The 57,671-nt window shown below is 67.5% G+C and carries 43 protein-coding genes and 1 pseudogene (1 of these 44 running past the window's edge); 24 read left to right on the top strand and 20 right to left on the bottom strand.

Annotated elements, in window-relative coordinates; all coding sequences use genetic code 11:
* Both G3N96_RS14590 and G3N96_RS14585 read right to left on the bottom strand, forming a co-directional pair.
* Nucleotides 1–767, bottom strand: partial view of a hypothetical protein gene (locus tag G3N96_RS14590; RefSeq protein ID WP_206137631.1) — the 5' portion only. The gene continues 7 nt to the left of window position 1, outside the view; 767 of the gene's 774 nt are visible here — the first part of the coding sequence; its start codon is at nucleotides 765–767; its stop codon lies beyond the left edge, outside the window.
* Between the two features lie 671 nt (nucleotides 768–1,438).
* Complete coding sequence (locus G3N96_RS14585) at nucleotides 1,439–2,341, bottom strand: LysR substrate-binding domain-containing protein (RefSeq protein WP_206137630.1); 903 nt, start codon at nucleotides 2,339–2,341, stop codon at nucleotides 1,439–1,441.
* Nucleotides 2,342–2,454: 113 nt separating this feature from the next.
* On the opposite strand from G3N96_RS14585, the gene G3N96_RS14580 reads away from it, so the two are divergent.
* Together G3N96_RS14580 and G3N96_RS14575 are read left to right on the top strand one after the other, a co-directional pair.
* A complete protein-coding gene (locus G3N96_RS14580; RefSeq protein WP_206137629.1) occupies nucleotides 2,455–3,393 on the top strand; it encodes a 2-hydroxyacid dehydrogenase in 939 nt (312 codons plus the stop codon).
* Between the two features lie 73 nt (nucleotides 3,394–3,466).
* Complete coding sequence (locus G3N96_RS14575; RefSeq protein WP_206137628.1) at nucleotides 3,467–4,831, top strand: MFS transporter; 1,365 nt, start codon at nucleotides 3,467–3,469, stop codon at nucleotides 4,829–4,831.
* A 49-nt stretch (nucleotides 4,832–4,880) separates the two neighbouring features.
* Here the strand turns inward: G3N96_RS14575 and G3N96_RS14570 are convergent, their stop codons facing one another.
* Nucleotides 4,881–5,849 carry a LysR family transcriptional regulator gene (locus G3N96_RS14570; protein WP_039351095.1) on the bottom strand — a complete coding sequence of 323 codons (969 nt, stop codon included), beginning with the start codon at nucleotides 5,847–5,849 and terminating at the stop codon, nucleotides 4,881–4,883.
* 362 nt (nucleotides 5,850–6,211) lie between these two features.
* Here G3N96_RS14570 and G3N96_RS14565 point away from each other — a divergent pair, with 362 nt between their 5' ends.
* From G3N96_RS14565 to G3N96_RS14550, 4 genes are all read left to right on the top strand, one after another.
* The gene (locus tag G3N96_RS14565; RefSeq protein WP_206137627.1) at nucleotides 6,212–7,387 is read left to right on the top strand and encodes an HPP family protein; all 1,176 of its coding nucleotides are present in this window, start codon (nucleotides 6,212–6,214) and stop codon (nucleotides 7,385–7,387) included.
* A gap of 121 nt (nucleotides 7,388–7,508) precedes the next feature.
* Nucleotides 7,509–7,922 carry a helix-turn-helix domain-containing protein gene (locus G3N96_RS14560; protein ID WP_027791842.1) on the top strand — a complete coding sequence of 138 codons (414 nt, stop codon included), beginning with the start codon at nucleotides 7,509–7,511 and terminating at the stop codon, nucleotides 7,920–7,922.
* Nucleotides 7,923–7,941: 19 nt separating this feature from the next.
* Nucleotides 7,942–9,729, top strand: a complete 1,788-nt coding sequence (locus tag G3N96_RS14555; protein ID WP_206137626.1) for a chloride channel protein — start codon at nucleotides 7,942–7,944, stop codon at nucleotides 9,727–9,729.
* A gap of 484 nt (nucleotides 9,730–10,213) precedes the next feature.
* The gene (locus G3N96_RS14550) at nucleotides 10,214–10,549 is read left to right on the top strand and encodes a hypothetical protein (protein ID WP_124577408.1); all 336 of its coding nucleotides are present in this window, start codon (nucleotides 10,214–10,216) and stop codon (nucleotides 10,547–10,549) included.
* A gap of 90 nt (nucleotides 10,550–10,639) precedes the next feature.
* Here the strand turns inward: G3N96_RS14550 and G3N96_RS14545 are convergent, their stop codons facing one another.
* On the bottom strand, nucleotides 10,640–10,960 hold the full coding sequence (locus tag G3N96_RS14545; RefSeq protein WP_006478890.1) for a pyrimidine/purine nucleoside phosphorylase: 321 nt from the start codon (nucleotides 10,958–10,960) through the stop codon (nucleotides 10,640–10,642).
* 209 nt (nucleotides 10,961–11,169) lie between these two features.
* Complete coding sequence (locus G3N96_RS14540; RefSeq protein WP_046548027.1) at nucleotides 11,170–12,072, bottom strand: LysR substrate-binding domain-containing protein; 903 nt, start codon at nucleotides 12,070–12,072, stop codon at nucleotides 11,170–11,172.
* A 182-nt stretch (nucleotides 12,073–12,254) separates the two neighbouring features.
* Here G3N96_RS14540 and G3N96_RS14535 point away from each other — a divergent pair, with 182 nt between their 5' ends.
* Together G3N96_RS14535 and G3N96_RS14530 are read left to right on the top strand one after the other, a co-directional pair.
* Nucleotides 12,255–13,439 (top strand): M20 aminoacylase family protein, encoded by a 1,185-nt coding sequence (locus tag G3N96_RS14535; protein ID WP_206137625.1) that lies wholly within the window; start codon nucleotides 12,255–12,257, stop codon nucleotides 13,437–13,439.
* A 43-nt stretch (nucleotides 13,440–13,482) separates the two neighbouring features.
* Nucleotides 13,483–14,802, top strand: a complete 1,320-nt coding sequence (locus G3N96_RS14530) for an MFS transporter (protein WP_206137624.1) — start codon at nucleotides 13,483–13,485, stop codon at nucleotides 14,800–14,802.
* 87 nt (nucleotides 14,803–14,889) lie between these two features.
* Here the strand turns inward: G3N96_RS14530 and G3N96_RS14525 are convergent, their stop codons facing one another.
* The 5 genes from G3N96_RS14525 to G3N96_RS14505 all read right to left on the bottom strand — a co-directional run bounded on the left by G3N96_RS14525 (nucleotide 14,890) and on the right by G3N96_RS14505 (nucleotide 20,070).
* Complete coding sequence (locus tag G3N96_RS14525) at nucleotides 14,890–15,996, bottom strand: porin (protein WP_046548031.1); 1,107 nt, start codon at nucleotides 15,994–15,996, stop codon at nucleotides 14,890–14,892.
* A gap of 63 nt (nucleotides 15,997–16,059) precedes the next feature.
* Nucleotides 16,060–16,479 carry a DoxX family protein gene (locus G3N96_RS14520; RefSeq protein ID WP_206137623.1) on the bottom strand — a complete coding sequence of 140 codons (420 nt, stop codon included), beginning with the start codon at nucleotides 16,477–16,479 and terminating at the stop codon, nucleotides 16,060–16,062.
* A 185-nt stretch (nucleotides 16,480–16,664) separates the two neighbouring features.
* Entirely contained in the window at nucleotides 16,665–17,942 is a 1,278-nt protein-coding gene (locus G3N96_RS14515) for a cytochrome c (protein ID WP_206137622.1), read from the bottom strand.
* Nucleotides 17,943–17,944: 2 nt separating this feature from the next.
* Nucleotides 17,945–19,564: a GMC family oxidoreductase gene (locus tag G3N96_RS14510; RefSeq protein ID WP_124577265.1), complete on the bottom strand. Its 1,620-nt coding sequence runs from the start codon at nucleotides 19,562–19,564 to the stop codon at nucleotides 17,945–17,947.
* The gene (locus G3N96_RS14505) at nucleotides 19,564–20,070 is read right to left on the bottom strand and encodes a sugar dehydrogenase complex small subunit (RefSeq protein WP_089442267.1); all 507 of its coding nucleotides are present in this window, start codon (nucleotides 20,068–20,070) and stop codon (nucleotides 19,564–19,566) included. Before G3N96_RS14505 ends, G3N96_RS14510 begins: the two co-directional genes overlap by 1 nt.
* Nucleotides 20,071–20,373: 303 nt before the next feature.
* Between G3N96_RS14505 and G3N96_RS14500 the strand changes: the two genes are divergently transcribed.
* From G3N96_RS14500 to G3N96_RS14490, 3 genes are all read left to right on the top strand, one after another.
* Nucleotides 20,374–26,427, top strand: a complete 6,054-nt coding sequence (locus G3N96_RS14500) for an MG2 domain-containing protein (protein WP_206137621.1) — start codon at nucleotides 20,374–20,376, stop codon at nucleotides 26,425–26,427.
* A gap of 10 nt (nucleotides 26,428–26,437) precedes the next feature.
* Nucleotides 26,438–28,684 (top strand): penicillin-binding protein 1C, encoded by a 2,247-nt coding sequence (pbpC, locus tag G3N96_RS14495; RefSeq protein WP_206137620.1) that lies wholly within the window; start codon nucleotides 26,438–26,440, stop codon nucleotides 28,682–28,684.
* A gap of 227 nt (nucleotides 28,685–28,911) precedes the next feature.
* Nucleotides 28,912–29,601, top strand: coding sequence for a hypothetical protein (locus G3N96_RS14490; RefSeq protein ID WP_206137619.1), 690 nt, complete (start codon nucleotides 28,912–28,914; stop codon nucleotides 29,599–29,601).
* 46 nt (nucleotides 29,602–29,647) lie between these two features.
* Here the strand turns inward: G3N96_RS14490 and G3N96_RS14485 are convergent, their stop codons facing one another.
* From G3N96_RS14485 to G3N96_RS14475, 3 genes are all read right to left on the bottom strand, one after another.
* Nucleotides 29,648–30,169: a GNAT family protein gene (locus tag G3N96_RS14485; protein ID WP_124577412.1), complete on the bottom strand. Its 522-nt coding sequence runs from the start codon at nucleotides 30,167–30,169 to the stop codon at nucleotides 29,648–29,650.
* Nucleotides 30,170–30,190: 21 nt separating this feature from the next.
* Entirely contained in the window at nucleotides 30,191–31,444 is a 1,254-nt protein-coding gene (locus G3N96_RS14480; RefSeq protein ID WP_124577273.1) for a multidrug effflux MFS transporter, read from the bottom strand.
* A 354-nt stretch (nucleotides 31,445–31,798) separates the two neighbouring features.
* Entirely contained in the window at nucleotides 31,799–32,695 is an 897-nt protein-coding gene (locus G3N96_RS14475) for a glutamate/aspartate ABC transporter substrate-binding protein (protein WP_206137618.1), read from the bottom strand.
* A 421-nt stretch (nucleotides 32,696–33,116) separates the two neighbouring features.
* Between G3N96_RS14475 and G3N96_RS14470 the strand changes: the two genes are divergently transcribed.
* The 3 genes from G3N96_RS14470 to G3N96_RS14460 all read left to right on the top strand — a co-directional run bounded on the left by G3N96_RS14470 (nucleotide 33,117) and on the right by G3N96_RS14460 (nucleotide 39,076).
* A complete protein-coding gene (locus tag G3N96_RS14470; RefSeq protein WP_206137617.1) occupies nucleotides 33,117–34,763 on the top strand; it encodes a S8 family peptidase in 1,647 nt (548 codons plus the stop codon).
* A gap of 721 nt (nucleotides 34,764–35,484) precedes the next feature.
* Entirely contained in the window at nucleotides 35,485–38,250 is a 2,766-nt protein-coding gene (gene mgtA / locus G3N96_RS14465) for a magnesium-translocating P-type ATPase (RefSeq protein WP_206137616.1), read from the top strand.
* Nucleotides 38,251–38,332: 82 nt separating this feature from the next.
* Nucleotides 38,333–39,076, top strand: coding sequence for a transporter (locus tag G3N96_RS14460; protein ID WP_124577285.1), 744 nt, complete (start codon nucleotides 38,333–38,335; stop codon nucleotides 39,074–39,076).
* 58 nt (nucleotides 39,077–39,134) lie between these two features.
* On the opposite strand, the gene G3N96_RS14455 is transcribed toward G3N96_RS14460, so the two are convergent.
* Nucleotides 39,135–39,419, bottom strand: coding sequence for a transcriptional regulator (locus G3N96_RS14455; protein WP_069251804.1), 285 nt, complete (start codon nucleotides 39,417–39,419; stop codon nucleotides 39,135–39,137).
* Nucleotides 39,420–39,498: 79 nt separating this feature from the next.
* Entirely contained in the window at nucleotides 39,499–40,374 is an 876-nt protein-coding gene (locus tag G3N96_RS14450; RefSeq protein ID WP_089442252.1) for a LysR substrate-binding domain-containing protein, read from the bottom strand.
* Between the two features lie 51 nt (nucleotides 40,375–40,425).
* Here G3N96_RS14450 and G3N96_RS14445 point away from each other — a divergent pair, with 51 nt between their 5' ends.
* The 6 genes from G3N96_RS14445 to G3N96_RS14420 all read left to right on the top strand — a co-directional run bounded on the left by G3N96_RS14445 (nucleotide 40,426) and on the right by G3N96_RS14420 (nucleotide 44,950).
* Nucleotides 40,426–40,725, top strand: coding sequence for a hypothetical protein (locus tag G3N96_RS14445; RefSeq protein WP_206137615.1), 300 nt, complete (start codon nucleotides 40,426–40,428; stop codon nucleotides 40,723–40,725).
* 242 nt (nucleotides 40,726–40,967) lie between these two features.
* Complete coding sequence (locus tag G3N96_RS14440) at nucleotides 40,968–42,062, top strand: serine hydrolase (protein ID WP_206137614.1); 1,095 nt, start codon at nucleotides 40,968–40,970, stop codon at nucleotides 42,060–42,062.
* A gap of 44 nt (nucleotides 42,063–42,106) precedes the next feature.
* A complete protein-coding gene (locus G3N96_RS14435; RefSeq protein ID WP_174916511.1) occupies nucleotides 42,107–42,340 on the top strand; it encodes a hypothetical protein in 234 nt (77 codons plus the stop codon).
* 72 nt (nucleotides 42,341–42,412) lie between these two features.
* Complete coding sequence (locus G3N96_RS14430; protein WP_124577295.1) at nucleotides 42,413–42,868, top strand: MarR family transcriptional regulator; 456 nt, start codon at nucleotides 42,413–42,415, stop codon at nucleotides 42,866–42,868.
* Nucleotides 42,869–42,935: 67 nt separating this feature from the next.
* Nucleotides 42,936–43,499, top strand: coding sequence for an isochorismatase family protein (locus tag G3N96_RS14425; protein WP_206137613.1), 564 nt, complete (start codon nucleotides 42,936–42,938; stop codon nucleotides 43,497–43,499).
* Nucleotides 43,496–44,950, top strand: a complete 1,455-nt coding sequence (locus G3N96_RS14420; protein WP_206137612.1) for a DHA2 family efflux MFS transporter permease subunit — start codon at nucleotides 43,496–43,498, stop codon at nucleotides 44,948–44,950. Before G3N96_RS14425 ends, G3N96_RS14420 begins: the two co-directional genes overlap by 4 nt.
* A gap of 51 nt (nucleotides 44,951–45,001) precedes the next feature.
* Here G3N96_RS14420 and G3N96_RS14415 read toward each other — a convergent pair whose 3' ends face one another.
* Nucleotides 45,002–45,601 carry a LysE family transporter gene (locus G3N96_RS14415; RefSeq protein WP_206137611.1) on the bottom strand — a complete coding sequence of 200 codons (600 nt, stop codon included), beginning with the start codon at nucleotides 45,599–45,601 and terminating at the stop codon, nucleotides 45,002–45,004.
* Nucleotides 45,602–45,696: 95 nt separating this feature from the next.
* Here G3N96_RS14415 and G3N96_RS14410 point away from each other — a divergent pair, with 95 nt between their 5' ends.
* Entirely contained in the window at nucleotides 45,697–46,572 is an 876-nt protein-coding gene (locus G3N96_RS14410) for a LysR substrate-binding domain-containing protein (RefSeq protein WP_206137610.1), read from the top strand.
* Between the two features lie 12 nt (nucleotides 46,573–46,584).
* On the opposite strand, the gene G3N96_RS14405 is transcribed toward G3N96_RS14410, so the two are convergent.
* Nucleotides 46,585–48,303, bottom strand: coding sequence for a SulP family inorganic anion transporter (locus tag G3N96_RS14405; RefSeq protein WP_206137609.1), 1,719 nt, complete (start codon nucleotides 48,301–48,303; stop codon nucleotides 46,585–46,587).
* Between the two features lie 494 nt (nucleotides 48,304–48,797).
* On the opposite strand from G3N96_RS14405, the gene G3N96_RS14400 reads away from it, so the two are divergent.
* Nucleotides 48,798–50,048 carry a mechanosensitive ion channel family protein gene (locus G3N96_RS14400; RefSeq protein WP_206137608.1) on the top strand — a complete coding sequence of 417 codons (1,251 nt, stop codon included), beginning with the start codon at nucleotides 48,798–48,800 and terminating at the stop codon, nucleotides 50,046–50,048.
* A gap of 55 nt (nucleotides 50,049–50,103) precedes the next feature.
* Here the strand turns inward: G3N96_RS14400 and G3N96_RS14395 are convergent, their stop codons facing one another.
* A complete protein-coding gene (locus tag G3N96_RS14395) occupies nucleotides 50,104–51,525 on the bottom strand; it encodes a PLP-dependent aminotransferase family protein (RefSeq protein WP_206137607.1) in 1,422 nt (473 codons plus the stop codon).
* A 155-nt stretch (nucleotides 51,526–51,680) separates the two neighbouring features.
* On the opposite strand from G3N96_RS14395, the gene G3N96_RS14390 reads away from it, so the two are divergent.
* Nucleotides 51,681–54,005 (top strand): FdhF/YdeP family oxidoreductase, encoded by a 2,325-nt coding sequence (locus G3N96_RS14390; protein WP_206137606.1) that lies wholly within the window; start codon nucleotides 51,681–51,683, stop codon nucleotides 54,003–54,005.
* A gap of 12 nt (nucleotides 54,006–54,017) precedes the next feature.
* Nucleotides 54,018–54,938 carry a bestrophin family ion channel gene (locus G3N96_RS14385; RefSeq protein ID WP_206137605.1) on the top strand — a complete coding sequence of 307 codons (921 nt, stop codon included), beginning with the start codon at nucleotides 54,018–54,020 and terminating at the stop codon, nucleotides 54,936–54,938.
* Between the two features lie 553 nt (nucleotides 54,939–55,491).
* On the opposite strand, the gene G3N96_RS14380 is transcribed toward G3N96_RS14385, so the two are convergent.
* The gene (locus G3N96_RS14380) at nucleotides 55,492–55,854 is read right to left on the bottom strand and encodes an aegerolysin family protein (RefSeq protein ID WP_206137604.1); all 363 of its coding nucleotides are present in this window, start codon (nucleotides 55,852–55,854) and stop codon (nucleotides 55,492–55,494) included.
* A 450-nt stretch (nucleotides 55,855–56,304) separates the two neighbouring features.
* Nucleotides 56,305–57,516 (bottom strand): annotated as a pseudogene (locus G3N96_RS14375) (FUSC family protein); the annotation flags it as partial.
* Nucleotides 57,517–57,671: the final 155 nt, after the last annotated feature.

Here is a 57,671-nt window from a genome sequence, read left to right as displayed (position 1 = left end):
TGTTTCGACGGCAGTTGCGCGGGGGTCGTCGCGTCGAGCCCGGGCGCGTGCGGCGCGTTCATCACCGCCTGCTGCTGTGCCTGCTTGACCTCGGGGTTATCCATCAGCGACGTCTCCATTTCGGAGAACGCCTTGTTGACCGAGCGCATCACCGAATCGACGGCCACGTCGGTTTTGATCTGCTCGAACGTGTCGGACGCCTGCCGGCCCGCGAGCTTGTTCATCTGCTGCGCGGCCTGCGACATGTCCCACATCGCCTTCGCACGGTCGATCGCCGATGCGAAATTCTTCAGTTCGGCCTGCACCTGCTTGTAGCGCCCCTCGCGAAACGAGAGCAGTTGCTTCATCGTGTCGAGCTGCTGCCGGAAGCGTGGCGCGTCGTCCGGATACTGCTTCTCGAACAGTTCCGTCTTGTTCTCGAAGTTCTTCACCTCGGTGCGGAACGCGGTGATGCTGTCCGCGAATTTCTGGGCCGCCTGGCGCTTTTCCGCGAGCTGATTGATCAGCGTCTCGATCGGATTCGCCTGCGCCTCCTGGACGATCATCTTCACCTTCTGGTTCGCGAACTTCATCGCGACGACCGGCGCGAAATAGATCGCGCCGAGGCCGATCACGCCCGCCGTGACCAGTGCGATCACCCCCTTCAGGATGAACAACGCCGCCGGTGCCGCGATCGCGACGCCGGCGATGATGATCGCCCACTTGATCAGCTTGACCTTGCCACTCCCCGAACTGCCGTTTGCTTCTTCATTCGAAAGCTGCGACATGAGTTTTTCTCCTTGAACCTCGAACCGAACTGCTTGCGTTTGCTTTTTCAAGCTCAATCGAAATGCTTCGGACTCCGGTGCCGCCGGGCAGTCAGGCAGGCCGGCGGCGCATTGCAAGGATGGGCGCGACGGACGTCACGAGACGCCGGTGTAGGCGCCGTTCAGGATGCGATGGTGAGGAGCGGCAGACGACGCTGCGATGCGGCGCGCCCAACGGGCGCCGTTCATCGTCGCGGCTCGCGCGCGGACGGGGAAGTGTACCGAGGCACGGTACGAAAAGGGATGACGGATACGTGACGCGACGGGCGTCGGGTGAAGCGTGGTTCCGGCGGGCCGACAAACGCGGGGCCGGTATTCCGGTACGAGTGCGTAAAGGCTCATCGTTGTTCTTTTGCGTGTCGCGGGTGCAGGAACCGCGCGGCCGGCGCGTCCCGCTCCAAATGCACGGACGTATCGTGCGCCGACCGGCATGCAGCGTCAAGCGGTTGTCGCAGTGCAGCGAAGCGCTGCGTTCCTCCGTTGGAACACCGGCAGCGAGACAGCTTTCAGCACGGTAAGGATCGGCAGGACTGCGACCTGTCGTGCTCGGTCAGGATTGCTTGGCATCGCCTGTGCATGCTTCCGGATTGAAAGCTTGTCACATTGCGCGGACGTATTCCGGGCGTACGCCGTTACGCACCACCCTGCTCCTGCGAGAGAAACCGCTCGACCATCGCGTTGAACACCGGCAGAGCCGGGTTGTCGTTGTCCGCGCGCCATGCGAGATACAGCTCGGCCGCCACGTCGGCGCCCGCCAGCGGCCGGAACACCACGCCGTCCACATGCAGTTCGCGCGCCGACGCCGGCACGAGCGCGGCGCCGAGCCTCGCGCGCACGAGGCCGAGGATCGTATGCGTCTGCCCGACATAATGCAGGTAGTTCGGCAGCCGCCCCGCGTTCGCGAACAGGCCCGAGATCAGGTCGTGGAAGTATTTCCCCTCGTTCGGCGAATACGCGATGAACGGCTGCCGGTCGAGATCGTCGGGGCCGATGCGCTCGCACGCGGCGAGCGGCGCGCCCTCCGCGACCGCGACCAGCATCGGCTCGCGCTGCACGAGCCGGTATTCGAGCGGCTGGCGCGCGGCGCGCTGGCGCACGAAGCCCGCGTCGAGCATCCGCGACGCCAGCGCATCGATCTGCACGGTCGACACCATCTCGCGCAATTCGATGTCGACGTCCGGCAGCGCGTGCGCGGCGTGCGCCAGCAGCATCGGGATCATCCGGTATGCGCTGACCGCCGTGAAGCCCAGCGTGATGCGGCCCGCGCCGCCATGTGCGACGCGCTGCGCGGCCTGCTCGGCCCGTGCGGAGAACTCGAGAATGTGCCGCGCGTCGCGCAGAAAGCGCTCGCCGGCCGCGGTCAGGCTGACCTGCCGGCTGCTGCGTTCGAGCAGCGCGATGCCGAGCGCATGCTCGAGCAACTGGATCTGCCGGCTGAGCGGCGGCTGGGTCATGAAGAGCCGCCGCGCCGCGCGACCGAAATGCAGTTCCTCGGCGACCGCGACGAAACAGCGAAGCTGGTGCAGTTCAATCATCCAATTCTTGAATCAATCGATAGTCTTTTGATGTTAGACGCATATCGATGCGATTTCTATACTCGGTTGCACCTGATGCCCGGCCCGCGCCGCGCACGACGACCGAGACCTTCATGACCACCGACATCCTCCTCACCCAGCCGCTCCCCGATGCCATCGACGCCGAACTGTCCGCCCGTTACGCGGTGCACCGGCTGTATGCGGCCGACCAGCCGGACGCGTTGCTCGACCGCGTGGCCGCACGCATTCGCGGTGTCGTGACCGGCGGCGCGAACGGCCTCGCCGCCGCGCTGATGGACCGGCTGCCCGCGCTCGAGATCGTCGCGATCAGCGGCATCGGCACCGACGCCGTCGATCTCGACCGCGCGCGGGCACGCGGCATCCACGTGACGACGACGCCCGACGTGCTGACCGACGACGTCGCCGATATGGCGATGGGGCTGATCCTGATGACGCTGCGCGACCTCGGCGCCGGCGAGCGGATCGTGCGTGCCGGCCGCTGGGGCAAGATGGCCCAGCCGCTCGCGACGCAGGTGACCGGCAAGCGGCTCGGCATCGTCGGGCTCGGCCGCGTCGGCCGCGCGATCGCCCAGCGCGCGCAGGCGTTCCGGATGCCCGTCAGCTACTTCGGCCCGCGCGAGCATCGCGACAGCGGCTATCGCTTCGTACCCGACCTCGCCGCGCTCGCGCGCGACAGCGACGTCCTCGTGATCGCGGCATCGGCCGATCACGGCAACGTGCTCGTCACCGCCGACGTGCTCGCCGCGCTCGGCCCCAAAGGATTCCTGATCAATGTCGCACGCGGCAAGCTGGTCGACGAAGCCGCGCTGATTCGCGCACTCGCCGACGGCACGATCGCCGGCGCCGGCCTCGACGTATTCGCGAACGAGCCGCACGTGCCAGCCGAATTGCTCGAGCTCGACCGTGTCGTCGTGCAGCCGCACCGGGCGAGCGCGACCCGCGAAACCCGCGAAGAGATGGGCCGGATCGTGCTGGCCAACCTCGCCGCGTGCTTCGCGGGCCAGCGCCCGCCGACCAGCGTCACACGCTGATCGCAGCCCACCGCACGGCTGCCCCTCGTTACAACACCGGATGCCTCCGCATGACGGAGGCCAGGAGACACGCATGCCCAATCGATCCAGCGGCGCCGCCCTCGCCGCGTCACCCGCCGCCTCGCGCACGATCGGCCGCGTCCGCTATGCGATCCTCGCGCTGATTTTCGCGGTCACCGTCATCAACTATGCGGATCGCGCGACGATGTCGATCGCCGGCACCGGCGTCGCGCACGACCTCGGGCTGACGCCCGTGCAGCTCGGCATCGTCTTTTCCGCATTCGCGTGGGCCTATGCGATCGGGCAGATCCCGGGCGGCTGGCTGCTCGACCGCTTCGGCGCACGACGCGTGTACGGCCTGAGCCTGCTGCTGTGGTCGGTCTTCACGATGCTGCAGGGCACGGTCGGCTGGCTCGCCGTGCAGGGGGCGTCCGCCACGCTCGCGCTGTTCGTCATGCGCTTCATGCTCGGCCTCGTCGAATCGCCGGCGTTCCCGGCCAACTCGAGAATCGTCGCGTGCTGGTTCCCGACCGCCGAACGCGGCACGGCATCGGCCCTGTTCAATTCGGCGCAGTACATGGCCGTCGTGCTGTTCACGCCCGCGATGGCATGGCTCACGCATGCGCTCGGCTGGGAGCACGTGTTCCTGTGGATGGGGGGGCTCGGCATCGCGCTCGCCGCGCTGTGGTTCGCGTGGTATCGCGAGCCGCACGGCCACCCGCGCGTGAGCGACGCGGAGCGCGACTACCTGCGCGCGCACGGCGCGCTCGTCGATCTCGAAGCGAACCGCGTGCGCCATCGCCCGCGCGTGTCGTGGCATGACGTGTCGCAACTGTTCCGCCACCGGAACCTGTGGGCGATCTACGTCGGCCAGTACTGCATCACGGCACTCACCTACTTCTTCATCACGTGGTTCCCGATCTACCTGATCAAGGGGCGCGGGATGACGATCTTGGAGGCCGGCTGGGTCGCCGCGCTGCCGGCGATCTGCGGCTTCACGGGCGGCGTGCTCGGCGGCGTGCTGTCGGACTGGCTGATCCGGCGCGGCATGCATCCGTCGAAGGCGCGCAAGACGCCGTTCGTCGTGGGGATGGCGATGGCGACGCTGCTCGTGCTGGCGAACGTCGCATCGTCGAATGCGGTCGTGATCGCGCTGATGACGATCGCGTTCTTCGGCAAGGGGCTCGCGGCGGTCGGCTGGGCCGTGCTCGCCGACACCGCGCCGGAAGGCATGGTCGGGCTGAGCGGCGGCGTGTTCAATGGCCTCGGCAACATCGCCGGGATCGTCACGCCGCTCGTGATCGGCTATTTCGTCGCCAGCACCGGCTCGTTCGCCGGCGCATTGTGGTTCGTCGCCGCGCACGGGCTGCTCGGCATTGCCGCCTACGCGTGGCTCGCGGGACGCTTCGAGCGGATTCGCATCGCGCCGCGCACATGAACCTCGCCGCGGCCCGTGGGGTTCGCGCGGCGCACGCCCGCGCGGATCGTCACGCGCGCTTGCGGCCGCCGGGCATCTGTTCGGTCGTCAGCCGGTCGAGTTCGCGCAGGTCGTTCTCCAGCGCGGGCGTGAGCGTCGTGCGCAGGTGATCGAGGAACGTGCGGATCTTCGCGTCGAGATAGCGGCGCGTCGCGTAGACGGCATACACGCTCACCGTCTGCAGCCGGTACTCGGGCAGCACACGGATCAGCCGCCCTTCGCGGATGTCGTCGAGCACCGTATACAGCGCGACGCACGCGATCCCGCGCCCGGCGCGCACCGCGACGCACAGCGCGTCCGGCACGTTGACCTGGAACGGCGCGGGCTGCAGTTCGTAGACCGCCTCCTCGCCATCGCTGCGCTCGAGCCGCCATTCGCCGGCCGGCGACGCAGGCGTGTCGAGCCGCAGGCACACGTGGTTCGGCAATTCATCGGGCGACTGCGGCGTGCCGTGGCGCGCCAGGTATTCGCGCGATGCGACGAGCACGCTGCAGCTCGTGCCGCAGGTTTGCGCGACATAGCCCGAATCGGGCAGCTGCGACGCCGTCACGATCGATACGTCATAGCCCTCCTCGACGAGATTCGGCATCCGCTGCGCAAGCGTCAGTTCGACCGACACGTCGGGGTTGTCCTCCTGGTAGCGCACGATCGACGATACGACATGACTCTGCCCGAGCCCCGTCATCGCATGGATGCGCATCTTGCCGCTCGGCCGCAGCAATGCATTGCGCGCTTCCGCGTTCGCGTAGTCGATTTCCGCGAGGATCGATTTCGCGCGCTCGAAATAGCGTTCGCCGCTTTCGGTGAGGCCGAGGTGGCGCGTCGTGCGATGCAACAGCCGCGTCTGTACGTGCGCTTCGAGATTCGATACCGCGCGCGACACCTGCGCGGTAGTCGCGTCGATTTCCTTCGCGACCGCAGTAAAACTGCCGGATTCGACAACGCGCACGAACAGGCGCATGTTTTCGAGCATGTCCATTGAATTGGCTTCGGGGGAGTCAGTGGGGAGGCGTCGGCAGCGCTCGCGTCAGGTGGGGAACGGAACGCAGCCGCGAACCACGTCGAATCGATCACCGTGCCGGGAGAAAGGCGGGAGAGCGGGCATCGCGTACGGGGTTCTGCCATGACGGGGGATTCAGTGGCCCGAATTGTACGCCGCTGCAGACAAATTTGCGCGATTGCCCCGTCCCCAAGCTCTCATCAGATGAAAGGTTCTTGCAAGCAACGCGCGCCGCGCACGTGCAACAGCTTGATGCATCGCGACAATTTGTATCACAACACGATATAATTCGCGGCTCGTCACCGCGCGCCTGCGCGCCGTCACTTTTCCGCTTACCGTCCATGTCGTCAGGCTCCCCTTCGTCGCGCCGCACGTTGCGGCAATGGCTGCACAGCTTCATTCCCCATCCGATGTCGCTGGGCTGGCGCGAGCGCCTGCGCTCGTGCACGGGCGCGCTCGTCGGCATCGCCACGGTCGGCGTGACGATGCGTCTGCTGCCCGGCGTGCCGGGCCTCGTGCCGCTGCTCGTCGCACCGATGGGCGCGTCCGCCGTGCTGCTGTTCGCGGTGCCGGCGAGCCCGCTCGCGCAACCGTGGTCGATCATCGGCGGCAATCTCGTCGCGGCGACGGTTGGTGTCGCGTGCGCGCAATGGATCGCCGATCCCATCACGGCCGCCGCGGTCGCGATCGCGTGCGCGATCGGCGGCATGTTCGTGCTGCGCTGCGTGCACCCGCCGTCGGGCGCCGTCGCGCTCACGGCCGTGGTCGGCGGCCCCGCCATTCATTCGCTCGGGTTCAGCTTCGTGCTGGAACCGATCGCGCTGCAATCGGCGATCCTGCTGTCGGCCGCGCTCGCGTATCACGCGCTGACCGGGCACCGCTACCCGCACGGCGGCGTGCGTCCTGAAGCGAAACCGCAGGCAGACGGCGCCGCACCGGCACGCGGCGGCTTCACGCGCGGCGACCTCGATGCCGTGCTGAAGCGCCGCGGCGAATGGCTCGATGTCGATCCGGACGATCTCGAAGCGCTGCTGCGAGAAACCGAGATGCAGGCCTATACGCGCACCTTCGGCCAGCTCTCGTGCGCCGACCTGATGACGAAGAACGCGATCGAAGTCGCACCGTCGACGTCGGTAACGGCCGCGCTCACGCTGCTCGACCGCCATCGCGTGAAGGCGCTGCCCGTCGTCGACGGCGAAGGCCGCCTGACCGGCATCGTCACGCGCGCCGACCTCACGCGCCAGTTGCGCCGTCCGACCGCGCTGTGGCAACGCCTGTCCGCGCGGCTGCCGCAATCGTTCGGCGGCCAGCCCGCGAGCGTCGCCACGGTGATGACGCGCGACGTCGCGTGCGTGCCGGAGACGATGCCGATCACCGCGCTCGTCCCGCTGTTTACGCATTCGGGCCACCACCACATTCCGGTCGTCGATGCATCGCGCCGGCTCGTCGGGATCATTACCCAGACGGATCTCGTCACGGGCCTCTATCGCCAGACGCAGATGCTCGAGGCGGCGTAGCGCATGCAACGCACGTAACGGCCGGCACAACGCGGAGTGCATTTTATTCGCCCCCATTCGGCCATTTATATCATGTTGTGATATATTAATCGCTACCGAAACTGACTGTCCGACCGCCCCGATGAACGATACCCGACGCGCGCTGACGAAAAGCGATTTCCAGCAACTGTCCGAGTTCCGCTACCAGATGCGCCGCTTCGAGCGCTTCTCCGAACGCGCCGCGCAAAGCGAAGGCGTGACGCCGCTGCAATACCTGCTGCTGCTGCACATCAAGGGCTATCCGCATCGCGAATGGGCGACCATCGGCGAACTCGCGGAACGCCTGCAGGCACAGCACCACGGCGTCGTCGCGCTGGTCACGCGCTGCGAAGCGCTCGGCCTCGTGAAGCGCAAGACGAGCGAAGCGGATCGCCGCCAGGTCGAGGTCCACCTCGAGCCAGCCGGCGAAACGCTGCTCGCGCGTCTCGCGGCCATGCATCGCGCCGAGCTGAAATCGCTCAAGGACGCGTTCCAGGTTCCCCAGATCGATTACTGACCCTGCCCCTTCCACTCCGATGAACGCACCCCACAAACGCGATTTCGCGACCAACGACCGCCTGCCCAGGATCGCGTTGCTCGCTGCCGGGATCGGCCTGCTCAGCACGCTGGCCGCATTCGTGCTGTTGAGCCTGATCCACCTGTTCACGAACCTGTTCTTCTACCAGCAGTTCTCGTTCGCCGACCGCTCGCCCGCGAACAACACGCTGGGCGCGTGGGTGATCGTCGTGCCGGTGATCGGCGGGTTGATCGTGGGGTTGATGGCGCGCTTCGGTTCGGAAAAGATCCGCGGCCACGGCATTCCCGAAGCAATCGAGGCGATCCTGTTCGGCAAGAGCCGCATGTCACCGAAGGTCGCGATCCTCAAGCCGCTGTCGTCGGGCGTCGTGATCGGCAGCGGCGGCCCGTTCGGCGCCGAAGGCCCGATCATCATGACGGGTGGTGCACTCGGCTCGCTGATCGCGCAGTGCGTGCACGTCACCGCCGCCGAGCGCAAGACGCTGCTCGTCGCCGGCGCGGCCGCCGGCATGACGGCCGTGTTCGGCACGCCGGTCGCCGCCGTGCTGCTCGCGGTCGAACTGCTGCTGTTCGAATGGCGCCCGCGCAGTTTCCTGCCGGTCGCGCTCGCCTGCGCGGTGGCCGGCTTCGCCCGCGCCGTGTTCTTCGGCGTCGATCCGCTGTTTCCGTTGACCACGGCCGCACCGACACCCGTCGCGCTGCTGTCGTGCATCGTCGCGGGCCTGCTGTCGGGCATGCTCGCGTGCGGCCTGTCGGCGGCGCTTTATCGTGTGGAGGACACCTTCGCGAAGCTGCCCGTGCACTGGATGTGGTGGCCCGCGCTCGGCGCGATCGTGATCGGCATCGGCGGCTGGCTCGAGCCGCGCGCGCTCGGTGTCGGCTACGACGTGATCGGCGATCTGCTGCATCAGCACATCGCCTTGAAGATCGCGCTCGCGCTGCTGATCGTGAAGGCCGTGATGTGGGTGATCGCACTCGGCTCGGGCACGTCGGGCGGCGTGCTCGCGCCGCTGCTGATGCTCGGCGCCGGCCTCGGCACCGTGCTGTCGCCGATGCTGCCGGGCGGCGACCCGGCGCTGTGGCCGCTGGTATGCATGGCCGCGACGCTCGGCGCGACGCTTGGCGCCCCGCTGACCGCGATCGTGTTCGCGTTCGGCCTCACGCACGACGCGAATGCATTGTTGCCGCTGCTCGCGGCGACGCTCGTCGCGCACGGCTTCGCGACCATCGTGATGAAGCGCTCGATCATGACGGAAAAGATCTCGCGCCGCGGCTATCACATCTATCGCGAATACGGCGTCGATCCGCTCGAGCGGCACGACATCGGCGAAGTGATGACATCGGCCGACCGGCTCGTCGCGATCGACGGCGCAGCAACGCTCGATGCCGTCGAGTCGCAGTACTTCGGCGCGAAGCAGACGCACCGTGCGTACCCGGTCGTGCAGAACGGCCGCCTGCTCGGTCTCGTCGATCGCGCGACGCTCGACGCACTGCGCGCACAGGCCGCGGCCGACACGCCGATCGCGGGCGCATTCGCCGACCGCGCGCCTGCGGTCGCGCAGGCGCACGAAACATGCCGCGTCGTTGCGTCGCGACTCGCGATGCTCGGCCTCGAACGCCTGCCCGTCGTCGCCGACGAGCAATCGATGCGCATCACGGGCATCGTGTCGCGCAGCGACCTGATCAAGCCCGCACTCCAGCACTTCGACGACGAACAGAAGCGCGAACGCTTCCGCCCGATCGTCCCCGCCAACCTGCGCGACATCGGCACGCGCAAGGCCGGCTGACCTACTGCACTGCGCGGCACCCTCACCGCGCATGCCCCGCTCGCATCGCCGCTTCCGCTCGATGCGGCCCGCGCCTCGCGTGCCGCATCGTATTCCGCCGCTTCCCGTGTTTAAAGTTGGTTAACAGTTCGACGGGCGAAAGTTTGTCATCATGGTGTTCATGCGACGGGGCCATCCAACTAGCCATTCCACTTCGCGATTCAATAAAGAGTCACGGCACGGCATGCACACACATGCCGTTCGCCGCGGCCGTCACGTCACCACACGACCGGGCAGCGCGCCGACCACGCAGCGCATGACGTCGTGCCGCACACGATGCATGCCGCGCCGCAGCAACGTGCAGAGCATCGGAGCCGCCATTTGGCAAGCGCGTTAACAACTTGTTTCGGAATAGCCGGAACCGTGCTCTGCCGATGCAATCTCACTTGTACGCAGTCCTGTGCTGCGCATCCCACTCAATCAATCACGACTCGAGGGAGATAACGTGAACGCGAAATACTTACCGCTCATCGCATTGACCGTGGCATTTTCTGCTCATGCAGCCGATTCTGCCCTGCAGAACGTGGGACAAAGCCAAAAACCCGCCGACGAGGTCGCGCAGTGCATCGCGAAGACCTGGGCCGACAAGTCGCAGCAACAAGTGACGTCGCAGTACGAACTCGCGAACGGCCTCGCCATGGCCGTGTATGCGCCGGGCCAGCAGCCGCCGAATGGCGCCGCGGCCGTCGTGCGCCCGGCCAACGCCGCCGGTGCGAAAACCTGGGTGGGTTTCCGCGGTGGCGATGCATCGTCGGCCGGCGACATCAACGCCTGCCTGTAACGAGAACAGGCGATCCGGGTGGCCTTGGCGCCATCCGCTTGCGACAAGCCCCGCTTCGGCGGGGCTTTTCTTTTGCTGCGCGGCTGCGTGTTACAGGTAGCTGCAGACGTAATCGAGCGTCTCGAGCACTTCGATGTCGAAGCGGCTCTTGCCCGGCACCGAGAACGATTCGCCGGCGCCGTAGGTCTGCCATTCGCTGCTGCCGTCGAGCTTCACGCGGCACTTGCCGGCCTGCACTTCCATCAATTCGGGGGCGTCCGTGCCGAAGTTGAGCGCGCACGGCAGGATCACGCCGAGCGTCTTGCGCGTGCCGTCCGGGAAGAGCACGGTATGCGACACGCACTTGCCGTCGAAATAGACGTTTGCGCGCTTGACGACCGATACGTTGTCGAATTGAGTTGCACTGGTCATGAAATGCCTCTGATTGCTGGATGCCGGATGGCGATGTGGTTGGAGGCCGGCCGGAGCGGCGGGCCGGCCGCTATGATACCGGCTCGCGCGGCATGCACCGGAATGGCGTGCCCGCTGTGCAAGCCGCATGCCCGTCAAACGACGGCGACGTCGCACGGATAATCGTCAGGATGACGATGCATTGAAGAGCGCCACCCGCGGGCGCCGGTTCACCGCAGCCCCTTGCGCCGCGCGGAATCACGCAGGCAGTCGAGCAGCATCGCCGCTGCCGGGGTCAGCGGGCTGTCGCGACGCGTGATGACCTGCACCGAGACGCCCGGCAGGCGCTCGCGGATCGGCAGCACCGCGAGCTGGTCGCGCGCCCACTCGGCCTGCAGCAATTGCTCGGGCATCGACGCGATCAGGTCGCATTCCATCATCAAGCTGCGCGCGAGCCCGAAGCTCGGGCATTCGACGACGCGCGCCGGTACCGGCAGCCCGTAGGCGACGAACGAATTGAACAGCACCTGCGTCGAGCTTTCCGGCGACGGGTTCATCAGCCAGTCGGCTTCGACGAGATCGGCGAGCGACGTGGCCGACGCGAGCGGATGCCCCTTGCGGGCGACGATCAGCGACCGGCTCGCATAGAGCTCCGCGTGATCGAATTCGGCCGCCAGCAGTTCGGGCACGACGACGGCCACCGCGAAATCGAGTGAGCCATCGTGCAGGCGCGGCAGCGCGACGCCCGGAAACCCTTCGATCAGGTTGACGCGCGCCACCGGGAAGCGGCGCCGGAACGCACGAAACGCGTCGGGCAGGATCGTCACCGCGGCGGCCGGCGTGATCGCCGCCGCGACGGAGCCCGTCATCGCGCCCTGCGCCTGCTCGATGTCGTCGCGGGCGCGCTGCATTTCGGCGACGATCAGCCGCGCGCGCACCTGCAACTGCTGGCCGAACGCGGTGAGCTGCACGCCGCGCGCGGTGCGCACGACGAGCGACACGCCGAGCGCGATCTCCAGTTCCTTGACCGCCTTCGTCAGCGCCGCCGGCGACACGTTCAGACGCCGCGCGGCCGCGCGAATGCTCCCCTCTTCCGCGACGGTGACGAACGCTTTCAGCTGATGGTATTTCATGGCGGCGACGCGTGATCCGTGGAAACCCTGTGCTGCGCGGCATAAGCCGGCTCAGGGTATTCCCGAGCGGCAACCGATAGTGAGCACCAAAGCAATTTATCAGCTTCTGGTACACAAAAGAAATTTATATGCTTGCTCGTCATATGTGCGTCAACCGCCCCACCTGCCCCACAGGAGTCACCATGCTGCAAGCCGTGAACCCCGTCATCCCCGGTATCGCCGCGATCGCCCCCGAGCTGGTCGAAGTGCGCCGTCGCATTCACGCTCACCCGGAGCTCGCGTTCGAGGAGACGCTCACGAGCGATCTCGTCGCCGAGCTGCTCGCCGGCTGGGGTTATGAGGTGCATCGCGGCATCGGCAAGACGGGGGTGGTCGGCGTGCTGCGCGAAGGGCAGGGCACGCGCACGGTCGGGCTGCGCGCCGACATGGATGCGCTGCCGCTCGCGGAAACCACGGGCCTGCCGTACGCGAGCCGCCACGCGAACAAGATGCATGCATGCGGCCACGACGGCCACACCGCGATGCTGCTGTGCGCAGCGCGCCACCTCGCAGCCACGCGCCAGTTCTCCGGCACGCTGAACCTGATCTTCCAGCCGGCCGAGGAGAACTTCGGCGGCGCGAAGGCGATGATGGAAGACGGCCTGTTCGACCGCTTTCCGTGCGACGCGATCTTCGCGATCCATAACATGCCGGGCCGCGCGGCCGGCGACATGGCCTTCCGCACCGGCGCCGCGATGGCGTCGGCCGACCGCGTGACGATCACGCTGCGCGGTGTCGGCGGCCACGGCGCGATGCCGCATTTCGCGCGCGATCCGATGTCGGCCGCGGGCAGCATCATGGTCGCGCTGCAGACGATCGTCGCGCGCGAGGTCGATGCGCAGCATGCGGCCGTGATCACGGTCGGCAGCGTGCAGGCCGGCGAGACGTTCAACATCATTCCCGAAACCGTCACGATGAAGCTGTCGGTGCGCGCGCTGAACGCCGACGTGCGCGCGCTGCTCGCGCGCCGCATCGAAGCGCTCGTGAAAGGCCAGGCGGAAAGCTTCGGCATCACGGCGGAAGTCGACTACGACTACGGCTACCCGGTGCTCGTCAATCATGCGGAGCCGACCGCGTTCGCGGCCGACATCGCGCGCCGGATGCTCGGCGCCGAACGCATCGAAACCGACGCCGCGCCGCTGATGGGCAGCGAGGATTTCGCGTTCATGCTCGAAGCGCGCCCCGGCTGCTACGCGTTCATCGGCAACGGGATCGGCAGCAAGGGCGGCTGCATGGTGCACAACCCCGGCTACGACTTCAACGACGACATCCTCGCGATCGGCGCGAGCTACTGGGTTCGCCTCGCCGAAGCCTGGCTCGCGGCCTGACGGCCCTTCACCCCATCGTTTCGCGCCCAACGGGGAGCCCCACATGGAAACGTCCGCCCTTTCGTTCGCCGGCACGCCGGTCGATGCACGCGCCGCCGCGAAAAAACGCCGGTTGATCGCGGCCGCCGCCGTCGGCAACGCGCTCGAGTTCTACGACTTCACGGTCTACAGCTTCTTCGCCATCCTGATCGGCAAGCTGTTCTTTCCCGTGCATTCGCCGTTCGGGCAATTGATGCTCGCGGTGGCGAGCTTCGGCGTCGGCTTCGTCACGCGTCCGCTCGGCGGGCTCGTGATCGGCATGTATGCCGACCGTGCCGGCCGCAAGAAGGCGATGATTCTCACGCTGCTGCTGATGGCGCTCGGCACCGCGACGATCGCGGTCGCGCCGACCTTCGCGCAGATCGGGCTCGCCGCACCGCTGCTGCTCGTGCTCGCGCGCCTGCTGCAGGGGTTCGCGTCGGGCGGCGAAGTCGGCGCGTCGACGACGCTGCTGCTCGAACAGGCGCCGCAGCATCGGCGCGGCTTCTACGCATCGTTCCAGTTCTCGAGCCAGGGGCTCGCCGCGCTCGCCGGCGCGCTGACCGGCGTCGCGCTGACGTCGACGCTGAATGCCGCACAGCTCGAAAGCTGGGGCTGGCGCGTGCCGTTCATCATCGGCACGCTGTTCGTGCCGCTCGGCTACTGGCTGCGCCGCACCGTCGAGGAAGTGCCGGCGGCCGCGCATGCCGCCGCACACGACGAGCCGGTCGCATCGCTGCCGCTCGCCGACGTGCTGCGCCATCACGGCAAGGCCGTGTTCGCCGGCCTCGGCGTGACGATCGGCGGCACGTCGATCCACTACATCATCGTGTTCTACATGGCGATCTACGGCGTGCAGGTGCTGCACCTGCCGACGTGGCTGTCGATGACGGCCGGCTGCGTCGCGGGCGCGATCCTGATGCTCGTGACGCCGATCGGCGGCCACCTGTCCGACGTCTACGGGCGCAACCGGATCGTCTGGTGGACGCGTATCGTGCTGATGGCCGCGATCTACCCGGCGTTCATCGCACTGAACCGCTGGCCGGGCGCCGCATCGCTGCTGTCGATCATCGCCGCGCTGTCGATCGTGCATGCGATCAACATCGGCGCGACGGGCGCGATGCTTGGCGAGCTGTTCCCGCGTGCGGTGCGCGCCACCGGCGGCGCGCTCGTGTACAGCGTCGGCGTCGCGATCTTCGGCGGCTTCGCGCAATTCTTCGTCACGTGGCTGATCGCGGCGACCGGCAATCCGAACGCGCCTGCGTGGTATGCGATCGGCTGCGGCGCGATGACGCTGCTTGCCGTGCGCTGCATGGATGAAAAGGCCGGGAAGGCGCTCGACTGACTGGTGGCCGATGCGGCCGCCTGCCGCAAACGAAAAAAGGCACGGGTTCGACTACCCGTGCCTTTTGCGTATCTGGCGTGCCTACCCTCAGAACGTATGCATCATCCCCACATACGCGCCCGTCTGCGACTCACCCGTCATCGGACTCGTCCCAGACGTCGCATCACGCGGCGTCGCGAGCAGCGAGAAATTCGAATTCCCGCCATTCCGAACATACGCGACCGTCCCATACAGGAACGTGCGCTTCGACAGGTTGTACGTGGTGCCGAGCACGTACATCATCGCGTGCCCCGACGGATCGTGCGACGCATCGCCACCGCCGTCGCCCACCTTCACGTAGTAACCGCCGCCCGTCACCGCCCATTGCGGCGTCGCGGTGTAGGTCGCGCCGAGCCAGTAGTGATCGGCGCGATCGGCCACGCCGGCCGGGCTATCCGGCGCCTGGTAGTGCGTATACGCGCCCTGGATCTTGAACTTCGACACCTTCACGTTCGCGCCGACGAAATACTCGCGCGACGCGGTGAAGATGTTGCTGAACTTGCCGTTGTTGTCGCGCAGTTCGTCGTAGATGCCGCGCACGTCGAGCAACGGCGAGTGGTACGAGATCATGATCCCGTCCGAGCGGCCGAAATCGTCGGCCGCGCCATAGTTGAAGCCGCGCGATTGATTGCCGAACGCGTATTGCGCCTGCACGTCGAAGCCGCCGATCACCGGGCTGTGATATTCGATGTTGTTGCTGGTCTGCTGCCAGTTGCGGCCGCGCACGAGTGAGGCCGACGAAAACGCCTGCTGCACGAACGGGTCGAATTCCCACACGCCGTCGCTGTCGATGAACAGGTTGCGGCCGGCCTGCAGCTGGCCCCACGTGTTGCTCTTCAGCCCGACGTACGCGCGCCGCGACCACATGCGGCCGCCGCCCGTCTGGCCGTTCATCACCTGGAACGCGGTTTCCAGGTTGAAGACCGTCGACAGCCCGCCGCCGAGATCCTCGATGCCCTTCAGCCCGAACATGCTGGTGCCCCAGTCGCCGCTTTCGGCGCTCCAGCGGGTTCCGCTGCCGCCGTTCGGCTTCGCGATGTGGTTCAGGTATTCGATGCCGCCATCGACGCGGCCGTACAGCGTCACGCTCGTCTGTGCAAAAGCGGCTGCCGGTGTGGCAGCCGCGATCAGCCATGCGAAATGTTTGAGTCGCAAAATGATGCCCCCTCGGAGTCTCGACCTTCCAGCGCGCGCCCCATGCGCGCGCCCCGGGTCTGCTTATCCGCGATCGATCGAAAAACGACCGGGGCCCGCCGCGCAAAGCGCGAGCAGGCCGCCGGCGATCGCGATGTTCTTGTAGAAATGAATCATGTTGTTGATCTGCTCGCCGCCCGTCATCGTCCAGTAGTGGTGGCCGATGATGCCGGTGCCGATCGTATAGAGCGCCAGCAGCAGCGCGAGCGCCCGCGTCTGGAAACCGACCAGGATCGCGATCCCGACGAACAGCTCCATCACGACGGAAATCGCGGCGGAGATGATCGGCGCGGGCGCGCCTTCGGAACCCATGAACGCGATGGTCCCGGGGAAGTCGACGATCTTCCTCCAGCCGAACATGATGAACAGGATCACGAGCAGGATCCGGGCAAGCAGCAGCAGCACATCGCGCTGGGACGCGAGAAACGGTTGATTCGGTGTCATGGTGTCGATCAACGAAAGCGATGCGCATGGCGAAAACACGCCCGGCGCACCGGATTGCGAATGAACCAGGACGGGCGGCCGCCTGCGCCGCCCGCCCCGCTCTGCAACAACCGGCATCGGGCAACGACCCGATGTGCTGTGCTCCTCCTCTTGTCAGTTATCGCCCTGCTTCGTCGCGCGCCGCATCAACGCAGCTTCGCGACGTCCTGCTCGGTCACCTTCGCGGCCGGATTGCCGAACTGCCCGGTCAGGTAGTTCGTCAGCGCGGCGATCTGCGCATCCGACAGCTCGTGGCGGAACGCCGGCATCCCGACGTCCTCGCTGCCGGCCTTGCGCTGCACGCCGTTCAGGATCACCTGCACGAGGTTGGTCGGATTCGATGCGCCGACCGTCGTGTTGTGGAACAGCGGCGGGTAATAGCCGTCCGGCGTGCCCTTGCCCTGCATCTGGTGACAGGTCGCGCAGTTGCCGAGATAGAGCCGGGCCGGATCGATGCCCGACGACGCGAGCGCGACGCCGCGCAGCGTCAGGCCATCTTCGGCCGGCTTGCCCCACGACGCGCGTGACTGCTTCGCATCGCCGCTGGCGACGGCCGGCACCGTGCGAATGTACGTCGAGATCGCGCCGATGTCGGCTTCCGTCATCTTCGAGAAGCTGTGCTCGATCGCCTCGGCCATCGGGCCGGCCGCCTGCGCGAGACCCGGCACGCTGCCGGTGCGCAGGTACTGGACGAGCTGCTGCTGCGTCCAGCCGCCGATCCCCGCGTTGGCGTCGGACGTAATGTTGTAGCCGTCCCAGCCCGCGAGCACCGAGCCCGACAGGAAGCTGCCGCCCGTCTCGTCGAGCGACTTCTCCTGCATCGCGATGCCGCGCGGCGTGTGGCACGTGCTGCAGTGCGCGAGGCCCTGCACGAGATACGCGCCGCGGTTCCACTCGGCGCTCTGCGCCGGCTTCGGCTGGTATACACCGTCCTTCAGGAACAGCCAGTTCCAGATCTTCAGCGGCCAGCGCATGCTCAGCAACGCGGGGATCTCGTTCTTCGGCGGCGCCTGCTTGACCGGCTCGACGCCGTGCATGAAGTACGCGTACAGCGCCTGCACGTCGTCGTCGTTGATCTTCGCGTACGACACGTACGGCATCGCCGGATACAGGTTGTCGCCGTTCTTCGACACCCCGTGGCGCACCGCGCGCTCGAAGTCCTCGGCCGACCAGTTGCCGATGCCCGTGTCGGGATCGGGCGTGATGTTGCTCGTGTAGATCTTGCCGAGCATCGGGACCGGCATGCCGAGACCGCCCGCGAACGGCTTGCCGCCCTTCGCGGTGTGGCACGCCATGCAGTCGCCCGCGACCGCGAGATATTCGCCGCGCTTGACCAGCGCCGGATCGGCCGCATCGGCCGCGCGTACGAGACCCGGCAGCGCGAGGCAGCCGGCGAGGAGGAAGGTGAGAGTAGATTTCCGCACGGTCAGACTTCCTTCTTCAGCGTGTCCGACATCCGCAGCGCAAGCGCCGCGATCGTCAGCGTCACGTTCACCGTACCGACGGTCGGCATCGTCGAGCTGCTCGAGATGAACAGGTTCGGATGGTCGAACGTGCGGCAGTCCTTGTCGACGACCGAGTCGCGTGCATCCGCGCCCATGATCGTCGCGCCCGTGATGTGGTTGTTCGGCGCGAACTCGTCGTTGAAGACGACCTCGGTGCCGCCCAGCACCTTCGCGGCCGTCGCGTAGACCTCGCGCGTGTGCACGGCGCCGCGCTTCACGTAGTCGTCGATCGCATACGTGATCTCGGGGCGCGGGATGCCGACCGCGTCGGTGGCCGTCTTGCTCGGCACGATGCGGTTCTCGGGTTGCGGCAGGATTTCGTGGAAGCAGTCGAACTGCACGTAGCGCGCGGAGCGGTCGCGGATCTGCGCGTCGAGCTCCTCGGGCTTCATCAGCTTGCCGCTCTTGAAGATCTTCTGCGTTTCCTGGTTGATGCGCGACATGTTCGACAGGTGGATCTTCTTCGCGGCTTCGGTCGCGCGGAACGGGCCGTCGCGGAAACCGATCAGCGACGTCATCTCCTGCGGGCCGCGGCCCGGCCACAGCTTCTCGTTCGCGTAGAACGACACGCCGGTGCCCGGGTGGTCCATCAGGTTGCGGCCGACCATGTCCGAGCTGTTCGCGACACCGTTCGGGAAATCGCGGTTCGCGGACATCAGCAGGATCTTCGGCGTCTCGATGCCGTTCGCGGCGATCACGAAGTACTTGCCTTCGACGCGATGGTCGGCGCCCGTCTTGTCCTTGTAGACCGCGGCGGTGATGCGCTTGTCCGGCCCCGTCTCGAGCTTGTAGACGACCGCGCTGTCGATCAGCTTCGCGCCGGCCTGCTCGGCCTTCTCGACGTGCACGATGCCGTTGTACATCGCGCCGATCGGGCAGATCGGCATGCAGTTGTTGTTACCGCAACAAGTCGGCCGGCCGTCGTACGGGCGGCTGTTGCGCGCGACCGGCTCGGTCACCACGTGGAACTTCGGGTCATAGCCGTTGAGCGCGCTCTTGATCGTCTGCTCGTTGAACGACAACGGCAGCGGCGGCATCGGGTACGGCTGCTTGCGCGGCGAGTACAGGTCTTCCTCGGGGCCCGGGCCCCACACGCCGAGTTCCTCTTCGGCGCGCTGGTAGTAATGCTCGAGGTCGTCGTACTGGATCGGCCAGTCGCGGCCGACGCCGTACACCGTCTTCATCTTGAAGTCGTTCGGGATGAAGCGCCATGCCGACGCGGCCCAGTGCCACGTCGTGCCGCCCACCGCACGGATGTACTGCGAGTTGAACTTGTGCTCGCCCTTCAGGATCAGGTAGTCGTTCGGCGGGCCGTATTCAGGATGCGGCGCCCACGTGCTCGACGGGTACGGCGCCATGAAATCGGTCTTGTCGACCTGGTTGCGGAAGCGCTCGACGATTTCCCAGCGCGGCATGCGCGGGCCGGCTTCCAGCAGGATCACGGACTTGCCCGCCATCGCGAGCTGGTGTGCAACGATCGCGCCTGCGACACCCGATCCGACGACGACGACGTCGGCCTTTTGCGTATCGGTATCGGCCATCAGGCTTGCCTCTCGATCGGTTTTTCGGCCCAGAAGCCGGGTTTGTTGGGGCAATACGACGGGATCACGAGCGTATCGGATACGACGCTGAACATTAATGCTTCTTCGTAGGTAATCACGACGTTGTCGACGATGCCGAGATACCACGCTTCAAGAATCTTCAGCGCGAGTGCTTCCTGGTCGGGATTCAGCGAACCGGACGCGAGTGCGCCGGCGAGTTGCGACAGGCTGTCGGCCGTCTTGAACGAACCCTTCTGCAACGCCTGCAGGAAGCGCTGGCCGAGCACGCGGCTCAACCCCTTCTTGCCTGTCACTGCTTCGGAGAGCGTCATGAACGTATCGAGCGGCGCGGTGCCGGGATCGTCGGCCAGGGCCCGCAACGCCAGCGAGCCGGTGAGGCCCGCCGCCGTCAGCGCCAGTGCGCCCTGCAGCCATTGACGCCGTGTGATGCCTGTTACGGCTGCGTCGCCCGAGCGACGCGAGTGGGGAGTGTTGTCGTTGTGCATGTTTCCTTCTCTCGAACACCGGATTCGGGAAAACCACGCTTGATATTTCTCAAACATTGGCGCGGACCTGAAATGTACGCGCACAAATCGGATCGAACAATCTTTTTATAGTCCATTAAATGTTCCGCAATCCGAGACAATCGACATTTCGCTGCATTTTTGTGTCGTTGACGCGACAAATCTGCGGCACGCACCCCAGTGTCGCACGCTGACGACACACCATGCAGCGCGATGCGCGCGCAGGTCGGTCGGTTAGAATCGCGTGCAATCAAACAGAAAGCTTCCCTCCAAGGGCAACGAGCGATGAAGCAACGCGACAAACAGAACAAAGCAAAGCGAACCGACCACACCACCCGGCTGCTCTGGCGCATCGGCGCCGTCGCGGCGCTCGGCGGCGTCGCGGCGCTGTCGCTGCATGCGGGCGCGGCGCGCACGGTGAGCGTGTCGCCGCAAGGCACCGTCACCGAGGTCCGGCAGACGGTCGTCAAGTTCGACGAACCGATGATCGCGTTCGGCTCGGCCTCCGCGCCGAATCCCGCCCGCGTGACCTGCAACGATTCCACGGCGGCGCGCGGCCAGGGCCACTGGCTCGACGACAAGACCTGGGTTTACGATTTCGAAAACGACCTGCCGCCCGGCGTGCGCTGCTCGGTCGCGCTCAACGACACGTTGCGCTCGGTCGCCGGCAACGCGGCCAGCGGCCCGCGCCGCTTCACGTTCCAGACGGGCGGCCCGTTCCCGGTGAACGTCCGCCCCGGCTCGCGCGAGATCGAGGAACGGCAGATGTTCGTGCTGAAGCTGAACGGCCCGGCCGAACCGCGCTCGGCGCTCGCGAACATCTGGTGCGAAGCGGCCGGCATCGGCAACCGCATTCCCGTCACGGCCGCCGACGACGATGCGCGCAACGCGCTGCTCGAGCACTTCGGCCTGAAAAAGGATGCCGCGCGCGTGCTGACGCTGTCGTGCGCGCAGGCGCTGCCGGCGAGCGCGAAGATGCAGCTCGTGTACGGCAAGGGCGTCACGAGCCCGAGCGGGATCCCGAACGAAACGGAGCGTCGCTTCGACTTCACCGTGCGCGCACCGTTCGCCGCGAGCTTCTCGTGCGAACGCGAGAATGCGAAGGCGCCGTGCACGCCGCTGCGCCCGCTCACGCTGTCGTTCAACGCGCCGATCTCGCGCAAGCACGCCGAGGCGATCAAGCTGCGCGGCCCTGACGGAACGCTCGCGCCGACCTTCGCGGCCGACGACAAAAGCGAGGAAGTCACCACCGTCACGTTCAACCCGCCGCTGCCCGAACAGGCCGGCCTGACGATCGAACTGCCGTCGGGCCTGCGCGACGTGACCGACCGGCCGTTGTCGAACGCCGACCTGTTCCCGCTCGCGACGCGCACCGCGCCGATGCCGCCGCTCGCGAAATTCTCGTCGGGCACCTTCGGGATCGTCGAGCGCTTCGCCGAACCCGATTCGCCCGCGCTCGTGCCCGTCACGCTGCGCAACGTCGAGGCCGACCTGCATATCGACGGCCTCAACACCCAGGGTGCGCAGTTCTCGAACCTGAAGGTCGACGACGACACCGCGATCCGTCAGTGGATGCGCACCGTCGACCGCTTCGACAACTGGTCGATGACGGCCGGCTCGATCGACCGCCAGATTCCCGGCCTGCTCGAACGCAAGGGCCAGCATCCCGTGTACGTGCCGCGCGAAGCCGGCGAAAAGGCGCCCGCGCCGAAGGATCGCCGCATCGACGTGCGCTCGCTGACGCTGCTCAAGGGCCAGCCCGGCGTGCAGGCGCTGACGCTGCCGAAGGCGGACCCGAAGGCGCTGCGCCCGTTCGAGGTCGTCGGCGTGCCGATCGACAAGCCCGGCTTCTACGTGCTCGAACTCGCGTCGCCCGCGCTCGGCCGCTCGCTGCTCGCGAAGCCGTCGAGCATGTACGTGCGCACCACGGTGCTCGTCACCAACCTCGGCGTGCACCTGAAACAGGGCCGCGAAAACAACCTCGTATGGGTCACGACGCTCGACAAGGGCAAGCCCGTGCCGAACGCGCAGATCCGCGTATCGGACTGCAACGGCGACGAGATTGCGTCCGGCAAGACCGATGCGCAGGGCCTGCTGAAGATCGACGGCGCGTTCGAATCGAAGCGCGCCTGCAGTTCGTCCGACTCGGAGCAACGCTTCGACGACTACTTCGTGTCGGCCCGCGTGAACGATCCGAAGACGGGCCCCGACATGGCGTTCGTCAGCTCGGGCTGGAACCGCGGGATCGAATCGTGGCGCTTCAACGTGCCGACCGACACGGACAGCGCACGCACCGTGCGCGCGCATACGGTCTTCGACCGCACGCTGCTGCGCGCCGGCGAAACCGTGTCGATGAAGCATTTCATCCGTGCCGAGACGCTGCAGAGCCTCGCGTTCCCGTCGCAATACCCGACGCGCGTGACGATCCGCCATCTCGGCACGGGCCAGACCTACAAGCTGCCGCTCACGTGGGCCGCCGATCACAGCGCGGACACGCAGTTCACGCTGCCGGCTGCCGCGAAGCTCGGCGAATACAGCGTCGAGCTCGAAGGCGGCCCGGAAGACGCACCGACCGCCACCTATTACAGCGGCAGCTTCCGCGTCGAGGCGTTCCGCCTGCCGGTGCTGAAGGGGTCGATCGGCGCGCGCGACGCGCAGAAGAGCCCGCTCGTCGCCGTGAAGGAAGCGCCGCTCGCGGTACAGATCGACTACGTGTCGGGCGGCGGCGCATCGAACCTGCCGGTGCAGGTGTCCGCGCTGATGAAGTGGGCGTCGCCGCCGTTCGCGGATCGCTTCGACGATTTCAGCTTCACGCCGTATCGCGCCGACAAGAGCGACGGCAACGCCGACGACGATTCGCAGGACGGCGACAACGCGTCGGCATCGAACAACGATCCCGACGCGACGAAGCTGATCGCCGACAAGCTGCCGCTGACGCTCGACCGCAACGGTGCGGGCTCGGTCACGCTGAAGGGCCTGCCCGACGTCGACGCACCGAAGCGCATCGCGCTCGAAGCGACGTTCGCCGACCCGAACGGCGAAGTGCAGACGATTCGCGGCGACACGATCCTGTGGCCGGCTGCCGTCGTGGCCGGCATCAAGGCGGGCCGCTGGGTATCGGTCGGCCAGCGCGTGCCCGTGCAGGCACTGGCGGTCGACCTGCAAGGCAAGCCGCGCGCGTCCGTGCCGATCGAGATCAAGGGCATCGCGCGCATCACGACGTCGTCGCGCAAGCGGATGGTCGGCGGCTTCTATGCGTACGACAACAAGAGCGACACGCGCGACCTCGGCGTGCTGTGCTCGGGCAAGACCGACGACAAGGGTCGCATGGCCTGCGACGCGACGCTCGAGCAGGCCGGCAACGTGCAGCTGATCGCGGTCGCCAAGGACGGCGACGGCCGCGCGTCGAACGCGTCGACGTCGGTGTGGGTCACGCGCGAGGACGAGCTCTGGTTCGGCGGCGACAACACCGACCGGATCGACGTGATCCCCGAGAAAACCGCGTACGAACCGGGCGAAACCGCCCGCTTCCAGGTGCGCATGCCGTTCCGCTACGCGACCGCGCTAGTCGCGGTCGAACGCGGCGGCGTGATGGAAACGCACATCGTCGAGCTGAACGGCAAGAATCCGACGGTCGACCTGAAAGTCGACGAATCGTGGGGGCCGAACGTCTACGTGTCGGTGCTCGCGCTGCGCGGCCGGATTCGCGAGGTGCCGTGGTACTCGTTCTTCACGTGGGGCTGGAAGGCGCCGGTCGAATGGGCGCGCGCGTTCTGGCGCGAAGGCCGTCACTATGAAGCGCCGACCGCGTTCGTCGACCTGTCGAAACCCGCGTTCCGCTATGGTCTCGGCGAAATCAAGGTCGGCACGGGCGTGCACCGTCTCGGCGTGACCGTGACGACGGACGCGACGCGCTACACGGTGCGCAGCAAGGCGCAGGCGCACGTGAAGGTCACACTGCCCAACGGCCAGCCCGCACCGGCCGGCACGCAGATCGCGGTCGCGGCCGTCGATGAGGCGCTGCTCGAACTGATGCCGAACAACAGCTGGGACCTGCTCGACGCGATGCTGCGGCGACGCGCGTACGGCGTCGAGACATCCACGGCACAGATGGAAATCGTCGGCCGCCGCCACTTCGGCCGCAAGGCCGTGCCGGCGGGCGGCGGTGGCGGCAGCGCGCCGACGCGCGAGCTGTTCGACACGTTGCTGCTGTGGAATCCGCGCGTGACGCTGGATGCGAACGGCAGCGCGACCGTCGAGGTGCCGCTGAACGACGCGCTCACGCGCTTCCGGATCGTCGCGATCGCGGCGGTCGGCCCCGACCGCTTCGGCACCGGCAGCACGTCGATCCGCAGCACGCAGGATCTGCAGCTGATCTCCGGCCTGCCGCCGCTCGTGCGCGAAGGCGACGCGTTCCGCGCGCAGGTCACGCTGCGCAACACGACCGACCGCGCGATGCAGGTCGTCGTGACGCCGCGCGTGACGGGCCTCGAAGTCGCGCCGCAGACGGTCTCGCTCGCGGCCAACACGGCCGCCGAGGTCGCGTGGACGATCACCGTGCCCGAGCAGGCGCTCGACGCGGCCGGTGCGCTGAACTGGCGCATCGAAGCGGCCGAGCAAGGCGGCAAGCGCGCGGCCGACGCGCTGGCGGTCGCGCAGAAGGTCGTGCCCGCGCTCCCGGTCACGGTTCAGCAGGCGACGCTCGCGCAAGTCGACGGCACGCTGACGGTGCCGATCGCCTCCCCGGCCGGCGCCGCGAACAACGCGCAAGGCCTGCCACGCGGCGGCATCGCCGTGTCGCTGCAGTCGAAGCTCGCCGACGGGCTGCCCGGCGTGAAACGCTGGTTCGAGCGCTATCCGTACCGCTGCCTCGAACAGCAGACGTCGCGCGCGATCGGCCTGCGCGACCCCGCGCAATGGCAGGCGCTGATCGCACGCATGCCCGTCTATCTCGACAGCGAAGGGCTCGCAAGCTACTTCCCGCCGTCGTCCGACGATTCGCACGCCGGAAGCGCGACGCTGTCGTCGTACCTGCTCGTGGTGTCCGACGAGGCAAGCCGTCTCGACCCGCGCTTCGCGCTGCCTGAAGACCTGCGTACGCAGCTCGAGGCCGGGCTCGTGCGCTTCGTCGACGGCCGCCTCGAGCGCAACGCGTGGGCGCCGCGCCAGGACCGCGACCTGCGCAAGCTGGCCGCGATCGAGGCGCTGTCGCGCTACGGCGCCGCGCAGGGCCGCATGCTCGGCTCGATCGAGATCGCGCCGAACCAGTGGCCGACTTCCGCGGTGATCGACTATCACGCGATCCTGACGCGCGTGAAGGACATCCCGCAACGCGACGAGAAACGCGCGCAGGTCGAACAGATCCTCCGGGCACGCCTCACGTATCAGGGCACGCAGCTCGTCTTCTCGACCGCCCGCGACGACGACCTGTGGTGGCTGATGACCAGCAACGAGACCAACGCGGCACGTCTCGCGCTGGAATTCGCGGGCGACCCGGCGTGGAAGGACGAGATGCCGCGCGTGACGGCCGGCCTGCTCGCGCTGCAACGCCAGGGCGCATGGCAGACCACGACGTCGAATGCGCTCGGCCTGCTCGCGGTCGAGCGCTTCTCGCGCACATACGAGAGCACGCCGGTCACCGGCGCGACGAAGGTCGCGCTCGGCGGCGACGCGCGCACGATCTCGTGGTCGCAAGGAGCGGCACCGGCGGCCGCCGACCCGCAGGCGCCGGCGTCGGCAACCCCGGCCACCCGCGCCGCCGCGGCCCGCAGCGTGATGCTGCCGTGGCCGCGCGCGTCGCAGGCGCCGGCCACGCTGTCGGTCACGCAGGACGGCACGGGCCGCCCGTGGGCCACGATCGAGAGCCTCGCGGCGGTACCGTTGCGTTCGCCGTTCGCGGCCGGCTACCGGATCACGAAGACCGTCACGCCCGTATCACCCGCCGTCAAGGGCGTGCTGACGCGCGGCGACGTCGTGCGCGTGCATCTCGACGTCGATGCGCAGAGCGACATGACGTGGGTCGTCGTCAACGATCCGGTGCCGGCCGGTTCGACGATCCTCGGTTCGGGCCTCGGCCGCGACTCCGAAGCGGCGACGCAGGGCGAGAAGACGCCGGACGGTGCGTGGCCGGCGTTCATCGAGCGCGATTTCGACGGCTACCGCGCGTACTACGACTATCTGCCGAAGGGCAAATTCTCGGTCGAGTACACGGTGCGGCTGAACAACGTCGGCACGTTCGGGCTGCCGCCGACGCGTGTCGAGGCGCTGTATGCGCCGTCCGTGTACGGCCTGTGGCCGAACCCGCCGATGACCGTGAAACCGGCCGAAGCGGGCAAGTAACGAGCAAGCGATGATCGATCAGGGTTTGCCGCGGCCGGCGCGTTTCGCCGGCCGCGTATTCGTCGCCATCGTGCTGGCCGCACCGCTCGTCGCGCATGCGCTGCCGAGCTACGACGACGTGCGTCGCAACTGGCGCAGCTCCGACTGGGTGCTGCTCGCGCGCGACGGCACGCCGCTGCAGCGCACGCGCGTCGACCTCACCGAACGGCGCGGCGACTGGGTGTCGCTCGCCGACGTGTCGCCCGCGTTTCGCGAGGCGATCGTCGTGTCCGAAGACAAGCGCTTTTATGAGCACAGCGGCGTCGACTGGCGCGGCATCGCCGGCGCCGCGTGGGGCAATCTGTGGAACGAGCGCACGCGCGGCGCATCGACCGTCACGATGCAGCTCGCCGGGCTGCTCAGCGATTCGCCGCGCCGCTCGGGCCAGCGCTCGCTGCCGCAGAAGGCGTCGCAGGCGGTCAACGCGCTGCTGCTCGAACGCGGCTGGCGCAAGGACCAGGTGCTCGAGGCATACCTGAACCTCGTGCCGTTCCGCGGCGAGACGATCGGCCTTGCCGCGCTGTCGCAGGTACTGTTCGGCAAGGCACCGTCGGGCCTCGATGCACGCGAAGCCGCGATCGCGGCCGCGCTCGTGCGCGCGCCCAACGCAACACCCGCAAAAGTCGCCGAGCGCGCATGCCGGATCCTGCACGACATGCATGCCGAGCAGGCCTGCGCGTCGCTCGACGGCTACGTACAGCTCGTCATCGCGCGCCCGGCCAGTGCCGCGCGCGACGACGGCGCCGCCCTCGCCCCGCACTTCGCGCGACGCATCGCGGCCGAGGCCCGGCCAACGGCCGGCGCGCAGATCCGCACGACCCTCGATGCGCCGCTGCAGCGCTTCGCGCGCGACACGCTGGTGCGCGCGCTGACCGAACTCAACGCGCCCGCGCACCGGCGCAACGTGCAGGACGGCGCGGTCGTCGTGATCGACAACGCGACCGGCGAGATTCGCGCGTGGGTCGGCTCGTCCGGCGCGCTGTCGGGCGCGCGCGACGTCGATGCCGTGCTCGCGCCGCGCCAGGCCGGCTCGACGCTCAAGCCGTTCCTGTATGCGCAGGCGATCGACGAGAAACGGCTGACGGCCGCGTCGCTGCTCGACGATGCGCCGATCAACCTCGCCGCCGGGGGCGGCCTGTACATTCCGCAGAACTACGACAAGGATTTCAAGGGCTGGGTGAGCGTGCGCAGCGCGCTCGGCGGCTCGCTGAACGTGCCGGCCGTGCGCACGCTCGTGCTCGTCACGCCGCACCGCTTCGCGCGCACGCTGACCGCGCTCGGCCTGCCGCTCGCGCAGGAAGGCGATTACTACGGCTTCAGTCTCGCGCTCGGCAGCGCGGACGTCACGCTGCTGTCGCTGACCAACGCGTACCGCGCGCTCGCGAACGGCGGCGTGGCCCGCAAGGTCATCGACGTGCCGGCTCCGGCGTCCGGTGCAGCAGGCGCATCGGCCGCGTCACCCGCCCGCGCAGCCGACGGCACGCGCGTGTTCAGCGACGCGGCCAGCTTCGTCGTGACCGACATCCTCTCCGACAACAACGCGCGCGTACGTACGTTCGGCTTCGACAATCCGCTCGCGACGCGCTTCTTCTCGGCGGTCAAGACCGGCACCAGCAAGGACATGCGCGACAACTGGACCGTCGGCTTCACGTCGCGCTATACGGTCGGCGTGTGGGTCGGCAATGCGGACGGCTCGCCGATGTGGGACGTGTCGGGCGTCACGGGCGCGTCGCCCGTGTGGTCGGCCGTCGTGGGCTACCTGCACCGGGACCAGCCGAGCCGTGCGCCGCGCGCGCCGGCCGGCGTCGAGACGCGCCGCATCACGTTCGAACGCGATATCGAACCGTCGCGCAACGAGTGGTTCATCGCGGGAACGGCGGTCGACACGATCCGGCTCGCCGCCCCCGTCACGCCGGGCAAGGACGGCGCGCGCGCGCCGCTGACGATCGGCACGCCGACCGACGGCACGATCTTCGCGATCGATCCGGACATTCCGCCGAAGAACCAGCGGATCTGGTTCGAACGCTCGGCCGGGCGCGCGACGAGGTTCGCGTGGCGGCTCGACGACAAGGTGATCGGGCATGCCGATCGCATCGCGTGGATGCCGTGGCCGGGCCGGCACCGGCTCGAACTCGTCGACGCGCGTGGCAACGTGGCCGATACGATCAGCTTCGAAGTGCGCGGCGCGTTCGCGAAGGCGGCGGCGCGGAAGCCCTGAGTGGGTGAATGCGTGAGCCGGGGTTGCCTGTTGCTCGCCTACGTGATGGCGCCGGCACGCTCACCGCACGACTGACGCCCGCCGCCGGCACAACGGCCCGGCGCACGACTTGCTCGACGGCAGCATGCCAAACGGCCAGGCAGCGCCCCGATTCGGGACCTAGAATAGGAACGGCGCCGCATTTTCGGCGCTCACCGGTTGCCCCACTCTCCTCAAGGCCCGCGACCATGAACATTCACCCCGGCCGTTTCATCCGCCCCGCGCTGGGCGCCCTTTGCGTCGCCACCCTCGCGACGCTTCAGGCGTGCAACGGCGATGCCTGCTTCGGCGTCGATGCCTGCTTCAACAACAACACGCAGACGGTCGCGCTTTCCGGCACGGCCGCGACGGGCGGCGCACTCGCCAGCGCGCAGGTAACGGTCAGTTGCGCGGCAGGGTCGGCGACGACGCTGACGGACGGCGGCGGCAACTACAACGTGACGGTCAATGCCGCGCTGCCGTGCGTGATCACCGTGACGTCCGGCGGCACGAGCCTGCATTCGCTCGCATACGCGGGCGGCACGTTCAACACGACACCCGAGACCGAGCTGATGCTGGTCTATCTCGCCGCCCAGCTCGGCACGAACACGGCGACGTTGATCGGCAATTTCCAGGGGAATTCGCGCTACCAGCAGGCGATGAACAGCGCGAACACCGTGCAGGCCGCGCAATCGGCCGTGGTGACGAACCTGCAGCAGCGCTATTCGGTGGCGTTCGCGGCGCCGGCGTTCCTGACCACATCGTTCACGGTCGGGCAACCGGGTGTCGACAGCGATCTCGCCGCTCTCGCGAAAGCCGGTGCAATCGACTCGAACGGGATGCCGGATCCGGCGGCCGTATCGCTGCTGACGCAGGCCGGCGCGGCGCATCCGCTATAAGCGGCCGGTGGCGGGAAGAAGATCGCCCGGTATCGGGTATCGGCCGTCAGGTGCGCGCTTCCGGCTCGCCGTCGGCAAGCAGCGCCCACCGTTCGTGGTCGCGCCATTCGCCGCCGATGCGCAGATAGCGCGGCGAAAACCCCTCTTTCGTGAAACCGAGCCGCCGGACCAGCGCAATCGACGCGTGGTTGCCGGGCTGGATGTTCGCTTCGAGCCGATGCAGCCCGAGTTCGCCGAACGCGATGCCGATCGCCGCGCGCAGGGCTTCGGTCATCAGTCCCGTACGGCTGAATTCCACCATCCCGTAGTACCCGAGATATGCGCTCTGGAACACGCCGCCGACGATCTCGTTGAGGTTCACCACGCCGACTACCGCCCCGGACGTGCGTTCGCGCGCGACGAGGCCGACGTTCGGCCCCGTCAGGCAGCGGCCGAACCACTGGTCGAAACCCGCCTGGTCGGTGAACGAATCGACCCACGGAAGATGGTGGCTCCGGCTCGCGCAACTGGCGGCGATCAGGTCGGCGGCGTCGGTTCGGGCGACGCGGTTCAGCAGGATCGGGCTCACGGCCTGGTCGACAGGCGGCACTTACACGGCCTCCCCGCGCCCGCACACGACGGGCGCGGCCTGGGCCTGCTGCTGCGACAGGTACCGCAACAGCTTGGTGACCATCCACACGACGATGCACGACAGCACGACGAAGAACACCGCGAGCGGCGTCAGCACGTGAATCGACACGAAGCCGGCCAGCCCCATCATCGCGGACGACACCAGCAGCAGCGCGCATCCGAGGATCGCGCTCGTCAGGCCGGCGATATGCGGAAACAGCGAATTGCCCTTGGCCATCAGCGTCGGATACATCGCGCCCGCGCAGAAGCCCATCACGAGCACGGGCGTCGCGAGCGTCCATACGCGCAGCCCGACGGTCAGCGCCAGCACCAGCATCGCGACCGACGCGCCTGCCATCACGCGCGCGCCGATGCGCAGCCGTTGCTCGGCGCTCGGCAGCCCAGGCCGGTGAATCCGGTTCGACAGGCCGCCGAGGAAATACATGAGCCCGATCCCGAGCGCGAGATAGCCGAAGAAGGTCGGCGGCTTGTGCAGCGTGGTCTGCACCATGAACGGCCCGACGATGTTGAATACGAGCAGGATGCTGTAGCACAGCCCCTGTGCGAGGAAGCAGCTCTGGAACACCGGGCTCGCCAGCACCTTGCCCGCATTCGTCATCAGCGTGCGCGGCTCGAGATGCACCGGTTTCGGCAAGGTTTCGCGGTATCGCCACAGCAGCGCCCACATCACCAGCGAGTACACGAGCAGGAACACGAGGCACGCGCGCCAGCCGAACCATTCCTGCAGGTGCGCGCCAATCACCGGTGCGACGATCGGCGCGAGCCCCCACGCGATCGACATGTACGTAAACGCGTGCATCAGCGCCTGGCCGGAGAACGAATCGGTGATGATCGCCTTCGCGAGCAGGTTGGTGGTCGCGATCCCGAAGCCCTGCAGGCAGCGCGCGAGCACGAACGTCTCCAGGTTCTGCGCGCCGAGCGACAGCAGGCAGCCGATCGTATAGATCACGAGCCCGAACGCGAGCACGCGTTTGCGCCCGTAGGCATCGGCGACCGGCCCGAAAATCAGCTGGCCGAGCGCGTAGGCCGCCATATAGCCGGACACGCTCGACTGGATCGCCTGCGGCGTGGTGGCGAACGAACGTGCCATGTCGGGCAGCGCGGGCACGTAGATGTCGATCGCGAGCTGGCCGGCGGACGCGAACAGGCAGATCAGGAACAGCAGGAAACGCGGCGAATTCGACTCGCGCGCGGGAGTGAGCGTGGCGTTCATGACGACGGGGAAGGAGGTCGGACAGCAGCGGCGCAGCCGTGCGATGTTCGAATGACGAACACGCGTGCGCCGTGGCGAATCCCGTATTGTGCCCGTTGTCGCGCCGCGCAGCCGGATTCCCCTGGCGTGGACGAGGTTGAATGCCGATTGCGGCATGCGCGGAAATCCGCTAACGGCGCGGTAGTGCTCGCCGCGAGAGCATCGCGGTGGGTGGCAACCCGGGCCGGCCCGGCGTCCCGGCCCCACGCGGGCCGCACATGCGTGTATGGCGCATTTCGCCCCGCTGCGCTGTCGACACCGCCGGCACGCGCCGGCGGTGTTTCATTGCAGAACGTCGATCAGTCCCGCATCCCGTCAATACTGCGCCTGATCCGTCGGATTCCTGAACAGCTGCCTCATTTCCGCCGACAGCGGATAGTCGAGGCTCACGCCTTTGGGCGGAATCGGCTGCGTGAACCACTGGTTGTACAGCTTCTCGGCCGCGCCCGACGTCTGCATCTTCGCGATCACGCCGTCGACCACGTGCTTGAACGCCGGATCGTCCCTGCGCATCATGCACGCGTAGTTCTCGTGGACGAGCGGCGTGCCCGTCACCGTGTACGCACCCGGGTTGCGGTCCTTCGCGATCTCGCCGTACAGCAGCGGCTCGTCCATCACGAACGCCACCGCGCGCCCGGTCGTGACGTTCATGAACGCTTCGGCATGATCCTTCGCGCTGATGATCGTCATGTTCATCGCCTTCTCTTCGTTGAGCTTGCGCAGCAGGCGCTCGTCCGACGTGCCGGCCGTCGTCGCGACCGTCCTGCCGGCCAGGTCCGCGAAGTCCTTCACGCCGGAATCCTTGCGCGTGCTGAAGCGGATGCCATAAAGAAAGATACTGTTCGAGAACGCGGCCTGCTTCTGCCGTTCGAGCGTGTTCGTCGTCGATCCGCATTCGAAATCGATCGTCCCGTTCTGCAACAGCGGAATCCGGTTCTGCGACGTGATCGGGATTTCTTTCACGGCGAGATTCGGCGCGTTCAGTTCCGCCTTCAACTGATCGATGATGCGCGACGCGATGTCCCGCGAATAGCCGATGTTCTTCTGCTGGTTGTCCGAATACGAGAACGGCACCGACGATTCGCGAATGCCCAGCGACACGACGCCCGTGTCCTTGATCTTCTTCAGCGTGCCGGTGAGGGCCTGCGCGTGCGCGGCGCCCGCCAGCGCACAGGACAGCGCGACGGCCAGCCAGCGTAAGCGGCGATCCATGCTTTTCTCCTGACGAAACGTTGGTCGAATCGCGATCGTACGCCCGACAAAATTCGCGTCGCATCAGGGAAAGCGTAATCAACCTTCCAGCGCGGCCGGGCCGTGAAAGATGTTTTCCGTACCGCGCAAACGCGCCCGCGCCGCACGTGTCGCCCGACCGGCCGCGCACGGACTCGCCCCACCTTCTGTGCCACGCGTTCCAAACACGCGTTCATGCTGCAGAGCAGCAACGTAATCGTTTGCGCCCGCCCCGGTTTTTCTCGTGAAACGCACTCAAGAAGCCGCCGCGCAGGCCGTTACCCAGTGCATGGCGCGTCGCAGCAACCTGGCTGCAACCGTCAGACAAAAAAGACAAGGTCCGGGTCAGCCGGACCAGCGCCACCGCCGGCACGACGGTTATCTACGAGGATCGAGTTTCAACATGAGAACCAAGCGTTTCAATCTTGCGCTGGCGCGCTCCGCACATGCGCGCATGCTCGCCGGCATGCTGTCCGCCGCCGCCCTCCTGCCCCTCGCCGGTTGCGGCGGCGGAGGCGGCGGCGACGGCAGCAACCCGTCTTCTTCCAACGCAGCGCCTGCCCCCGCGCCGTCACCCGCGCCCTCCAATCCCACGGCCCCGCCCGCGTCTTCCGGCAGCAATGCGTGCACGACGCAGCAAGCCGCCGTGCAGATGGCCGCGCAGACCGCGCCGACCGAACCGCCGATCGATCACCTGATCGTCAAGCTGAAGACGCTGACGGCCACGCGTGCGATGGCCGCCATCGACAACGGGACGCGGCTCGACGCGGTGATCCAGCGCTCGCTGACGCGCTGGACGGCGCCGGTCGCCGGCAGCGCACGTGCGTATGCGAGCACGGTCGGGCAAACGCCGGTGAACGTACAGGTCGAACGGACGATCTCGAACGGCGCGAGCGTGCTGTCGCTCGGCCAGCGCATGGCCGCCACCGATGCCGCCGCGCTCGCGCAGGCATTCGCAGCCGATTCGGACGTCGACTACGCGGAACCGGATCATCCGATGCAGATCCGCGACACGCCGAGCGACCCGCTCTACAGCCAGCAGTGGTACCTGTCCGACCCGACCGCCGGGATCGACCTGCCGCCCGCATGGAGCGCGACCAAGGGTTCGCCGACCGTCGTCACGGCGGTGCTCGACACGGGCTACCGGCCGCACGCCGACCTCGTCGGCAACCTGCTGTCCGGCTACAGCTTCATCAGCAACGTCAACACCAGCAACAACGGCCTGACCCGCAGCCCTGACGCAACCGACCCGGGTGACTGGGTCACGCAGCAGGAGCTCGACAACGTCAACGGTCCGTACTATCACTGCGCGAGCCAGCCGAGCGACAGCAGCTGGCACGGCACCCGCGTGATGGGCGTGATCGGCGCGACCGCCAACAACGGCACCGGCATCGCCGGCGTGTCGTGGCTCGGCCAGATCCTGCCGGTGCGCGTGCTCGGCAAGTGCGGCGGCACGACGAGCGACATCGCCGACGGGATGCGCTGGGCCGCCGGCATCGCGGTGAACGGCGTGCCGAACAACCCGCGCCCCGCGAAGGTCATCAACCTGAGCCTCGGTGGTATCGGCGCGTGCAGCACGACGTTCCAGCAGGCCATCGACGACGTGACCGCGAAGGGCGTGACCGTCATCGTCGCCGCCGGCAACGACGGCCTGTCGACCGGGCTCGACCAGCCCGCGAACTGCCGCGGCGTGATCAGCGTCGGCGCCACCGACGCGACCGGCCGCCGCGCGTCGTTCAGCAATTTCGGCCCCGATGTCTCGCTGAGCGCACCGGGCGTCAATATCCTGTCGACGTCGAATACCGGCACGACGACCCCGGGCTCGGACACCTACGGCCTCGCGAACGGCACCAGCCTCGCCACGCCGCAAGTGACGGGGGTTGCCGCGCTGATGTTGTCGGTAAACGGCAACCTCACGCCCGCGCAAATCCAGCAGAAGCTGCAGGGCGGCACGCGCACGACCAAGCTCGCGGCCGGCACGTCGTGCACCGCGATGCCGGCAGGCTCGGGCATCCTCGATGCAGGGGCCGCCGTCGCATCGGCCCACTGATACGTCCCCCGCTGCCTGGACCCGGCCGCGCGCATGCCGATATTGCATGCGCGCGGCCGTTTCATTGGCGTCGATCCGACCGCGCGCCGCGCACCCATCACCCCGATTACGTTTCTCGAAATAACGACTGACAAAAGGGTTGACGCTTCGCACAGCGACCCATTACCATCGCTCCCGTCTAATTACATGGAGTGTTCTGTGAACACCGATGCGAGTTGTAGTTGGTCCTCGACCAACTTGACTGCTGCCTGAGGAACACGCGCAGAGCCTCGTCTTCTGCCGCATCCCGGGAAGCAGGATGCGGCGTCCTTCCGGCCTGACTTGACTGGCCAGATCTCCCGCCGAATTTTCATGATTGTCGAATGCACGCGATGCGCCGTCGCGCGCGTGCGTTCGTGTTGCGCGCAGCGTCAGCCGCGTGCGTTCTCCGTTCGCGTGCCGTACGGCCGCGCGCCTTCGTGCGTGCGTCGCCGTCGATCGCCCGTGCCGACTATCCGCAACCGACAGGAGTACAGATGAACTCAGACGACAGTAGTCGATTACCGCTCGCCGGTGCGACGCCGCGCACCGCCCCTCCGGCCGCACCGCCCGCGCCGGCGAGCGTTCCCGCCTTCACCGACCCACAGCCGATCGCGCCTGACGCGACGCGGCGGGGAGCGCTCGTGCGTCGATAACGTCACGGTCGCTCCCCGCCCGCCGCCTCGTGCGCAAGGAGCGACTCATGACGACACGACACAACACATCGCACAAGAAACAGCGCGGCTTCATCAAGGCCGGCGGCGCCCAGCAGAACGATCCGCGCATCATGCGCGCCGCGCAGGAAGCGGCCCGTCCGCTCGACGACACGCTGAAGTCGCTGAACACCAGCACACGCGGCCTCACCTACGACCAGGCTGCCGACCGCCTGCAGCACTACGGCCCGAACGAAATCGCGCACGACGAGCCGCCGCACTGGACCCGCCAGTTGCTGCTCTCGTTCCACAACCCGTTCGTCTACGTGCTGCTGGTACTCGCCGCCATCAGCTTCTTCACCGACGTCTATTTCGCGGCGCCCGACGATCGCGATTACGTCGGCATGACGATCCTGCTGACGATGGTCACGATCAGCGCGCTGCTGCGCTTCGTGCAGGAATTCCGTTCGCTGCGCGCGGCCGAGAAGCTGAAGGCGATGGTCCGCACGACGGCCACCGTGCAGCGTGCCATGACCGACACGTCCGAGCCGACACGCCGCGAGGTGCCCATGCGCGAAGTCGTGGCCGGCGACATCGTGCACCTGTCGGCCGGCGACATGATCCCGGCGGACGTGCGCCTGCTCGCGTCGCGCGACCTGTTCATCAGCCAGGCCGTGCTGACCGGCGAGGCGCTGCCCGTCGAAAAGTACGACACGCTCGGCGCGGTCGCCGGCAAATCCGCCGGCACGCGCGCGGCCGACTCCGCGACCGATACGTCGGCATCGCTGCTCGATCTCGAGAATGTCTGCTTCATGGGCACCAACGTCGTCAGCGGCACGGCGACGGCCGTCGTCGTCGCGACCGGCGAGGACACCTACTTCGGCTCGCTCGCGCGCAACGTCGTGAGCCACAAGCGCATCGAGACGAGCTTCGACCGCGGCGTCGCGAGCGTGAGCTGGCTGCTGATCAAGTTCATGTTCGTGATGGTGCCGATCGTGTTCATGATCAACGGGCTGACCAAGGGCGACTGGCTGAGCGCGCTCACGTTCGCCCTCGCGGTGGCCGTGGGCCTCACGCCGGAGATGCTGCCGATGATCGTCAGCGCGAACCTCGCGCGCGGCGCGGTTGCGATGGCGCGCCGCAAGGTCGTCGTCAAGCGGCTGAACTCGGTGCAGAACTTCGGCGCGATGGACGTGCTGTGCACCGACAAGACCGGCACGCTCACGCAGGACAAGATCATCCTCGAGCATCACCTCGACCTGTCGGGCTACAAGGACGAGGAGATCCTGCGGCTCGGCTGGCTGAACAGCTTCCACCAGAGCGGCCAGAAGAACCTGATCGACATCGCGGTCGTCGCGCGTGCCGACGAGATCGGCGAGCGCGTGAAGCCGCAGGGCTACAAGAAGATCGACGAACTGCCGTTCGACTTCGTGCGGCGCCGCCTGTCGGTCGTCGTCGAGGACACGCGCGGCACGCACCTGCTGATCTGCAAGGGCGCGGTCGAGGAAATGCTGGCCGTCTCCACGCACGTGCAGGATGAGGACGGCGTGCGCCCGCTCGACTTCGTCGCGCGCAAGCGGCTGCTCGAACAGGCCAGCGCGTACAACGAGGATGGCTTCCGCGTGCTCGTGCTCGCCACGCGCACGATCCCGCGCGGCGACGAGCGCGAGCAGTACCGCACCGCCGACGAACGCGACCTCGTCGTGCGCGGCTTCCTGACCTTCCTCGATCCACCGAAGGAATCGGCCGCGCCGGCGCTCGCGGCGCTGCGCGAAAACGGCGTCGCGGTGAAGGTGCTGACGGGCGACAACCCGATCGTCACGATGAAGGTGTGCCGCCAGGTCGGCCTCGAGCCCGGCAAGCCGATTCTCGGTACGGAAATCGAAGCGCTCGACGACGCGACGCTCGCGGAAGTCGTCGAACGCACGACCGTGTTCGCGAAGCTCACGCCGCTGCAGAAGGCGCGCATCGTCAAGGCGCTGCAGGCGAACGGCCACACGGTCGGCTTCCTCGGCGACGGCATCAACGATGCGCCCGCGCTGCGCGACGCAGACGTCGGCATCTCGGTCGACAGCGGCGCCGACATCGCGAAGGAAACCGCCGACATCATCCTGCTCGAAAAGAGCCTGATGGTGCTCGAGGAAGGCGTGATCAAGGGCCGCGAGACGTTCGGCAACATCCTGAAGTACCTGAACATGACGGCCAGCTCGAACTTCGGCAACGTGTTCTCGGTGCTCGTCGCCAGCGCGTTCCTGCCGTGGGAGCCGATGCTCGCGACGCAGCTGCTCGTGCTGAACCTGATCTACGACACGTCGCAGATGCTGCTGCCGTGGGACAAGATGGATCCCGAGTTCCTGAAGAAGCCGCGCAAGTGGGAAGCCGGCAACATCAGCCGCTTCATGCTGTGGGTCGGACCGACGTCGTCGGTGTTCGACATCACGACCTACATCCTGATGTGGACCGTGTTCGGCGCGGGTGCGATGTATCACCTGAACGGCGGCACCGGCGGCCAGATCGTGATGAACTCGGGCTGGTTCATCGAGAGCCTGGTCTCGCAGACGCTCGTCGTGCACCTGCTGCGCACGCAGAAGATCCCGTTCCTGCAGAGCACGGCCGCGCTGCCGGTGCTGCTGTCGACGTTCACCGCGATCGCGATCGGCTGCTGGCTGCCGTTCTCGCCGTTCGCCGAATCGCTCGGCTTCATGCACCTGCCGGGCACCTTCTGGCTGTGGCTCGCCGCGACGATGGTCGGCTACATCCTGCTCGCGCAGATCGTCAAGACGATCTACGTGCGCCGCTACAAGCAGTGGTTCTGAGCGTCCCCGCTTGAAGGCGTCGTGCCGGCCCGCGCCATCCGCGCGGGCCGGCAGGCACGCCACGCACGACAGGTGATCTCCCATGAAAAGAATGCTTCCGCTCGCAGCCGCGAGCGCCTTCCTCGCGCCGTTCGACGCGTTCGCCACCCATCCGCTCGTCAGCGACGATACGGGCACGCAAGGCAACGCGAACTGGCAGTTCGAGTTCAACGCCGAGGAAACCTCGAAACAGGAAGAAAACGGCCGCCACCAGCTGTGGAACGCGACGCTCACGCGCGGCTTCGGCGAGCACGTCGATCTCTACGTGAACGCGCCTTACACGCATCTGCAGACACGCACCGACGAGAATGGCGCCGGAATCGGCGATATCGAGATCGGCATGAAATGGCGCTTCGTCGAGCGCGGCCCGCTGTCGATCGCGCTGAAGCCGAAACTGACGACGCCGACCGGCAACGACCGGCGCGGGCTCGGCACCGGCCGCGTGGGCGCCGGCGCAACGCTGCTCGCGCAGCTCGACGTCGCACGGTTTGCGTTCCTCGCGAATGCGGGCATGACGGTCCAGCCGAATCGCCAGGGCGACCTGACGTCGATCTGGGCCGTGTCGGGCGCGGCGATCTACAAGGCGACCGACACGCTGCAGATCGTGGCCGACATCGGCACGTCGCGCCACACGGCAAGCGGTGCCGGCGCGAATCCCGCCTTCGTGATCGCGGGCGCGATCTATTCGCCGAAGCCGTGGCTCGATCTCGACCTCGGCTACCGGCGCGGGCTGAACGACCAGACCTACGATCATTCGGTGATGGGCGGCGTGACGGTGCGGTGGTAGCGCATCGACGCCGCGTGTCGAACCGCAAGACGACGGGCCGCTTCCAGCGGCCCGTTTTTCATTGCGCGTCGTTCGCGCCGAACAGTTGCGCGCACACCGCGCGCCCTTCGTCGGTCAGCGCGGCGCTGCCGGTGCCGTCCTCGTTCAAGGTCGTCGCGCTCAGGCCCGCGGCGTCGAGCTGCGTCAGCACGCGGCGCAGCGTGCTCATCGGCAGTTGCGCGCGTTTCGCGATCTTCGGCAACGACCAGGTCTTGCCGGCCGGATCGCTCGCGGCGTCGTTCAGCGTCGCGAGCGTCGCGACGAGTGCGGGATCGAGCGGGGCGTCGTCGGATTCTGAAGTCATGGATGGCGGTTGATAAGCGAGACTGGGGCTGGCGATCGGACGACCGCCGCCGGCTGAGGACACTATACCGCTTCGTCCATCATGCATTCTTGATCGCGGCACGCATGAACGACACGAAGCGTGTGGTGACGGGATCGTCGCGATCCGACAGCCACGCGAGCCCGACGCGCCACTTCGCGTCCCGGCCGTCGAGCGGCAATACCGTCGCGTCGCGCAGCAGATATTGCGCACGCGACGGAATGAACGCGACGCCCGCGCCGGCCGCGACCGACGCGAGCACCGACTGCACGTCCTCGGCCTGTTGCGTCACGTGCGGCACGAAACGGCGCTCGACGCACCATCGGTCGACCTGCGCGGCCAACCCTTGGCCGCGTGCGCGCTGCAATGCGATGAAGCCAATCTCGTTGAGCGTGCCGAGATCGGCCGGCACGCGCTTCAGGCCGAGATGCGGCGGCACCGCCAGCGCCAGCGCCTCGTCGATCACCTTGAACGACGACAGCCCTTCGTCCGACGGCAGACGCAGGAATCCCGCATCGAGCTTGCCCGCGCGGAGCCGACGCGTCTGCTCCGCGGACGAGAGGTCGCTCAACGTGACGGCAATGCCGGGATTCCGGCTGCGAAACTCCGCGACGAGCTTCGGGACGAGCGTCAGCACCGACAGGCAGATGCCCAGCCGCAAATGACCGCGTTGCCCGCTCGACAGTTCGCGCGCGCGGGTGAGAATCTCGTCCGCATCGCGCACGAGCGCTTGCGCATCGGGCAGGAAACGCTCGCCGAACGCGGTGAGTTCCGCGCCGTGCCGGCCGCGCTCGAACAGCTTGCCGCCGAGGCTCGCCTCGAGCGCGCCGATCTGCTTGCTCAGCGCCGGCTGGCTCATGTGCAGCGCATCGGCCGCGCGACTGAAATGGCTCAGCTCGGTGACCGTCAGGAAGGTTCGCAGCAGTTTCAATTCCATTCTTAAAAGGAATCGTAACGATCGAAACATTCATTTTACCGATCGAATGCGATGGCGTTCAATACGGACATCCCCTTTCAGGAATCGACCATCATGTCTGCTGATCTCGTCCGTGAATGTCCGCCCGACGACACGTCGTGCGCACCGGCCGCCCTCGATGAGCGCACCGCAACGGCCGATCCGCGCGCGCCGAGACGACGTGCCGAACGCGCTGACGGCCGCGGCCGCCGCTTTCGTTTCGGCGATGCGGTGGATGCGATGAGCGCGCCGAACGACGCGCCGCCGCGCCCTGTGACCGGCTCGATCGCGATCAGTTTTGCGGTGGTGTCGCGGCGCAACTGGCCGCGTTGAGCATCGGCGCTATCGATCCACGATCGCGCCGCGTATCGCGTCATATATCGAGCGACCGCAATCGCGCAGGCCGCTGCGCCCTCCTCGAATCACCGGTCAGCGCATCCCGATTTCACCGAATCGCGCATCTTTTCCCGCCTTCGATCGTCATCGCCCCGCGATCGACCGTATAATTTTCCGCATCCCGCTGACCGCCCACGCATTTCACGCAGCTTCGCCACGCGTGACAAGGAGACTTTCGCTTGACCGGCCTCATCGCGCGCCTGCCTCTCGCCCGGACCACCCTGCTCGTCGCCCTGTCGATGCTGATGTTCGCCTTCTCGACGAACGCGTCGTCCACGCCACGCAATCCGCCGCCGCGCGCCGCGCATGCTCATGCGCCGGCGAAGGCCGTCAAGAAAACCGTCAAGAAGAAGCCGGCCCAGCGCAACAGGAAAGCCGTCAAGCATCGTCGCCCGCGTGTGAAGCACCAGGCGGTCAAGCGTCACGCGGCACCGGCTCCGCAGCAGCGTCGCGCCAAGCGCACGACCGCCGTGCGCCCGCGCCCGGCAGCCAGGCCGCGCCTGATGGCGAGCTGCGGCTACAACCCGCGCGCGGTCAATGCCCTGCATTCACGCGCGGCCTACGTGCTCGACGTCGACTCCGGCACGCCGCTGCTGGCCCGCAACGCACGCACCGTGCGGCCGATCGCGTCGATCTCGAAGCTGATGACGGCCGTCGTCGCGCGCGACGCCGACCGTCCGCTGAACGGCGTGCTGCGCGTCACCGCGCACGACCGCGACACGATCAAGTTCACCGGGTCGCGCCTGCAGATCGGCTCGGAACTGTCGCGCCGCGAGATGTTCCATATCGCGCTGATGTCGTCGGAAAACCGCGCGGCCGCCGCGCTGAGCCGCGACTATCCGGGCGGACGCGCCGCGTTCGTCAACGCGATGAATCGCGAAGCGCGCCGGCTCGGCATGCGCCATACGCACTTCCGCGAGCCGACCGGCCTGTCGCCGCACAACGTGTCGACGGCAGAGGATCTCGCGAAGCTCGTCGGCGCGGCCGCGCAGGATCCGTTGATCCGCTATTTCTCGACGGATACGTCGACCACCGTGCGCCCGGGCGACGGCGAGCTGCTGTACGTGAATTCCGACCCGCTCGTCCGCTACCGCCGCCTGCCGATCCGGCTGCAGAAGACCGGCTTCATCAACGAGTCGGGGCACGGCGTCGTGATGCGCATGCGAGTGAAGGGCCGCCGCGAAACGGTCGTGCTGCTCGGCGCACCGACGCGCGCGGGCGTCTCGAGCGATGCCATCAAGATCCATCGCTGGCTGTCCTGCTCGATCCAGTAAGCGCGCACGGGCGGCCGGCGCGTTCACCCTCACGGAGCGATGCCATGCAGGACGAATACCGCTTCAACGCATTCGGAAGGCTGCTGGCCGTCGTCCGCAAGAACGGCCGCTGGGCCGTGTTCGACCTTGGCACTGAAGGCAAGCGACGCCCGGCCGACCTGCACATTCCGTCCGCGCTCGCCGCCGACGAACTCGCACAATACCTCGGCGACCTGCTGCACGAGGACGCGACCCCGAGATACAGCGAGGTCGTCCCGGTCCCGCTCCGCAGCGCGTAACCGCCCTTCAGCCGCACCGCGATCCGGCGATCGATTCGACAGTTAAACTTGCAAGTTTAACTGTCGTGTTCTATGATCCGCCGCATGAACCCGCCACGCAAATCCGGCGTTTCCGCCGATATCGTCGCCGCCGATCTGACCCTCGCGGTCGGCCAGTTGATCCGCCGACTCCGCTCCGAGATCGAATCCGGCGGGCTCGGCATGTCGCAGACGAGTGCGCTCGCGCGCCTCCAGCGACACGGGCCGATGACGACCGCCGACCTCGCGCGCGCCGAAGCGATGAAGCCGCAGTCGATGAAGGCGACGCTTGCCAGCCTCGAGGAAGACGGTCTGGTCGAACGCGAACCGCATCCGACCGACGGCCGCCAGATCCTGTTCCGGTTGACCGCGGCCGGCCTCGACGCGCGGCTCAAGCGCAACGCCGCGAAACACAAATGGCTCGGCGCCGCGATCGAGCAGCTCGATCCCGAAGATATCGCCACGCTCGCCGCCGCGATCCCGCTGATCCGCCGCATCGGCGAGCAATGAATCCGGCCGGCGCGCCCGGCGGCATTCGCGCGCACGGCTTCCTTCGTCCCTTTCACTGAGTCCCATCATGAGCGCAACCCGTCTCGACACGAACACGGCCCTCGTCGTCATCGACCTGCAGAAAGGCATCGTCGCCCTGCCCACCGCACACCCGGTCGAACCGGTGATCGCGCACACCCGCGCGCTGCTCGACGCGTTCCGCAGCCGCGGCCTGCCGGTCGTGCTCGTCAATGTCGCGGGCGGCGCACCGGGTCGCACCGAGCAACCGCCGCGCACGGCACAGCTCCCGGCCGACTGGGCCGAACTCGTGCCCGAACTGAACCGGCAGCCGGGCGACCACCTCGTGACGAAAAAGACCTGGGGGGCCTTCACCGGCACCGACCTCGACGCACACCTGAAGGCCGCCGGCGTCACGCAGATCGTGCTGACCGGCGTCGCGACGAGCATCGGCGTCGAATCGACCGCACGGCAGGCGCATGAACTCGGCTACAACGTCACGCTCGCCGTCGATGCGATGACCGACCTCAACGCGGATGCGCATGTGAACAGCATCGAGCGTCTGTTCCCGCGCCTCGGCGAGACGGGCACGACGCAGGACATCGTCGCGCTGCTCGACCGGCGCGGCGCGTGAGCGATCCACGCACTCGGCCGGCGCGGGCCCCCGCGGCCGGCCGGCTCGATCCGTCGATCTGGAAGGTCAGCGCGGTCGCGGTGCTGGGCTCGTTGCTGTCGCAGCTCGACGCGACGATCATCAACGTGTCGCTGTCGAGTCTCGCGACCGACCTGCACGCGAATCTCGCGACGATCCAGTGGGTGACGAGCGGCTACCTGCTCGCGCTCACGCTGGTGCTGCCGCTGAACGGCTGGCTCGTCGACCGGATCGGCGCGAAGGCGCTGTATCTGTGGTGCTTCTCGGCGTTCACGCTCACGTCGGCGCTGTGCGGGCTCGCGTGGTCCGCGCCCTCGCTGATCGCCTTCCGCGTGCTGCAAGGCGTGAGCGGCGGGCTGCTCGCGCCGATGGCGCAGATGATGATCGCGCGCGTCGCCGGCCAGCAGATGGCGCGCGTGATCGGCTACGCGGCCGTGCCGGTGCTGCTCGCGCCGATCCTCGGCCCGGTGGTTGCCGGCGCGATCCTGCAGCACACGTCGTGGCGCTGGCTGTTTCTCGTGAACCTGCCGGTCGGCGTGCTGGCGCTCGCGCTGGCCGTGCGGTTCCTGCCCGGCGACCGCGACGACACGCAGCCGCGCGAACTCGACTGGGTCGGCCTCGCGCTGCTGTCGCCGGGGCTCGTGCTGTTCCTGTACGGGATCGAGCGGATCAACGAAGCGCTCGGCATCGCGGCGATCGTCGCGGCCGCGCTGTTGCTCGCGGCGTTCCTGCGGGTCGAAACGCGCAAGGGCGACCACGCGCTGATCGACCTGGGGCTGTTTCGCCGGAAGGTGTTCGGCGCGGCCGCGTCGACGCAGTTCCTGTCGAACGGCGCGCTGTTCGCGGGCCAGATGCTGATTCCGGTGTTCCTGATCCAGGCGTGCGGCCGCACACCCGGCGAAATGGGCTGGCTACTCGCGCCGATGGGGCTGGGCATGCTGGTCACCTACCCGTCGATGGGCGCGCTCACGAGCCGGTTCGGCGTGCGCCGGCTGGCCGCCGCCGGCGCGTTGCTCGCGCTGTTCGCGACGCTGCCGTTGGTGTTTCTCGCGCTGACCGGCTACGATCCGATCCTGCTCGTGCCCGCGCTGTTCCTGCGCGGCATGGGCCAGAGCGCGATCGGCGCGCCGTCGATTTCCGCCGCGTATGCGTCGGTCGAGCGGCGCAACCTGCCGATGGCGACGACCTCGCTCAATATCGTGCAGCGTCTCGGTGGCCCGACGTTCACGACGATCTGCTCGCTGTTCCTCGCGTGGCGGCTGCAGGCCGAATCGGTGGCGAGCGGCGGCACGCAGGCGAACGCGTACGCGTGGGCGTTCGGCCTGCTTTGCGTGCTGCACGCGGCGAGCTTCGTCACGACGCTGCAGCTGCCGTTGTGGTCGGCCGGGGCGGGCGGGAAACCTGCCGGCGCCGCGCGCGCCGGTTCGCGCTGACTGCGGGCGCTGCGTCGCGCTACGTCACGCCGCGCCCCGCGCGCGGCATCGCTACGGCAGCCACATCGGCACGATCGACGCCACCAGCAGCGCGCCGAGCCCGGCATTCAGCCAGCGCCACTGCCGCTCCGTGCGCAGCACGCGCGCGAACAGCAGCCCGGCGAAACACCAGAGCGACAGCGACGCCATCGCGGCCACGCCGAACGCCAGCCCGAGCAACACGCCGAGCCGGGCCGGGCCGGATGCGAGCGCGGCGAACGACGCGGCCGCACCGAGTGTCATCGCCCAGCCTTTCGGGTTGTGCCAGAGCATCCAGACACCGCTGACGAACCCCTGCGGCCGATGTACCGCGGCATCGAGCCGCGGCTTGCCGCCCCGCCCGATACGTACGGCCAGCCACACGAGATACACCGACCCGAGCGCCTTCATCGCGAGCTGCAACGCGGGCCACGCCAGCAGCACGCCGCCGAGCCCGGCGGCGGCAGCGGCGGCCATCGACGCCAGGCCGGCCGCGATGCCCGCCATCAGCGGCAGCGAACGCCGATAACCGAAATGCGCGCCCGAGGCGGTCGCGAGCGTCGTCGCGCCGCCCGGCGTCACGGTGGACACGATCACGAACAGCATCAGCGGCAAGTAGTCGCGGATCGGCACGGAAGCTCCCGGTTGTCGTCGTCGAAGCCTCGTTTTACCCGCGATCTTCCCATTACGACAGCGAAAGCTTTTTATGCCTGCCATTAGCGCTCATAATGCATCGCATGGTACGCAATCTCGACATCGCGCTGCTGCGCGCCTTCGTCACGGTCGCCGAGCATCGCAGCATGACGGCGGCCAGCCGCGCGCTGCACCTGACGCAAGGCGCGATCAGCCAGCAGGTCGCACGGCTCGAAACGCTGTCCGGCCCGCTGTTCGTCCGTGAGCATCGCAACCTGCTGCTCACGGCGGACGGCGAGCGGCTGCTCGGGCAGGCGCGCCGGCTGCTCGCCGTGCACGATGCGCTGCTGACCGACCTGACGGCCGGCGCGGTCGAGGGCACGGTTCGCCTCGGTGCGCCGCAGGATCTCGTCGGCAGCTGTCTCGCGCCGATTCTCAAAGGCTATGCGCAGGCGCATCCGCAGGTCGCCCTCTCGCTCGTGTGCGCGGCGTCGCCGGAGCTGCGCCGCGGGCTCACGCAGGGTGAACTCGACGTCGCGCTGATCGAGGCGCCGGTCGGGCCGTCACGCGGCGAGTGCATCGCCGTCGACCGCCTGGTCTGGGTCGGCGCGAAAGGCGGCACCGCGTACCGGAATACGCCGCTGCCCGTGTCGATGGTCGCGCAGACCTGCGCGTTCCGCCCGACGGTGCTCGACGCGCTGCGCGGCTGCGATCGCGCGTGGCGCACGGTGTTCGAGAACGGCAGCATCGATGCGACAGCCGCGACCGTGCGCTCCGACCTCGCGGTGACCGCCTGGCTCGCGTCGACCGTACCGGCCGACCTCGACATCCTGCCGGCCGACAGCGGCCTGCCCGCGCTGCCGAACTTCGCGATCAACCTGCATCTGCCGCGCGGCCAGCGCACGCCGGCCGCGACGGAACTCGCCCGGCACCTGCGCAATGGCTTCGCACGCGTGCGGGCGGCCGCCTAGCGCCGGCTCCCGCTACACGATGCCCGGTTCCTGCGGCGCCGGCGTCGTGCCGGCCGCCTCCAGTGCCTGGTGCAGTGTCGGGAAGATGCACGACGCGCCGACGATCTCCGTGATCCGGTGACGATCCATGTCCGCGCGCAGGTAGCGATTGACGCGCCCGAACAGCACGCCGATCCCGCGGGCCTGCAGCATCTTGACGAGATCGGTCAACGTCCGCGCGGCCGAGTAGTCGATATCGGTGATCGCGCCCGCGTCGACGACGAACCAGCGCGTCGGCACCGGCGCCGTATCGACGAGTTCGGTCACTTCGGCGGTGAACAGATGATCGTTCGCGAAGAACAGGTCGGAGCCGAACCGGTAGACGATCAACCCGGGCGCCGTCATCGCGCCTGGCCGCGTGGGCACCGGCTGCCACCGCCCGTTGCCTTCGACCGGTTCGAGCACCATCGTGTGCGGCTGGTAGCTGTGGCGCACGTGCCGCATCAGCGACAGCGCGACGGCCAGCAGGATGCCGTGCTCGACGCCGACCGCCACGACGGCCAGTGCCGTCACCAGCGCGAGCGTGAACTCGCCGGGGCTTTCCTTGCGGATCGCGGCGAGACTGCGCACGTTGATCAGCCCGAGCGCGATCGTGAACACGATGCCGGCCAGCACCGCATGCGGCAGATACTGCAGAGTGGTGCTGAAGAACAGCAGGACCACCGCCACCACGGCCGCGAACGCGAGGTGCCCGATCTGGCTGCGCACGCCCGCGCCGTCGGCCATCGCCGTCTGGGTCAGGCTGCCGTTGACGACGAACGCGCCGCCCACCGCCGCCGCCGCATTCGCGGCCGCGAGGCCGAGGATGTCGGCGTTGGTGTCGACCTCCTCGTCGTACTGCTGCGCGAATACGCGTGCGGCGGCCGCACTCTGCGCGATGATCATCACGAAGCAGGAAGCCGCGACCGGCACGAGATCGAGGCACTGCTGCCACGTGACGGACGGCCAGCGCAACGGCGGCAGCCCGCCGGCGACCGGCCCGAGCACCGCGATGCCGTGCGCGGCGAACCGGAACGCGTAGCTTGCGGCGATGCTGCCCACGACCACGATCATCGGCATCGGCACGCGCGGCAGGAACCGCTTGCACGCGAGAATCGCGACGACCACGAGCGCCGCGAGCGCGAACGTCGGCCGGTTCGTGTGGACGAGATGCGTGACGACGTAGTCGAGCTGTGCCAGGCTGCGCGACGCCGGGTACGGCACCGCCAGCCCGAGCATGTCGCCGAGCATCGCGATCGACACCTGCACGCCGACGCCGGCGAGAAAGCCGACCAGCACCGTGCGCGACAGGAAATCGGCGAGAAAGCCGAGCTTGAAGAGGCGTGCGAGCAGCAGCATCGCGGCGGTCAGCAGCGCGACCATGCCGGCCAGCGCCACGTACTCGGTGCTGCCGGCCGGCGCCATCGACGACAGCCGGCTCGCGAAGATCGTCGCGGTCGCGGAATCGGCGGCCACCACCAGATGCCGCGACGCGCCAAAGCACGCGAACGCGACGAGCGGCAGGAACACCGTGTAGAGGCCCGTGACGGCCGGCATGCCGGCGATGCGCGCATAGCCGAGCACCTGCGGGATGTCCATCGACGCGAGCGACAGGCCCGCGAACACGTCGCGGATGGCCCCGCCACGGCGGATCGGAAGGATGCCTTTCAGCAACCGCACGCCTGACGGGCGGCTTTCGTTGGAATCTTGCATGCGTGAAATGCGTGAATACGGGGTGACGGGGTTCGCGAAGTCGTTCGCGCATCGTGCCCCGGGCAGGCGTCACATGGCAAGTGCGCGAAGGCGGCCCATGTCGCTCACCGTCGGCGATGTGCCGCACGCGAAGGCGAGCTTCACACGCGCCGGCACGGGCGACGCTCGCATGATTGCATGGATCGCCGTCCACGCGCATCGAGGCGGGAAGGCCCGCCATGGCGAGGCCCAGCCGACCCCCGTCCCATGCGCAACCGATCCGGCTACACGCGCGTGCATTGGCTCGCGGTGATGCGCCTTCACCACCCGGCCTCACCCGATGACAGAGGAAACCTACGCAATGGTGAGGAGATTCGGGAGCCGCGCACCATGCACTCGCGGTAACGCGCCTGGAACCCGATGGCACAATCACGGTCCCTTTCATGTGCCCTTCACCGGGCGCGCGCCGCGCCGCGGCGCCGATTCAACGCACGAGAAGGCCCCTGTTTGCCCCTATGACCCTGAACGAATCCTGGTTTGCGCCGCTCGTCGGCATCCTCATCCTGCTCGCCGCTGCCGGCGCGATCACCGCCGTCGTCCACTTCCTGTTGTTCCGCGTGGTCGCGCGGCTCGCGCGGCTGTCCGCCACGCGCGTCGATGACGCGCTGTTCGAGTTCGGCGCGTTCAAATGGCTGAACCGCATCGTCCCGTTCGTCGTGGTCAAGTTCGGGCTCGGCGCGGTGCCCGGCATCCCCGAGACGGCCGCGGAGGCCGCCGACAAGGTGCTGTTCGCGCTGATCGTGTTCCTCGTGACGATGACCGTCAGCGCGACACTGTCGGCGCTCGAACACACGCATCGCACGTACCAGCGCGATCAGCGCGGTCAGCCGCACCTGTCGCTGAAAGGCGCGATGCAGCTCGTCAAGCTCGTGATGTTCATCACGGCCGCGCTCGTCGTGATCGGCGACGCGACCGGCAAGCAGATCGGCCTGCTGCTGTCGGGCATCGGCGCGATGTCCGCGGTGCTGATGCTGATCTTCAAGGACACGCTGCTCGGCCTCGTCGCGGGCGTGCAGCTGTCGTCGAACGACATGCTGCGGATCGGCGACTGGATCACGATGCCGTCGGCCGGCGCGGACGGCACCGTGATCGACATCACGCTGAACACCGTCAAGGTCGCGAACTTCGATCACACGATCATCACCGTACCCACCTGGAAGCTGATCACCGAGAGCTACCAGAACTGGCGTGGAATGACCGAAGCAGGCGGGCGCCGCATCAAGCGCGCGCTGTTCGTCGACGCGACGAGCGTGCGCTTTCTCTCCCACGACGAGATCGAACGGCTCGAACGCCTGACGCTGCTCAAGGACTATCTCGAGGACAAGGTCGACGCGATCGAGCAATGGAACGGCACGCTCGGCGCGGCCGGCGACTGCCCGGCGAACCGCCGCCAGTTGACGAACCTCGGCACGTTCCGCGCGTATGTCGCGAACTACCTGAAGGGCCATCCGCGCATCCGCCGCGACATGACCTGCATGGCGCGGCAACTGCCGCTCACGGCCGAAGGCATTCCGCTCGAACTGTACTGCTTCACCGACACGACGACGTGGGTCGACTACGAGGCCATCCAGTCCGACCTGTTCGATCACCTGATCGCGGTGCTGCCGGAGTTCGGGCTGCGCGTGTACCAGCACCCGTCGGGCTTCGACATGCGGCAGATGGTCGGCGCCGCGCAAGCCGGGCTGCAGGCGCCGCACGCGGGGTGACGCGTGCGGTGGCGGCCGATCATCGGCCGCCGCCTGCCGCGCGGCCCCCGGGCATTCAGCGCGCCGCGCACTCCGACGCGAGCCGCCCGAGCACCTTCAGCGCATCCTCGATCTGCCGCGACCACGGATAGCTGTAGTTGAGCCGGATGAAATGCCGGTAATCGGTGCTCGCCGAGAACATGTGCCCGGGGCCGACCGTGATCCCTTGCGCGAGCGCGACCGCATACAGCTTCATCGCATCGACCTGCCGCGGCAGCTCGACCCACAGCACGTACCCGCCCTGCGGCTGCGACAGCCGCGTGCCTTCCGGGAAGAAACGCCGCACCATCGCGCTCATCAGGCTCGCCTGCTGCGCGTACTGCTTGCGCATGCGCCGCAGATGGAAATCGTAGCCGTCGTATTTCAGATACTCGGCAATCGCCAGTTGCTCGATCGCGGGCGTGGCCAGCGTGTTCAGGAATTTCAGCTTCTCGACCTGGTCGCGGTAGCGGCCCGGCATCGCCCAGCCGATCCGGTAGCGCGGCGACAGGCTCTTCGTGAACGACGCGCAATGCAGCACGAGCCCGTCGCGGTCGAACGACTTCAGCGCGCTCGGCGTCGTGTCGCCGAAGTGCAGCTCGTGATAGACGTCGCTCTCGATCGCCGGCACGCGGTGCTTCGCCAGCAACTCGACGAGCGCGCGCTTGCGCGTGTCGGGCATCTGGAAACCGAGCGGATTCTGGAAGTTCGGCATCACCATGCACGCGGCGATGCGCTCGCGTTCGAGGACCCGTTCGAGCGCGTCGAGATCGATGCCGTCGACCGGGTGCGTCGCGACTTCCAGCGCGCGCATGCCCATCCGCTCGATCGCATGCAGCATCGCGTAGAACGTCGGCGACTCGACGGCGATCGTGTCGCCCGGCTTCGCGACCGCCTGCAGGCACAGGTTGATCGCCTCGGTCGCGCCGATCGTCACCACGATCTCGCCGGGTTCGACCGCGATCCCGCGCTCCGCATAGCGCCGCGCGATCTGGCGGATCAGCTCCTGGTTGCCGGGCGGCAGATCGTCGATCACGCCCCAGCGCGTGCGGCGGCGGCCGATCGTCTGCGCATAGCGCGCGAGACGCTGCACCGGAAACTGCGACGCATCGGGATACGGCGAGCCGAGCGGCACCGCGTCGTCGCGCGAGATCGAGCGCAGCGTCGACAGCACGAGCCGGCTCACGTCCACGGCCGACGGCTCGGCGGCCGGCGCCGACATGTGCAGCTCGGCCTCGGCCGGCGCCGACGCGCGCGCACGGACGAAATAGCCCGATTGCGGCCGACTCTCGATCAGGCCGCGGCTTTCCAGCACGAGGTACGCGCGCAACACGGTCGTGACGCTGAGCTGCTGCTGCCGGCTCGCCTGCCGCACCGACGGAATCCGCTCGCCGGGCCGGTACACGCCACGCTCGATCTGCGCCTGGAGATCGTCGGCCAGTTGTTCGTAACGCTTCACGCGCCTCCCTTTCAAATCCCCTTCAACAATACAGTTGCGATCCGCACTGCCTGAATGGGCGCAACTGTACTCTTTTTTGGAGTGAACAGGTGTACACACAGCCGGATGGGGGCCGCGCGTACTCTGCACCCATCGACTCCGACACCCGCTGCATCATGAAAAAGAAATCCGCCACCGCGCGCATCGAACCGTACACCCACCCGGCCGCCGGCTGGGGCGCGCTGAAAGCCGTCACGATCAACCTGATCAAGGAAAAGGTCGCGGGCGGCAACTACCGTACGCTGCTGCGCCAGAACCAGCCGGACGGCTTCGACTGCCCGGGCTGCGCGTGGCCCGACCGCCAGCACGCATCGACGTTCGAATTCTGCGAAAACGGCGTGAAGGCCGTGGCGGCGGAAGCGACGAGCAAGCGCGTGACGCCCGAATTCTTCGCTGCGCACACGGTCACCGAGCTGCTCGAACAGTCGGATTTCGAACTCGAGCAGCACGGCCGGCTCACCGACCCGATGGTGTACGACGCGCAGACCGACCGCTACGTGCCGATCGCATGGGACGACGCGTTCGCGCTGATCGCGCGCCACCTGCGGGCATTGCCCGACCCGAACCAGGCTGCGTTCTACACGTCCGGCCGCGCGAGCAACGAAGCGGCGTTCCTGTACCAGCTGCTCGTGCGCCTGTACGGCACGAACAACTTCCCCGATTGCTCGAACATGTGCCACGAGGCAACGAGCCGCGGGCTGCCGGCGTCGGTCGGCGTCGGCAAGGGCACGGTCACGCTCGACGATTTCGAACACGCGGACACGCTGCTGATCTTCGGCCAGAACCCGGCCACCAACCACCCGCGGATGATGGGCGAGCTGCGCGAGTGCGCGAAGCGCGGCGCGACGATCGTGTCGATCAACCCGCTGAAGGAGCGCGGCCTCGAACGCTTCGCCGATCCGCAAAGCCCGCTCGAGATGCTGACGATGTCGGGCACCAAGATCGCATCGACGTTCATCCAGCCGACGATCGGCGGCGATTTCGCGCTGATCAAGGGGATGGCGAAGCGCGTGCTCGAACTCGACGACGCCGCGCGCGCCGCCGGTGCGCCGCGCGTGCTCGACACCGCGTTCATCGGCGAGCACACGGCCGGCTTCGACGCATTCGCCGACGATCTGCGCAACGAAAGCTGGTCGGCGCTGACGGCCGAAAGCGGCGTGCCGTACGAACAGATCGACAGCCTCGCGCGGCTCTATGCGCGCAGCGAGCGTGTGATCGCGACGTGGGGCATGGGCATCACGCAGCACAAGCATTCGGTCGCGACCGTGCAGATGCTGACGAACCTGATGCTGATGCGCGGCAACATCGGCCGCCCCGGCGCGGGCCTGTGCCCGGTGCGCGGCCACTCGAACGTGCAGGGCAACCGCACGGTCGGCATCGAGGAAAAACCGTCGCAGGCATTCCTCGACCGGCTCGGCCACGTGTTCGACTTCGAACCGCCGCGCCACCACGGCCTCGATGTCGTCGAGACGATCGAAGGAATGCTCGAGGGCCACGTGAAGGTGCTGATCGGCCTCGGCGGCAACTTCGCGATGGCGACGCCCGACACGCCGCGCACGTGGGAAGGCATGCGCCGCTGCGACCTCTCCGTGCACATCACGACGAAGCTGAACCGCAGCCACCTGATCCACGGCCGCGACGCGCTGATCCTGCCGACGCTCGGCCGCACCGAGATCGACCTGCAGGACAACGTCGCGCAAGGCGTGACGGTCGAGGATTCGATGAGCATGGTCCACGTGTCGTACGGGATGAACAAGCCGGCGTCGCCGAACCTGATGTCGGAGCCCGCGATCGTCGCGCACATGGGCCATGCGCTGTTCGGCAGCGGCAAGATCGACTGGCTTGCCTACAAGGACGACTACGCGAAGATCCGCGACGCGATCGAGGCGACGCTCGACGGCTTCTACGACTACAACACGCGCATCGCACGGCCGGGCGGCTTCCACCTGCGCGTCGCGTCGCGCGACCGCGAATGGCTCACGCCGACGGGCAAGGCGAACTTCATCGCGCACGCGCTGCCGGCCGACACGCCGATCCAGCGTGCCCGCGCGCTGCACGGCGAGCGCCTGATGACGCTGATGACGACGCGCTCGCACGACCAGTACAACACGACCGTCTACGGGCTCGACGACCGCTATCGCGGCGTGTTCGGCCAGCGCCGCGTGGTGTTCGCCAATCGTGACGATCTCGCGATGTTGGGCCTTGCGGCCGGCGACTGGGTCGACATGGAAACCGTGTGGCACGACGGTATCGAGCGGCGCGCGGCGGGCTTCCTGCTCGTCGAGTACGACATCCCGCGCGGCTGCATCGGCGCGTACTACCCGGAAACGAACCCGCTCGTGCCGCTCGACAGCGTCGGCGACGTGTGCAACACGCCGACGTCGAAGTCGATTCCCGTGCTGCTGCATCGCGCGGCCGCGCCGGCCTCGATCGCCGCCTGACGGAGCGCGGCGATGATCGTTCGTCCGCGCGAGCACTGGTTGCGGATGCTGCTCGTCTGGAACGGCTCGGTGCTGCCGACCATCCTGCCGCAGCTCGTGCTGACGCTCGCGATCAGCCTCGTCGCGGTCTGGGGCGGCGGCCGCGTGCTCGGCGAGAAGGTGCCGCTGAACCCGACGCCGTTCACGCTGATCGGCCTCACGCTCGCGATCTTCGCGGGGTTTCGCAACAACGCGAGCTACGAACGCTACCGCGAGGGCCGTCAGCTGTGGGGCGGCGTGCTGACCGCCACGCGCACGCTGGTGTCGCAGGCGCTCTGCTACGGTGCGATCGACCGTGACGAGGCATCGCGGCGCGCGTTCGTGCGGACGGTCGTCGCGTATGTTTATGCGCTCAAGCATCAACTGCGCGGCACCGATCCTGCCGCCGACCTGCGCGGGCTGCTCGACGGCGCCGCTTACGATCGCGTTGCCGCTGCGCGCTTTCGCCCGGTCGTCATCGTGCACGCGCTGCGCGAAACGTTCGCCGCACGCGCCGATGCGGGCCACCTCTCCGACACGCGGCTGTGGATGCTCGATGCGCGCCTCGACGATCTCGTCGCGATGGTGAGCGGCTGCGAGCGGATTGCGTCGACGCCGATCCCGTTCTCGTACGACGTGCTGCTGCACCGGACCATCTACGCGTACTGCGTGCTGCTGCCGTTCGGTCTCGTCGATTCGATCGGCGCGGCGACGCCGTTCGTCAGCGTATTCGTCGCCTATACGCTGATCGCGCTCGACGCGATCGCGCATGCGATCGCCGAGCCCTTCGGCGACGGACCGAACCATCTCGCACTCGATGCGATGACGCGGCAGATCGAGCGCACGCTGCTCGAGCTGAACCGCGAGCCGCTGCCGGCGGAAGTGAGGCCGGGCAAGGCCTATCGGCTCAGTTGATCCGGCCGACTCGGCCCGACAGTGGCGCCCGTGACGGATTCCGCACCGGCTGCGCCACGGTCACAAGTCCTGCGTAGCGCACGCTGATGATGCAGCAGTACCTGCGCCTTATGTGACAATGGTTCAACAACAAAGCTACGCTGAAACCTACGCCAAATAATTCCTGATCTGGATTCTCCAACGGCGATACGCTAATGCCCGTGAGTCCGCTTGCGATCAATCCACACGTCACCCCCTCTGTGATCCGCCGGATTCCAGTAACGGTCTTCGTGCCCCGGCCCCGGATCGACACCCCACAACACCGCGCGCCCCTTCGTCGGCGGCTCGTCGGCGCGTCGAATGGTTGACGCGAGAAGTCGAAGCATGGGCAGAAGCACGGGGCGTATCGGATTCCTCCCGCCGGCGAACTGCGGGACAGGTCGCCGGAAGGCAGATGGTGATGAGGCTTAATGCGAATCACCCTTGACCATACTCTCTGCAACCTTACTGCGCGGATACTGACATTTAATTTGCGCTCGCGCTCGTCGAAACGGGCGCGAGCCGATCAACCGCGTCAGACCTGCTTGATGTAGAAAGTAACGGTTGCGTTGTCCCCTGAGCCACCGTCATAACCAACCTTGTAACCGGCAGCACTGACGGTTATCGAATACCCGTTACTGCCGTAATACGGATTATCCCAATAGAGACGCAAATTCTCGATACCCCCGCCATCGGCAAATTGATATTGAAGCTTCCCCTCGGTTCCGGTCATAAAACCGTCCGAATCGCTCTCCCATTCACCAGCTTGACCATTCGGGATTTTCTCTGGCGGATACGTTTTCCATTCGCCATGCAGCAGATTGATCGATGCCGAATCCAGAAACAATGTGCTACCCGAATTGTTTTGCAACTTCACAACAGTGCTTCGTGCGGACATTTCGGTCTCCACTATAGAGGGTGATTGCGCATCGCAGAGATTCAGAACTCAAACTCCGCAGCGCGCCTCAAAAAATACGACACCCACACCCACCCCGAAAGCTGACAGTTATAGCAGGACAAATCCAATTAAATTATCGGAGAAACTGCTCTTAAATATGAAACGCCATAAATTAATGCCACAAAACATCAAAAATAGAATCGAGAAGCGCTCAATTCGAAACAATCTCGACACCGCCCGATTCAAACCTTCGATAAGAAGTCCGACTACCCCACAATTCGACGATCGACCGGTTCCGAGCCTGAAGAGACTCTTGAGGCTGGCCCAATTTCCGTCCCAGTCCTGGTTGGAAAATTCCGGCTCTTCGGAGCGGGCCGAATCGGCCCGATCGGTGCACTGGCGGGCGAAGCACGCCGGCCACGACAGCTGCGTCGCGCGTCGAGCCCTCCGTCAATCCTCGCGGCCGCGCAGGAAGCCGTCGTGCGCGGCCGCCGTCTCCGCGATCGTTCTCAGCAACACCGCACCGCGCAGCAGCGCACGGCCGTCGTCGCTGTCGACTTCGGTCACGCGCCGCAGCAGCACGCGGGCTGCCGCGTTGCCGGTTCGCGCGAGCCGCGCGAAATCCGCGCGCCCGACCCGCCCTCGCACCAACACGACCGCACGCCGCGCCGCCGGCTCGCGCGCGGCCAGTTCGGCCAGCGACAACAGGCTGTCGCCGATCGTCCAGGCCGCGAGCAGATCGCGCAGGTCGCGTTCGATGAGCGTGGGCGACAGACGGCCCGCGAAACCGAGTTCGCGCCCGAGACGGTCGGCCGTGCGGCTCAGCCACGCGCTCGCCCGCCACGCCCGTGGATTGCGTGCGATGCGCACCAGATCGTCGCGCACCGCGCGATGCAGGCGCCGGCGGCTCGTGCCGGGATCGCCGGGAAACACGAGCGCGAACACCAGCGCCCCGAACGCGATGCCGAGCAGCGTGGCGAGCGCCGAATTGAGAAACGCGGCATCGCCGATGCGCGCCGTGTTGTCCGGCGACGTGAAATTCCAGAAGAAGATCGAGAAGCCGCTGCCAATGCCGGCCGTGCGCGGATTGCGCATCGCGATGCCCGTGCCGATCATGAACACGCCGAGGATATCGGCAAGCATCTCGAAGCCCGACACCGCCGGCAGCAGCACGAAATTGCACAGCGCACCCGCGACCGCCGCGCAGGCCGCCCCTTTCAGGAAGCCGACGGTGGCGCCGACCGAGTTCGGGCGCGTCGAGAACAGCGCGCAGACCACGCCCGTGATCGCGACGAACCCGGCGCCCGACGGCCACGCGGTGACGATCCAGAGCGCCGACGCGACCAGCACGGCGACGAACGCGCGAATGCCGTTGTGCCATGCGAGCACCGGATCGTGGTGGAACGCATAGCGCACGCGCGACGCCGGCGGATTCGGCCGATCCAGCTGCGCCTTGCCCGCAAAGGCGGCGTCGAACCCGGCAAGCAGCGCCGCCAGCCGGTCGAGCGTGAGCAGGCGCGACGGATCCGAGCCGGCCGGCTCCGCGGCCTCGGCACGCACCGCGTCGTCCACGCGCGCACGCAACGCGGTCAACTCGGATCCCGCTTCGCCCGTCGCGGCCACGCCGTCGAGCACCTGCGCGGCATCGGCGACCAGCGGGTCAGCTCGGCAGAGCGTCGTGTAGGGACAGAGTGTTTGCCTATGTGTACAGACCGGTGGTCGCCGCACCAGTCAAAAAGCACTCCACGGTCATAACCATACTTCGACTATGACCGTCGCATCATACCTTCTCTCACCCGTCGCCACAACGACCGTCA

Source organism: Burkholderia sp. Se-20373 (assembly GCF_017104705.1).
Lineage (GTDB): Bacteria > Pseudomonadota > Gammaproteobacteria > Burkholderiales > Burkholderiaceae > Burkholderia.
The sequence above is the reverse complement of the archived record's forward strand: the minus strand, read 5'-3'. Positions and strand labels throughout refer to the sequence as shown.

What these genes read in the sequence shown, in the direction of transcription:
- G3N96_RS14585 (WP_206137630.1), bottom strand. Translation starts at nt 2,341, where the DNA reads ATGATTGAACTGCACCAGCTTCGCTGTTTCGTCGCGGTCGCCGAGGAA.
- G3N96_RS14580 (WP_206137629.1), top strand. Translation starts at nt 2,455, where the DNA reads ATGACCACCGACATCCTCCTCACCCAGCCGCTCCCCGATGCCATCGAC.
- G3N96_RS14575 (WP_206137628.1), top strand. Translation starts at nt 3,467, where the DNA reads ATGCCCAATCGATCCAGCGGCGCCGCCCTCGCCGCGTCACCCGCCGCC.
- G3N96_RS14570 (WP_039351095.1), bottom strand. Translation starts at nt 5,849, where the DNA reads ATGGACATGCTCGAAAACATGCGCCTGTTCGTGCGCGTTGTCGAATCC.
- G3N96_RS14565 (WP_206137627.1), top strand. Translation starts at nt 6,212, where the DNA reads ATGTCGTCAGGCTCCCCTTCGTCGCGCCGCACGTTGCGGCAATGGCTG.
- G3N96_RS14560 (WP_027791842.1), top strand. Translation starts at nt 7,509, where the DNA reads ATGAACGATACCCGACGCGCGCTGACGAAAAGCGATTTCCAGCAACTG.
- G3N96_RS14555 (WP_206137626.1), top strand. Translation starts at nt 7,942, where the DNA reads ATGAACGCACCCCACAAACGCGATTTCGCGACCAACGACCGCCTGCCC.
- G3N96_RS14545 (WP_006478890.1), bottom strand. Translation starts at nt 10,960, where the DNA reads ATGACCAGTGCAACTCAATTCGACAACGTATCGGTCGTCAAGCGCGCA.
- G3N96_RS14540 (WP_046548027.1), bottom strand. Translation starts at nt 12,072, where the DNA reads ATGAAATACCATCAGCTGAAAGCGTTCGTCACCGTCGCGGAAGAGGGG.
- G3N96_RS14535 (WP_206137625.1), top strand. Translation starts at nt 12,255, where the DNA reads ATGCTGCAAGCCGTGAACCCCGTCATCCCCGGTATCGCCGCGATCGCC.
- G3N96_RS14530 (WP_206137624.1), top strand. Translation starts at nt 13,483, where the DNA reads ATGGAAACGTCCGCCCTTTCGTTCGCCGGCACGCCGGTCGATGCACGC.
- G3N96_RS14520 (WP_206137623.1), bottom strand. Translation starts at nt 16,479, where the DNA reads ATGACACCGAATCAACCGTTTCTCGCGTCCCAGCGCGATGTGCTGCTG.
- G3N96_RS14510 (WP_124577265.1), bottom strand. Translation starts at nt 19,564, where the DNA reads ATGGCCGATACCGATACGCAAAAGGCCGACGTCGTCGTCGTCGGATCG.
- G3N96_RS14505 (WP_089442267.1), bottom strand. Translation starts at nt 20,070, where the DNA reads ATGCACAACGACAACACTCCCCACTCGCGTCGCTCGGGCGACGCAGCC.
- G3N96_RS14500 (WP_206137621.1), top strand. Translation starts at nt 20,374, where the DNA reads ATGAAGCAACGCGACAAACAGAACAAAGCAAAGCGAACCGACCACACC.
- pbpC (WP_206137620.1), top strand. Translation starts at nt 26,438, where the DNA reads ATGATCGATCAGGGTTTGCCGCGGCCGGCGCGTTTCGCCGGCCGCGTA.
- G3N96_RS14490 (WP_206137619.1), top strand. Translation starts at nt 28,912, where the DNA reads ATGAACATTCACCCCGGCCGTTTCATCCGCCCCGCGCTGGGCGCCCTT.
- G3N96_RS14480 (WP_124577273.1), bottom strand. Translation starts at nt 31,444, where the DNA reads ATGAACGCCACGCTCACTCCCGCGCGCGAGTCGAATTCGCCGCGTTTC.
- G3N96_RS14475 (WP_206137618.1), bottom strand. Translation starts at nt 32,695, where the DNA reads ATGGATCGCCGCTTACGCTGGCTGGCCGTCGCGCTGTCCTGTGCGCTG.
- G3N96_RS14470 (WP_206137617.1), top strand. Translation starts at nt 33,117, where the DNA reads ATGAGAACCAAGCGTTTCAATCTTGCGCTGGCGCGCTCCGCACATGCG.
- mgtA (WP_206137616.1), top strand. Translation starts at nt 35,485, where the DNA reads ATGACGACACGACACAACACATCGCACAAGAAACAGCGCGGCTTCATC.
- G3N96_RS14460 (WP_124577285.1), top strand. Translation starts at nt 38,333, where the DNA reads ATGAAAAGAATGCTTCCGCTCGCAGCCGCGAGCGCCTTCCTCGCGCCG.
- G3N96_RS14455 (WP_069251804.1), bottom strand. Translation starts at nt 39,419, where the DNA reads ATGACTTCAGAATCCGACGACGCCCCGCTCGATCCCGCACTCGTCGCG.
- G3N96_RS14450 (WP_089442252.1), bottom strand. Translation starts at nt 40,374, where the DNA reads ATGGAATTGAAACTGCTGCGAACCTTCCTGACGGTCACCGAGCTGAGC.
- G3N96_RS14445 (WP_206137615.1), top strand. Translation starts at nt 40,426, where the DNA reads ATGGCGTTCAATACGGACATCCCCTTTCAGGAATCGACCATCATGTCT.
- G3N96_RS14435 (WP_174916511.1), top strand. Translation starts at nt 42,107, where the DNA reads ATGCAGGACGAATACCGCTTCAACGCATTCGGAAGGCTGCTGGCCGTC.
- G3N96_RS14430 (WP_124577295.1), top strand. Translation starts at nt 42,413, where the DNA reads ATGATCCGCCGCATGAACCCGCCACGCAAATCCGGCGTTTCCGCCGAT.
- G3N96_RS14425 (WP_206137613.1), top strand. Translation starts at nt 42,936, where the DNA reads ATGAGCGCAACCCGTCTCGACACGAACACGGCCCTCGTCGTCATCGAC.
- G3N96_RS14410 (WP_206137610.1), top strand. Translation starts at nt 45,697, where the DNA reads ATGCATCGCATGGTACGCAATCTCGACATCGCGCTGCTGCGCGCCTTC.
- G3N96_RS14405 (WP_206137609.1), bottom strand. Translation starts at nt 48,303, where the DNA reads ATGCAAGATTCCAACGAAAGCCGCCCGTCAGGCGTGCGGTTGCTGAAA.
- G3N96_RS14400 (WP_206137608.1), top strand. Translation starts at nt 48,798, where the DNA reads ATGACCCTGAACGAATCCTGGTTTGCGCCGCTCGTCGGCATCCTCATC.
- G3N96_RS14390 (WP_206137606.1), top strand. Translation starts at nt 51,681, where the DNA reads ATGAAAAAGAAATCCGCCACCGCGCGCATCGAACCGTACACCCACCCG.
- G3N96_RS14385 (WP_206137605.1), top strand. Translation starts at nt 54,018, where the DNA reads ATGATCGTTCGTCCGCGCGAGCACTGGTTGCGGATGCTGCTCGTCTGG.
- G3N96_RS14380 (WP_206137604.1), bottom strand. Translation starts at nt 55,854, where the DNA reads ATGTCCGCACGAAGCACTGTTGTGAAGTTGCAAAACAATTCGGGTAGC.